This window comes from Microcoleus sp. B3-A4, from assembly GCF_036705385.1.
Classification (GTDB): domain Bacteria; phylum Cyanobacteriota; class Cyanobacteriia; order Cyanobacteriales; family Microcoleaceae; genus Microcoleus.
On sequence record NZ_JAUBUI010000037.1, the window covers coordinates 768 to 57,894 of the forward strand.

41 protein-coding genes are annotated in these 57,127 nt (G+C 45.4%); 22 read left to right on the plus strand and 19 right to left on the minus strand.

Translation table 11 applies throughout. From position 1 onward, the window contains the following. Positions 1 to 2,441 (minus strand): hypothetical protein (locus tag QUB33_RS16125; RefSeq protein ID WP_333351586.1); only part of this gene is annotated, 2,441 nt, incomplete at its 3' end. 170 nt (positions 2,442 to 2,611) lie between these two features. Here QUB33_RS16125 and QUB33_RS16130 point away from each other — a divergent pair. The 3 genes from QUB33_RS16130 (at position 2,612) to QUB33_RS16140 (ending at position 6,828) form a co-directional block, all read left to right on the plus strand. Next, the gene (locus QUB33_RS16130; protein WP_333351587.1) at positions 2,612 to 2,734 is read left to right on the plus strand and encodes a hypothetical protein; all 123 of its coding nucleotides are present in this window, start codon (positions 2,612 to 2,614) and stop codon (positions 2,732 to 2,734) included. A gap of 4 nt (positions 2,735 to 2,738) precedes the next feature. Then, on the plus strand, positions 2,739 to 5,291 hold the full coding sequence (locus QUB33_RS16135; protein ID WP_333351588.1) for a zinc metalloprotease HtpX: 2,553 nt from the start codon (positions 2,739 to 2,741) through the stop codon (positions 5,289 to 5,291). A gap of 970 nt (positions 5,292 to 6,261) precedes the next feature. Further along, complete coding sequence (locus tag QUB33_RS16140; protein ID WP_333258567.1) at positions 6,262 to 6,828, plus strand: RNA-binding protein; 567 nt, start codon at positions 6,262 to 6,264, stop codon at positions 6,826 to 6,828. Positions 6,829 to 7,167: 339 nt separating this feature from the next. On the opposite strand, the gene QUB33_RS16145 is transcribed toward QUB33_RS16140, so the two are convergent. Next, a complete protein-coding gene (locus QUB33_RS16145) occupies positions 7,168 to 8,175 on the minus strand; it encodes a tellurite resistance TerB family protein (RefSeq protein WP_333351589.1) in 1,008 nt (335 codons plus the stop codon). Positions 8,176 to 8,378: 203 nt separating this feature from the next. Further along, a complete protein-coding gene (locus tag QUB33_RS16150; RefSeq protein WP_333351590.1) occupies positions 8,379 to 8,735 on the minus strand; it encodes a CHAT domain-containing protein in 357 nt (118 codons plus the stop codon). Between the two features lie 53 nt (positions 8,736 to 8,788). Between QUB33_RS16150 and QUB33_RS16155 the strand changes: the two genes are divergently transcribed. Further along, the gene (locus QUB33_RS16155; RefSeq protein WP_333351591.1) at positions 8,789 to 9,094 is read left to right on the plus strand and encodes a hypothetical protein; all 306 of its coding nucleotides are present in this window, start codon (positions 8,789 to 8,791) and stop codon (positions 9,092 to 9,094) included. A 247-nt stretch (positions 9,095 to 9,341) separates the two neighbouring features. Here QUB33_RS16155 and QUB33_RS16160 read toward each other — a convergent pair whose 3' ends face one another. Then, entirely contained in the window at positions 9,342 to 10,367 is a 1,026-nt protein-coding gene (locus tag QUB33_RS16160; protein ID WP_333351592.1) for a hypothetical protein, read from the minus strand. Positions 10,368 to 10,917: 550 nt separating this feature from the next. On the opposite strand from QUB33_RS16160, the gene QUB33_RS16165 reads away from it, so the two are divergent. Continuing rightward, entirely contained in the window at positions 10,918 to 12,027 is a 1,110-nt protein-coding gene (locus QUB33_RS16165; protein ID WP_333351593.1) for a hypothetical protein, read from the plus strand. Positions 12,028 to 12,104: 77 nt separating this feature from the next. On the opposite strand, the gene QUB33_RS16170 is transcribed toward QUB33_RS16165, so the two are convergent. From QUB33_RS16170 to cobU, 3 genes are all read right to left on the minus strand, one after another. Continuing rightward, the gene (locus QUB33_RS16170; protein WP_333351594.1) at positions 12,105 to 14,174 is read right to left on the minus strand and encodes an AarF/ABC1/UbiB kinase family protein; all 2,070 of its coding nucleotides are present in this window, start codon (positions 14,172 to 14,174) and stop codon (positions 12,105 to 12,107) included. Between the two features lie 77 nt (positions 14,175 to 14,251). Further along, entirely contained in the window at positions 14,252 to 14,674 is a 423-nt protein-coding gene (locus QUB33_RS16175) for a hypothetical protein (protein WP_333351595.1), read from the minus strand. Between the two features lie 277 nt (positions 14,675 to 14,951). Then, positions 14,952 to 15,527: a bifunctional adenosylcobinamide kinase/adenosylcobinamide-phosphate guanylyltransferase gene (gene cobU, locus QUB33_RS16180; protein ID WP_333351596.1), complete on the minus strand. Its 576-nt coding sequence runs from the start codon at positions 15,525 to 15,527 to the stop codon at positions 14,952 to 14,954. Between the two features lie 207 nt (positions 15,528 to 15,734). On the opposite strand from cobU, the gene QUB33_RS16185 reads away from it, so the two are divergent. Continuing rightward, positions 15,735 to 16,706: a glycosyltransferase gene (locus QUB33_RS16185; protein WP_333351597.1), complete on the plus strand. Its 972-nt coding sequence runs from the start codon at positions 15,735 to 15,737 to the stop codon at positions 16,704 to 16,706. 101 nt (positions 16,707 to 16,807) lie between these two features. After that, positions 16,808 to 17,764: a glycosyltransferase family 2 protein gene (locus tag QUB33_RS16190; protein WP_333351598.1), complete on the plus strand. Its 957-nt coding sequence runs from the start codon at positions 16,808 to 16,810 to the stop codon at positions 17,762 to 17,764. A 33-nt stretch (positions 17,765 to 17,797) separates the two neighbouring features. Here the strand turns inward: QUB33_RS16190 and QUB33_RS16195 are convergent, their stop codons facing one another. After that, entirely contained in the window at positions 17,798 to 18,595 is a 798-nt protein-coding gene (locus QUB33_RS16195; protein WP_333351599.1) for a cation diffusion facilitator family transporter, read from the minus strand. Positions 18,596 to 18,650: 55 nt separating this feature from the next. Between QUB33_RS16195 and hpsU the strand changes: the two genes are divergently transcribed. Further along, positions 18,651 to 19,328 (plus strand): hormogonium polysaccharide biosynthesis acetyltransferase HpsU, encoded by a 678-nt coding sequence (gene hpsU / locus QUB33_RS16200; protein WP_333351600.1) that lies wholly within the window; start codon positions 18,651 to 18,653, stop codon positions 19,326 to 19,328. Positions 19,329 to 19,347: 19 nt separating this feature from the next. Here the strand turns inward: hpsU and QUB33_RS16205 are convergent, their stop codons facing one another. Together QUB33_RS16205 and QUB33_RS16210 are read right to left on the minus strand one after the other, a co-directional pair. Further along, positions 19,348 to 20,676 carry a response regulator gene (locus QUB33_RS16205; RefSeq protein ID WP_333351601.1) on the minus strand — a complete coding sequence of 443 codons (1,329 nt, stop codon included), beginning with the start codon at positions 20,674 to 20,676 and terminating at the stop codon, positions 19,348 to 19,350. Between the two features lie 5 nt (positions 20,677 to 20,681). Next, the gene (locus tag QUB33_RS16210) at positions 20,682 to 26,660 is read right to left on the minus strand and encodes a PAS domain S-box protein (protein WP_333351602.1); all 5,979 of its coding nucleotides are present in this window, start codon (positions 26,658 to 26,660) and stop codon (positions 20,682 to 20,684) included. 1,139 nt (positions 26,661 to 27,799) lie between these two features. Between QUB33_RS16210 and QUB33_RS16215 the strand changes: the two genes are divergently transcribed. Next, positions 27,800 to 29,155, plus strand: a complete 1,356-nt coding sequence (locus QUB33_RS16215; RefSeq protein ID WP_333351603.1) for a mechanosensitive ion channel domain-containing protein — start codon at positions 27,800 to 27,802, stop codon at positions 29,153 to 29,155. A gap of 11 nt (positions 29,156 to 29,166) precedes the next feature. Further along, positions 29,167 to 30,327 (plus strand): flagellar assembly protein H, encoded by a 1,161-nt coding sequence (locus QUB33_RS16220; RefSeq protein ID WP_333351604.1) that lies wholly within the window; start codon positions 29,167 to 29,169, stop codon positions 30,325 to 30,327. A gap of 88 nt (positions 30,328 to 30,415) precedes the next feature. Here QUB33_RS16220 and QUB33_RS16225 read toward each other — a convergent pair whose 3' ends face one another. Continuing rightward, complete coding sequence (locus QUB33_RS16225; protein ID WP_333351605.1) at positions 30,416 to 31,024, minus strand: TetR/AcrR family transcriptional regulator; 609 nt, start codon at positions 31,022 to 31,024, stop codon at positions 30,416 to 30,418. Positions 31,025 to 31,138: 114 nt separating this feature from the next. Here QUB33_RS16225 and QUB33_RS16230 point away from each other — a divergent pair, with 114 nt between their 5' ends. The 3 genes from QUB33_RS16230 (at position 31,139) to QUB33_RS16240 (ending at position 34,784) form a co-directional block, all read left to right on the plus strand. Then, complete coding sequence (locus tag QUB33_RS16230) at positions 31,139 to 32,566, plus strand: HlyD family efflux transporter periplasmic adaptor subunit (protein ID WP_333351606.1); 1,428 nt, start codon at positions 31,139 to 31,141, stop codon at positions 32,564 to 32,566. Positions 32,567 to 32,630: 64 nt separating this feature from the next. Further along, the gene (gene devC / locus QUB33_RS16235) at positions 32,631 to 33,815 is read left to right on the plus strand and encodes an ABC transporter permease DevC (RefSeq protein ID WP_333351607.1); all 1,185 of its coding nucleotides are present in this window, start codon (positions 32,631 to 32,633) and stop codon (positions 33,813 to 33,815) included. Positions 33,816 to 34,067: 252 nt separating this feature from the next. After that, complete coding sequence (locus tag QUB33_RS16240; protein ID WP_333351608.1) at positions 34,068 to 34,784, plus strand: DevA family ABC transporter ATP-binding protein; 717 nt, start codon at positions 34,068 to 34,070, stop codon at positions 34,782 to 34,784. A 116-nt stretch (positions 34,785 to 34,900) separates the two neighbouring features. Here the strand turns inward: QUB33_RS16240 and QUB33_RS16245 are convergent, their stop codons facing one another. The 3 genes from QUB33_RS16245 to QUB33_RS16255 all read right to left on the minus strand — a co-directional run bounded on the left by QUB33_RS16245 (position 34,901) and on the right by QUB33_RS16255 (position 38,810). After that, on the minus strand, positions 34,901 to 35,959 hold the full coding sequence (locus QUB33_RS16245) for a glycoside hydrolase family 104 protein (RefSeq protein WP_333351609.1): 1,059 nt from the start codon (positions 35,957 to 35,959) through the stop codon (positions 34,901 to 34,903). Positions 35,960 to 36,061: 102 nt separating this feature from the next. Then, positions 36,062 to 37,327 (minus strand): glycosyltransferase family 1 protein, encoded by a 1,266-nt coding sequence (locus QUB33_RS16250; RefSeq protein WP_333351610.1) that lies wholly within the window; start codon positions 37,325 to 37,327, stop codon positions 36,062 to 36,064. Positions 37,328 to 37,892: 565 nt separating this feature from the next. Then, positions 37,893 to 38,810 carry a YihY/virulence factor BrkB family protein gene (locus tag QUB33_RS16255; RefSeq protein WP_333351611.1) on the minus strand — a complete coding sequence of 306 codons (918 nt, stop codon included), beginning with the start codon at positions 38,808 to 38,810 and terminating at the stop codon, positions 37,893 to 37,895. A gap of 111 nt (positions 38,811 to 38,921) precedes the next feature. Between QUB33_RS16255 and QUB33_RS16260 the strand changes: the two genes are divergently transcribed. The 5 genes from QUB33_RS16260 (at position 38,922) to QUB33_RS16280 (ending at position 43,040) form a co-directional block, all read left to right on the plus strand. After that, on the plus strand, positions 38,922 to 40,001 hold the full coding sequence (locus QUB33_RS16260; protein WP_333351612.1) for a hypothetical protein: 1,080 nt from the start codon (positions 38,922 to 38,924) through the stop codon (positions 39,999 to 40,001). A gap of 187 nt (positions 40,002 to 40,188) precedes the next feature. Further along, positions 40,189 to 40,878 carry an IS1 family transposase gene (locus QUB33_RS16265; protein WP_333351613.1) on the plus strand — a complete coding sequence of 230 codons (690 nt, stop codon included), beginning with the start codon at positions 40,189 to 40,191 and terminating at the stop codon, positions 40,876 to 40,878. Between the two features lie 179 nt (positions 40,879 to 41,057). After that, the gene (locus QUB33_RS16270; protein WP_333351614.1) at positions 41,058 to 41,951 is read left to right on the plus strand and encodes a CNNM domain-containing protein; all 894 of its coding nucleotides are present in this window, start codon (positions 41,058 to 41,060) and stop codon (positions 41,949 to 41,951) included. 116 nt (positions 41,952 to 42,067) lie between these two features. Beyond that, complete coding sequence (locus QUB33_RS16275) at positions 42,068 to 42,265, plus strand: hypothetical protein (RefSeq protein WP_333351615.1); 198 nt, start codon at positions 42,068 to 42,070, stop codon at positions 42,263 to 42,265. 154 nt (positions 42,266 to 42,419) lie between these two features. Then, positions 42,420 to 43,040: a hypothetical protein gene (locus QUB33_RS16280; protein ID WP_333351616.1), complete on the plus strand. Its 621-nt coding sequence runs from the start codon at positions 42,420 to 42,422 to the stop codon at positions 43,038 to 43,040. Positions 43,041 to 43,089: 49 nt separating this feature from the next. On the opposite strand, the gene QUB33_RS16285 is transcribed toward QUB33_RS16280, so the two are convergent. Next, a complete protein-coding gene (locus QUB33_RS16285) occupies positions 43,090 to 49,392 on the minus strand; it encodes an FkbM family methyltransferase (RefSeq protein ID WP_333351617.1) in 6,303 nt (2,100 codons plus the stop codon). A gap of 509 nt (positions 49,393 to 49,901) precedes the next feature. Between QUB33_RS16285 and ftsH3 the strand changes: the two genes are divergently transcribed. After that, complete coding sequence (gene ftsH3, locus QUB33_RS16290) at positions 49,902 to 51,740, plus strand: ATP-dependent zinc metalloprotease FtsH3 (protein ID WP_006633639.1); 1,839 nt, start codon at positions 49,902 to 49,904, stop codon at positions 51,738 to 51,740. 179 nt (positions 51,741 to 51,919) lie between these two features. On the opposite strand, the gene QUB33_RS16295 is transcribed toward ftsH3, so the two are convergent. Then, a complete protein-coding gene (locus QUB33_RS16295) occupies positions 51,920 to 52,063 on the minus strand; it encodes a hypothetical protein (RefSeq protein ID WP_333351618.1) in 144 nt (47 codons plus the stop codon). Between the two features lie 9 nt (positions 52,064 to 52,072). Further along, positions 52,073 to 52,237, minus strand: a complete 165-nt coding sequence (locus QUB33_RS16300; protein WP_333351619.1) for a hypothetical protein — start codon at positions 52,235 to 52,237, stop codon at positions 52,073 to 52,075. 193 nt (positions 52,238 to 52,430) lie between these two features. On the opposite strand from QUB33_RS16300, the gene QUB33_RS16305 reads away from it, so the two are divergent. Continuing rightward, a complete protein-coding gene (locus QUB33_RS16305; protein ID WP_333351620.1) occupies positions 52,431 to 53,069 on the plus strand; it encodes a bifunctional 4-hydroxy-2-oxoglutarate aldolase/2-dehydro-3-deoxy-phosphogluconate aldolase in 639 nt (212 codons plus the stop codon). A 101-nt stretch (positions 53,070 to 53,170) separates the two neighbouring features. Further along, a complete protein-coding gene (locus QUB33_RS16310; protein WP_333351621.1) occupies positions 53,171 to 53,692 on the plus strand; it encodes a L,D-transpeptidase in 522 nt (173 codons plus the stop codon). 181 nt (positions 53,693 to 53,873) lie between these two features. Here the strand turns inward: QUB33_RS16310 and QUB33_RS16315 are convergent, their stop codons facing one another. Both QUB33_RS16315 and QUB33_RS16320 read right to left on the minus strand, forming a co-directional pair. Further along, positions 53,874 to 54,701 (minus strand): DUF1963 domain-containing protein, encoded by an 828-nt coding sequence (locus QUB33_RS16315; RefSeq protein WP_333351622.1) that lies wholly within the window; start codon positions 54,699 to 54,701, stop codon positions 53,874 to 53,876. 73 nt (positions 54,702 to 54,774) lie between these two features. Then, positions 54,775 to 56,364, minus strand: coding sequence for an Hsp70 family protein (locus QUB33_RS16320; protein WP_333351623.1), 1,590 nt, complete (start codon positions 56,362 to 56,364; stop codon positions 54,775 to 54,777). 291 nt (positions 56,365 to 56,655) lie between these two features. Between QUB33_RS16320 and QUB33_RS16325 the strand changes: the two genes are divergently transcribed. Continuing rightward, positions 56,656 to 56,793, plus strand: a complete 138-nt coding sequence (locus QUB33_RS16325) for a hypothetical protein (RefSeq protein ID WP_333351624.1) — start codon at positions 56,656 to 56,658, stop codon at positions 56,791 to 56,793. Positions 56,794 to 57,127: the final 334 nt, after the last annotated feature.

The following is a 57,127-nucleotide window of genomic DNA, read 5'->3' on the forward strand; positions in this document are numbered from 1 at the left end:
AGAGCAGCGATATCATCCGGTGCAATAAGTAAAGCAGAATTACAGGCAGCGAGCGCTTCAAAGTAAGACTGTTTTGCCGCCTCAAATTCACTTAGGATTGCTTGTAATTCACCCAGACTTCGCAGCGCATTCCCTTTGTTTTTGAGAGCAGCGATATCATCCGGTGCAATAAGTAAAGCAGAATTACAGGCAGCGAGCGCTTCAAAGTAAGACTGTTTTGCTGCCTCAAATTCACTTAGGATTGCTTGCAAATTACCCAGACGTAGTAGCGCAATCCCTTTGCTGTTGAGAGCACAGATAAAATCCGGTGCAATAAGTAAAGCAGAATTACAGGCTGCGATCGCCTCAAAGTAAGACTGTTTTGCTGCCTCAAATTCACTAAGCTCTGCTTGCAATTTACCCAGACGTAGTAGCGCAATCCCTTTGCTGGCGAGAGCATTGATAAAATCCGGTGCAATAAGTAAACCAGAATTATAGGCTGCGAGCGCCTCAAAGTAAGACTGTTTTGCTGCCTCAAATTCACTTAGCTTTGCTTGCAATTTACCCAGACTTTGCAGCGCATTCCCTTTGTTGTTGAGAGCATTGATATCATCCGGTGCAATAAGTAAAGCAGAATTATAGGCTGCAACTGCCTCTAAATATTCTTGTTTTGCCTCTACATATCGAGCAAACTGAGCATAGTAATCTCCCTCCGATCGCGAAACTCTACCAAGCCAATAATCACTTTTAATCCACAACTCATCTCTAACTTCCAGTAGCGACTTGCATTCCCCATAGCGACTTTTTTCCAAAGCTTCATCAAACACCTCTTTCCATTCTTCTACACCCCGCTGCCAATCCAAGCGATTAGCATGAAAAATTGCCTCCGCCACATTCCCCACTTCTCGGTAATGCCGCTCTAAAATTTCATGAGCTTTGCGAGTTTTCGGATCGTCCCGCTCGGCATCCAAACGCCGCAATAAATCGTGAATCCGATACCAGTTATCCCCCCGCTTCTGCGATTTCCACACAAAGGAAAAACCCGTCAACATCTCAAAATTTGCACTGCTTGCATGGAAGTGGCAACCAGACCCCAATTTTACGTACAAATCCTCATCAAAAGCGCGACCAGCACTCAGCGAATGCACGGCCGATCGCACTTCGCGATCGACATAACTCAGCAACCGATCTGTTAATTCCGCAGTCTTGTTTTCCAACTTCGGAATCCGCGCAAAATCCGACGACATCAACTCAATTCCCCGCCTTCTTTCTGCCAGCACCGCATCCGCGCACAAACCCAAATAAAACGGATGTACCTGCAAATTATCCCAAGGATCGTCGGGATTGAGGCTGGCATATTTAATTACAGCATCTGCCAAATCTGCCTTGTCAATCTTCACTTTGTGCAAGTAATCCCTCGCATCATCCGGCGATAAATGCCACACCAATTGTGCATCTATATAATCTGCGGGAATCGGAAACCTTGACGCATTCGGCCACCGCAATTGCGTCACCGGACACTCTCGCCCCGCCACAACAACTACAATCCCCAATTTGTAATCCAAGGCCCTCAACAACCGCCGAAACCACTCATCTTGATACCAAAAAGTTGCGCCTTGAGAATTGCGTTTTTCATCCCACATTTTCTCGTGAGTATCGAACAGCATCACGAGGCGATCGGGTTTATTTTTGCCAGCCATTGCCGCATTCAAATCCCCAGCAAACAATTTCGGCAAATAGTCGGTTAACTCAGTATCAATATCTAGACGGCGAATTTCCTCCGCCTTTTCATCGCTGACGCCCAAGCGATTTTGAATTAATTTCATCGCCCGCTTAATCCCGCCCAATTTATCTATCCCTTTGAGCACCGCTACAGCTTGCGCCACCACCGGAAAATCTGCAAAAGTTTCAATTATAGGTACCACCAATTCCGCCACATCATCGGGGAAAAGTTGGTTGAGAGTTGCCTGTGATTCGCCTTTGTTCAGCAAATACCAAAAGCAAGCAAAGTCATAATTTGGAAATTTAAATTTATATTTCTTAGTGGCTGCTGCCAGATTTCGGCGCAGCATCAGCAAGCCGTAAAATCTATCTTGCGGTTTATCTTCTTTAATCGCTATCAATCCGAAATCGTGTCTGACTGCGGGTATGGGAGTATAGGTTTTAGGTTCAGCATAGCGGACAAAATCAGCAACTTGGGCGGCTTGTGATTCTGGGATGTCGTGCAATTGTTTCCACACCTGCGGCGAAAATCTTTTGCAGCAGTGAAACTGCAAGTGTTGTAGCAGCAAAGACTTGCCGTTGCCTCCATCTCCGTAAAAATACAAAATTTGTTGGCGCGCGGGGTCTTCGTTTAAATAAAAGGCAAATCGGCGGGTAAATTCGTATCTGTCGGTAAAAAGTTCCAGTTTGCGATCGCCGCTAATAGATTCGCTTTCAAAATCTTCGTCGTCAATTGGCATAAATGTAGAGGTGAGGTGTTAATTTAATTATAAGCAAAAATTAGATGGGCTCGGTGATTTAAATCTCGTCTCCAGAAACTTTAGTTTCTCTCTAAGAGACTAAGAGATCGACGAAGTATTTAACCCGGATTTAGCATAATTCATCAGTCCTCATAGCGAAGACTTTAGCTTTGAGGGAGGGGTTTAAACTCCTGCCCGATCGCAACGATCGTCCGCTGGGAGTGGCCGAAAGTTTGACTATTAAGCGGTTTCAACCGCCGAAGAAACTGCAACAAATGGTGACAGAGAAATAGAGCTGTGTTAGAACAGCTATCGATCGACCACCCAAGCTATCTTAGAAAGGACGCTAGCGAAAGCACAGTCATGGCACCTCCCACTAATCCAAATCCGGCGGATTCATCTGCAAAACAGTCTCTAGAGGCTGGGCTAGCAGCTTTGAAACAGCAGGATTACCCCACCGCGATCGCCCTTTTAGAATCCGTTACCCAAACCGCGGCCAATCAGCCGTCGGGAATCCGCGCGCAGATGGGGTTAGTGGCTGCGTACAAAGCAACCGGTAATGTTAAAGAGGCGATCGCCCTGTGCTCTTCCCTCGCCAAAAGTCCCAACTCTCAAGTCAAAACTTGGGCCGATCGCGCTTTAACAGAATTAACCCCCCCTCCCCCCCCAAAACCACCGGCAAATAAACCAAAATCCGCAGAGACTCCCCCCGAAACAGGCTTTGTCGCCTTTGATGCAGGCCCTAAATCGCCGAAACAATCGATTGGGGGCGATCGACCGACCGCAGATAAAAAAACAGGATTTTTACCTTTAGAGCCTGCGGTAGAGCCTGGGAACGCCAAATCGCAACATATTTCCCCGCCACCTCCACCCCCCACAGGCCAGACTTCTGAACCGGAAAACTCGACAGAAACTGCACCGGATACCGCAGAAATTAGCGGCGAAAATAGTTCCGGTTCCCCAACAGATATCCCCGGAGTCGCCAGCCCAGATACTTACCAACTCACTTGGCGCGAAGCAGGGCGCGCGAAAAGCCCGCGCCCGCTCAAACCGCTGAAGTTGCTGGAGTTTCGGCTGCAAGCCGTTGCAAGTGCGATCGCCCTATTTTTCCTAGCCCGGTTTGTCCTGCAATTCCTGCTGACAAACACTAATTCTCTGTTGGTTCAGCTTTACATATTCACTAGACTGCCTATTTTCGCGCCGATTCAGCTTTTTTACCGCGATCCAACTCCGTTTGTTCAGATGGTTTTTGGATTGCTTTTGGCCTCGTCTCCGTGGCTGATAGACGCGCTGCTGAAACTGTTTTGCGGCATCGAAACCCTGCGCGGGTCGGTTTTATCGAAGCACAGCAAAGAAGCTAGTCGGGTACTGCGAAGTTATTGTACGAAGCAAAATATGCCGGTGCCGGTGCTGAAACTCTTGTCGCTGAATGTTCCTGTAGCTTTCAGTTACGGCTGTTTGCCCCGTTTTGCTCGGATTGCTGTGAGTCGGGGGCTACTGGAACAATTGACGGATGATGAAATTGCCACTATTTTCGCGCGCGAGTTGGGCCATATCTCTCACTGGGATTTTGCGCCGATGTCGCTGGCGCTGCTGGTGATTCAGATTCCTTACCTGATTTATTGGCAGGTGGCGCACTGGCAAGAGCGGTTGTGTGATTTAATGACGATCGAGTTTTTGCGTTCTGCTGTTAAATTTGTGGCCGCTGCTATTTCTGCTACGAGTTACGGGATTTATAAGTTGTTGCGCTGGCCGATGTTGTGGCTGTCGCGCAGCAGAGTGTATTTTAGCGATCGCACTGCTGCAGAAATTACGGGCAATCCTAACGGTTTGACGCGGGCCTTGTCTAAAATTGCGATCGGCATTGCTGATAATATCGAGCAGCAAAAACAAACTAGCTTTTTCCTAGAAAGTTTCGATCTATTGTTACCCGTAGGTGTTGGACAAGCTGTAAGCCTTGGTTCTGCTGCATTACACGCGCCGCTGGAACAGATTTTGCTGTGGGATGTCAGCAATCAGGAGCGCAATTGGTTGACGGTTAACCGCGCGCATCCTTTGCTGGGAGAGCGTTTGAAGCTGTTGGCTCTTTATGCCCAATTCTGGAAGCTAGAGACAGAGTTAGATTTGGCAAACGCGGGAGTGCAAGAACAACCCAGGAAAGGAAAATTGTCTCTGTTTAAGTCAATAATCGAATTTAAAGACTCAAAACTATTTTTACAGGGTGCGCCGTTTTTTGGGATTCCGATGAGTTTGGCGATAGTCGGGGTGCTTTGGCTGATTGGGGGGATTTTTTCGAGGACGAGTATTTGGCAGTTGGATTGGCTTTGGGGCGATCGATCTATTCTTTGGGGCTGTTTGCCGATCGGATTTAGCATCGGTACTTTGATGCGGATCAATTATTTCTTCCCGGATATTATACCCCGAGAAACCGCTTCGCCGAGTTTGCCGGAAATTTTGTCAAATCCCGATAGTTTGCCGCTGGATGCTGAACCGGTGCGGCTGGAAGGGCAACTTTTGGGTCGATCGGGTATGAGTAATTGGCTGGGACAAGATTTGATTTTGCAAACGGCGACAGGGTTGGTGAGGTTGCACTATGTTTCGAGGTTTGGCTACATTGGCTCTTTGTGGCCATTTTTGTTCAAAGAGACTACTCGCCCTAGCGATTTGATCGGAACATCTGTTGTGGCGACTGGTTGGCTGCGCCGGGGTGCTACTGTGGCGATCGACCTCGAAAGTCTCCGCAGTCAAGGAGGGAAAGTTAGTGACAGCGGACATCCGATTTGGTCTGCGATTTTGGCCTTTGCTGCTGCTTTTTGGGGCGCATACATCATTATCCAGGGCCCAAGGTGAGGAATAGCGATCGGATTGCCGCGCGAGTCGCCAACAACGCACATCTTCGATCGGTTTTGAGTTAAACAGCGGATTGGCGATGTTCTCGGTGCTGGTGGCGCAGTCTACCCGATGTTCTCGGTGCGCGGTGGACACCCTACACTCTGGTTCCTTGTTCATTTGTAAAGAAAAGTTGCTTTTTTGCCAGCCCTCTGTTACATTAGTTTACATAAATTGGATTGAACCAAATAGCGCGATAACTTCTGTTGGCTAAAATCCCGTAAGGCATTGCGTAAAAATTGTCAACATCCCAACACAGCAAGTACAGCCAGCCGCTTGTCGGCTGTTTTTTTTCGACCGCTATTTTTGCTGTGCGGGATGAATTCTCAAAAGTGATTCAGATGTGGTTTCCGTTAGATTCAGACTGAAATCTTCCTAAATAACTAGCTCTGTTACCAAGGCTGTGATACCTTTAAAGAATGCTCGGACTCTGCCGGGCCAGATTTAAGGGATACCGGGTAAGTGAGTAGTTCTCAGCATTAGGAGCGAGATTAGGAACGAGGTAAGATTACTGGCTGAAAAAATGTTAGCCATTTTATCCATCACTGTATTAAACTGAATACTGGCATTCCGATCGCTTACAATTGACATCCTTGGACATAAATTTCTAGACGGCGCTGGCTATAAACATTCTGAATCAAAACCGGAAGCAAGTAATACAGAATAGCCAATAGCCTAAACATTTGAGTGATGACTAAAAGTTTACACAACAACCTGAGATTTAAAAGCTCTCTGCATCGGCGGTTAAGTTCCGGCCTTATCAGAGTAAATCATCTTTTTGTTCTAAAAGGTGGGGGGAGCTGTCAAGGTTGGTGGGAGGAATGCGCCAATTCTCGGGTTATGTGGTGTTTGCCTGAAGTCAATATTCAGTTGACTTCAGGTAATTCTGTTCGAGCAAATTAATTAAAATCCAAGTCTGGAGGAATTTTTCATGTCTATTCGTCTTTATGTTGGCAATCTACCAAAGGAACTCGATCGCCTAGAATTGCAAGAAGTTTTTGCACCGGAGGGCGAATCTGTTACCACAAAGGTAATTACAGACCGCAAAACTGGAAAATGCAGAGGATTCGGTTTTGTGACTGTGCTAACCGACGAACAAGCCGACCAAGTTATTGAGAAATACAACGGCTTGATGTTCAAAGAAAACCCGCTGAAAATAGAGAAGGCATTGCCCCGCTCTAAGGGTAAATCTGAAAAGGGCGAAGACGATCAACAGCAGTCGCCGCAGTCACCGCAGTTGGTGTCGGCGTCGGCGTCTGTGCCTATGCCTGTACCTGCGCCGCAGCAACAGCAGCGCTCGTCGGCTCCTCCTACCCAAGGTGGAGGCGGTTCCAGCAAAAGCAATCGCCGTCGGGGTGACAACAACAAGTCTCGCCGCAATCAGTCAGCAGCAACGGTGTCGAGCGCTGATTCCGGCTCAGTGCAGCCAGATCCGCGCTGGGCGAGTGCTCTGGAAGAACTCAAGCAAAGATTGGTGGAAGCTCAGACTACTAATTAGTCGAAAATGGTGGCTAATTGCTGCTGCCTCTCGACTGTGGTTGACTGAATGTATCTGGAAGTGCGATCGAGTACGGGTCAAAAAACCCTGTTCTCGATCGCACTCTTTTATGCTAAAAAACCTGTAATATCTAGCAGTGCGGTAAAATAAGCGCGATCGGGCAAGTAATGAAAACTCAAGTCCTGACTACCAACCAGTTGGGTTTTGGTCGATCGACCGGACACGATGTCATATCCTGAGAATGGTTGGCAAAAAACCCGGTTTCTCTGAAAATATAGAGTTAAGCAGCGAGACATTTAGAAAGAAACCCGGTTTTTAGCCCCCCTAAATAATTCCTGCTTATTCGATCGGCCCGAATTCAATGGTCTCAATAAACTCAAAAATCTTGTTCATAATTCCCTCAACTTCAGACTCCAGGGAACCCAATTCATCCCCCTCGTGATAAATGCGCTGACAGCTTACCGTGTAGCAAAAATCGTCAGCAATAAAAGCCATAAGTCCCCGGTAAGCATCCAACCGAGTCAGAGGACCATCGTTTTCTTGCACGCTGATAGTTGCACCCGCAGGCAAATCTAAAACCACGAAATAAGCTTCTTCGTCTTCTAAATATTCTGCGTGGAGTAACTTAGAATTGGCAACATTACCAAGAATTGCCTGAGAAACAAAATTGTCGAGAAAAGACTTAAGATAAGCTTCCTCGCCAACCGACTCGATTGTTTCTTCAACTTCACCAGCAACAGGGAAATAATCTATTTTCAGCAAAACGCCAAAGTCGTCAGAAAATGCGACACAGCTTTCTTGCTCATCAATTTTACCGCCTCGTTCCTCGTCAACTGGAATGGGAACGCTAAAATTGCCTTCAGGAGATACGTACCATGCCGCATGGAAATCAGACTCTTCGCCCTCTACTTCCGAGTAAGCAGCAGTTACATCCTCAATAATTTCTGCTGCTTCCTCGTCTTCCACACCTAATGCTTGCTGGAATTCCTGAAGAAAAGCCTGGTGCTTCTGAGATATTTCGCCATCTGCGACAAACATTGCTGCGGTTATGGCAAAAGTATCCAACACTAACTCATCTGGCATGGATTCCCAAGCAGTATTAAATAATGCTCCTAAACCGTCTTGGGCAACAATACCGTCAAGTTTTTGAAACATTGCTGACATATCATCTTCCGAGTATTCAGCAAATATTTCTGATTCCCAAAGTATGTTTTCTAAGATATCAGCATCCGTGTCAGGGGAATTTGCCTCCGCTGCGACAAGTGCTACCGCTGCTACAGATTCTTCTAAAGTCAAGCTTGCTTCGGATTGGTCTTCTGAATTGAATATTTTATCAAACTTGCCCACAGGTTTTGCCCCGCTAGTGTTTAGTTTTGCTATTCATAGCAAATTTATGACATAAAAAGATAGTAGTCAGGTATACTATGCGCGCTGGACACGTTGCCGTGCCGTTTCCTTACAGATATCGCACCCGACACGGCGCCGTGTTGTTTCCCTACAGATATCGCACCCGACACGGCGCTGTGCCGTTTCCCTGCGGATATCGCCTATTACCAAGGACTGCCAATGATAGTAAATCCGGCCCAAAACTTCGGGTGAGAGAAATCTGCATTTGCTACTTTTGTGGCTTGATTAATGTCGATCGCGCCTTGAGTTCCCCGCAATTGACCGTTTTTAACTAAAATTTGTTTGTGGATCATTGCCAGTTGAGCTTTTCTAAGCGCTTCAGCTTTAATTGGCTGCGATCGCAAAGTGCCATAAAACTGCGTCATCAGCGCTAAAGTGGCGACATCCTTAAGCCTGTAAGGTCGATCGCCCTTAAATCCTATAGTCTTGGACGCATCCAAACAAAAAAAACCGGGTTTTTTGCCATTTTTGCTGTTAGTGAGCCAAATAACACGGCTCACTAACAGCAAATCTCAGCTTACAACCGTCAACAGCAGCGACTAATCCAGGTAGTTTGACAGTAAATTCTGCCAATACTATCCCCAATGACATCTTGCTAAACGGCGGTTCAATTCCAATGATGAACAGCTTTAGTGGCATCGATGATGACATTCTCATCTACGACTCTAACAGCTTGTTAACATCTCTAACCAGCGCTCAAACTCAGCCAATTCTTCCTTTGCAAGCCGCGAGTGTTAGTGGTGCGATCGCTCTTACTGCTAATACTTCTGGTAAGGAAGCTGACCTTTTACTCAATGCGAATCCAAGTCCCATTCAGCTACCAACAACGAGCGATTTAAGTGGCACTTCTACCTTGTAGTAATTGTAGATTTTGTTGAGGGCGATCGAATAGATAAAAACCCGGTTTCTTGAAGAAACTGGGTTTTTTGCAGTTTTTGCGGTTTGTCATACCAAATCCGGGTTAGCTATTGTCGCGATCCATGGTATTGTGCGTCGCTCGTTCTAACGTTGCTGTTCAGAGGCTGCCAATAACCTTTCGTGCCTAACCCGATGACGTTGATTATGTCGGGTGCAAGCGAGTTGTTATGCGGCGGAAATAGCAAGCTTTATGCCTTTGTTTTTAGTATGGAAGCAATTTCAATCATTAATTCTCGGCGATCTGGCTTTATATAATCAAGATTTGCTGACCAGTTCAAAATATCTATGATTTTTGCTGATTGACTGGGAGCAAATTGATTGTTTGTTACCACTCTTCTTAGTGCCAATAAAGCACTGTATTGAGTGTAGGGCCTCTCCAGAATACCAACTGCTCTAGAAACTAACAAATTTATATAATCAGTTGATGTGTTCCACTCAATGTGCTGGTAAGCAGACAAACGCTCTCCCCCCTTGTAGCTATTTAGTCTTTCATGAACAGGAAAATTTATAACTTTAGGAATTAAAGTCCACATTGTTGAGGAAATTTCGTGCATTAATTTTGTGCGGTTATGTCCAAAGGGCATTTCATCTCTAACCCTATCGTAATAGCCAGCCAATTGATCTATCCGCTTCAATGCTTCCGTTGAATCTATATCGCTCGCAGCATCAACTAAAGCTATGGCCTCTCGATAGCGTCCCTCAAGCTGCTGCTGCGTTTCCTGAGATGTTAGATTTATAGCCCCAATATCTGATATTTTTTCTTCGTATATTTCTGATGCTTCTTGAACACCGTATTTTAGTTTAATTCTCAGTAGATTAGTCTCAATTTCCTCAATACCTTGTTCACGTAACCAATTTATAGAACCTTGCACTTGCGGAACTTGAGAAATAATCCAAGGAAGTAAAATAGGAAGCCAAAAAAGAAATAGAAGCACTAAAGTTACTGATGTAACCTTTAATTCAACTGAACAACTCCAAATATTGCTGCTAACTTTATCCGATTTAAGAGAAATCCTAAGTACGCTTAATATGATTAAGATAATGATAGTAATCGAATACTTTTTTTTCAAAGAAGAGGAAAGACCCGAATTGATACTCAATCGCTCATCTTGATTGATTTTTCGATGTAAATTTCTATTCATACAAAACAACACCACACTTTGCACTATACGCTCAACCATAGCTATAAAACTCGGCTGATAATCGCAATTCATAGATAATTTTTAGTGTCCACAAACAATATTGTGGCAACTTCCTACTGCGGAATTTACAAGTGAGCTTTCGACTGCACCCCCACCGATAAACTAACTACATAACTTATAATTGGCCCGCAGCTACAGTATAATACTCTTTCCGATCGACTGATCCAGAACATCTGCGGTTTAACTCTGAACAGTCTTAACTCCTTTTGCTCAGCCTTGACTCAACAAATAAACCACCCCGCTCGCCCTGTCGGTGAGAAAAAGTGACATGATTTTGTAAACTTACGTAAATTACCTCGATGCAGTCCCCTGATTGGGTAAAAAACCCGGTTTCTTTGGTCTGAGTTAGCCATGAATGACCAGAAACCGGGTTTGTAGGAAAATACTTCGTTGCAATCCACAAATTCGGTAAAAACCCGGTTTCTTCGATCGCACTTGGTAAGCCCTGTAATCAATCGAACCCAAGTGTAAAATATTGTTACAAGTTACTTGACATCAGGAACTAAATCTAAATTACCAATGACTATAATTGGGAAAAAAATAATTTCCTAGGGAAAATTCCATGCAGAAATTAACTCGAATTTTATTCGCTACAGCTTTAACCCTAAGTATTTTGTATTCTCCCACAGCAGCTTTCGCCAAAGCAAAAATTCAGATAGCCATCCTTTTAGATTCTAGTAATAGCATGGATGGGCTGATTGACCAGACTCGTACTCAACTTTGGCAAATTGTTAATTTTTTAACTAAAGTAACCAAAAATGGCGAAGTACCAGATTTAGAGGTTGCTCTGTACCATTATGGTAATGACACTTTACCTTCCTCGGAAGGTTTTGTCAGATTATTAACGGGATTTACTCCTGAATTAGATTTAGTTTCCGAAAAGCTATTTAGTATCAAAACCAACGGCGGTCAAGAATATGCTGGCTGGGTAATTCGTTCGGCAATGCAAGAATTAAACTGGAGTAAAAATCAGGAACATTTTCGCGTGATTTTTATTGCGGGTAATGAACCATTCGATCAAGGCCCAATAGTTTGGAATCAATCGGTCAATCTCGCGGTTAAAGGAGATACTGTCGTTAATACTATCTACTGTGGTTCAGCCGAAAGTCAGGAGCGACAACTTTGGGTATCAGGAGCAGATTTAGCAAAAGGCAGTAGCTTTAACATTAATCAAAACCAACAAATTGTGGTAATTAAGTCCCCTTACGACGACGAAATTTCTACTTGGAATACTAAACTCAATCAAACCTACATTCCCTACGGTAGAGAAGGAAGAATAGGACAACAACGTCAAGCAGTTGAAGATAGTAATGCTGGCAGCAATACGGTTTTGCGTAGTGCTTCCAAAGCTTCTGAATACTATGATAATGCTTCTTGGGACTTGCTCGATGCTCTCGAAAACGGAACAGTTAAACTAGAGGCAATATCAGATGATAATTTACCAGAAATCATGCGAGGGATGACGCTAACAGAAAAAAGAGCATATGTAGCTGGAAAGAAAACCGAAAGAGAGGCGATTAAAAAAACGATCCGCGACTTATCTCAAAAGCGTACAGCATATATTGAACAACAGCGCCAATCTAGTACCAATAGTGGTGAAAATACTCTCGATAGCGTAATAATTCAAAGTCTCCGCCAGCAATTAGCCGCTAAAGGATTCAAGCTTAATTAAAAGAACGCAGACGAAATTTCATCTGCGTTCATCTGTGTTTATCTGCTAATCTGCGGTTAAAAAAACTCTTAATCTAACTACTTCGCAGCAGGTAAAGACAACTGAGGCGAAGTTTTAGCATAGCTTCCATTCACGAGAATCGCATCCGGTTCCTGCGAAAGCAAAAACTCGCGAATAACCCTAGCAACGGCTCTTTGAGCTAAACCGCCGACTACTTTCTGCCCCATATTCTGCACTTCGGGTTTCACCAACAACTGCGGAAGTAGCTGCAATACTTTCATCGTGTCAAAACCGGGAGTTGATTGCAAAATATCCCAAATCCGCTTGATGTGTTCTAAGTTTTTTTGTTCAGTTGGTGAAACCACAGGTTGATTTGCCTTGACTCCAAACCATTCGCCGACGACTGCTTTAGCGTTAGCAAAAGCGTTGGTGGAAAGTGTGTCGAGACTTTTGACTAATTCCAGGACAATACGATCACGAATGAAATCTCCTCTTTCGGAAAATAAATATTCTAAAGCTTGGTTCAAGATTTTGCTGACATCGTAATCCTCGCTCTCGCGGGCATTTTTGAGCAAGTTTTCTAAGCGGTTCCAGCGGAATTCGCCTTGTTTGAAGAGCAAATCTTGCAGGGATGCTCTCAATTCCGGTGCGGGGTCGCTCAACAGCCGTTTTGCAACGTAAGGATAAGCTTTGCTCAACACTTTGAATTCGGGGTCAACGTTGATGGCAATGCCTTCTAACGTGACGAGCGATCGAATAATCAAAGCATAGTAAGCTGGAACTCGAAAAGGATATTCGTACATCACCGCCGAAAGTTCGTCAGTAATGCTTTTGAAATTGAGTTCGGCAACGCTAGCACCCAAAGCATTGTTAAATACGCTAGCTAAGGCCGGGATAATGGGCGTCAAATCGGTGTCTGGTGTTAAAAACTCCAACTTGACGTAATCTTTTGCCAAACCTTCAAAGTCGCGGTTCACCAAATGCACCACAGCTTCTAACAAGCCGTATCGCTGATAAGGTTTCACTTCGCTCATCATCCCGAAATCGAGATAAGCTAATTGACCGTCAAGGGTTGCCAAGAGATTGCCGGGATGCGGGTCGGCGTGAAAGAAACCGTGTTCTAGAAGTTGTCTGAGAGAACACTGCACACCCACTTCAATTAAGTAAGGAGCATCGATTCCTTGAGCTTTAACGGCTTCTAAATTCGTAAGTTTGATGCCGGTGATCCACTCCATTGTTAAGACGCGGCGGCGGGTATATTCCCAGTAGATGCTGGGAACGTAAATGTCTTTAATGTGGCCGTAGAGTTTGGCAAACCGTTCGGCATTTTGTCCTTCGTGGGTGTAGTCCATTTCTTCGTAAATGCGCTCGCCCAACTCGTCCATAATGCTTGCGAGGTCACTGCGAATTATTTTGAAGTTGTTTTGTGCCCAAACTGCAAGACGCCGCAGGATGTAGATATCTAAGCCGATGTTTTCGGCTAAACCCGGTCGCTGGACTTTGATTGCGACTGTTTCTCCGGTTTTGAGTTTCCCTTTGTAGACTTGTCCGAGAGATGCTGCTGCGATCGGATCGGGGCTGATTTCTGCGTAGATGTCTTTGGGGTGGGCGCCCAATTCTTCTTGGATGAATTGATATGCTACTTCGTTCGGGAATGCTGGCAATTGGTCTTGCAGCGTTGTTAGTTCTTCTAAATATACTGGCGGTACTAAGTCGGGCCGTGTTGAGAGTGCTTGTCCGATTTTGATGAAAGCTGGGCCGAGTTGGGCCAGAATTTCTCGCAGTCGGACGGCGCGACGCTTTTGGTTGGTGGCGGTACGACCTGTTTTGCCGTCGAACCACACACTGAAGGCAAAGCTAAAAAATGTCCAAACAACGCTCGACAGCCTTCCCCAGACTTGTAGAGGTCGATTCCGGTACAGGGCTGCGATCGCCACTGGATCGTACCGAACAGCATCTCCGGCCAACTCGAAAGCTATGTCTCTGGCTGATTTGAGCCGATCGTCCGTTACGGCCTCCGTCTCTAGTGATACTGGTACTGCTTGCAGGGGAATTGTATTTGCATCTTGGAGATTGCCGAGTACAGCCTGAGTCCCTGAATTTACATAAGTTTGCGGGGAGGCTGGCGATACTGTCTTGACATTCATAAATCAGACCTAGTGTGAAGCATTGTAAATATATTGTAACAATTTAAGGAAGAAGACCCTTCTTCCTTCTTATATACTTACTCCCCGCTGGATCTTTTGAGTCGATCGCGAATGCCTGACAATTGCGATTGGCTGCTGACGGGCGATCGAGGTTGGGGCATTTCGGTATCGGGCCAGTTCGGTAAGTCGTGACAGGGACAGAACTCCGGGGGCATTCCGGTTGGTTTCAACACTACGGGCATAGCGCAGCGCGCGCAGGCACTGATTTCCCAAGCTGGTGTCAGCAGTTGGGCAATTGTTTCGTTTGTGCCTTCGAGGTAACAGTCTCCGCTTTCACGGGAGATGATTTTTTGCCAGCACTCTTCAAATTCCTGGCTGTAGCGAGCGCCCGCATTTACCGATTTGGGCAGCAGCGCTTCGGAACCGTTGTAAATTAATACTTTTTTGCCTAACTGAAACCAGTAAGCAATATATTTTCTTACTTCACAATCTGATGCCATAACTTTTAGTCAACCCTTCAACTAATTGATTAGTTTAGACTTTTAATGGGAAATTAGCACTCTTTCTTAAGAGACATTTTTTCTTTTACATAGTTTCAAACTTTGGCTATTACTCATGTCAAATTGTTGGGCTGTTCTCCCTAGGTAGTAGATTTTTTGACTAATTTATGTGACTCTTAAGTTTTCAATCTTAGTTAAAATTATACCTAATTTTCAGTTAACATTGTCCGTCGGGAAACCAAGATGTTTTCTCCCTTGTCGATCGCGACTCCGGCTGTTAATTTTTCGCTACGGGCGGCAGCGGGGTACCCAGAGCCCTTAGATCCAAGGCGTAACCTCCGGTGGCGAGATAAACAGTATCGGCGATCGCCCCGATGTGGCGCACGAGAGTGCCGAGGCGATCGCGAAACAGCCGCCCCGCCGGATAAGCAGGCACAACACCCCATCCGGTTTCTTCCCCTACCAAAATTACATCAGCCGCCGCCGACTTCAAACTAGCGAGCAAATCTTGCTGCGTAGTCCCCCAAACAGTCGCTTCTTGTTCCAAAAGGTTTGCCGTCCAAGTTCCCAGGGAATCAATCAACAAGCAATCTGAGGGCTTGCTGGCCCGCACAACTGCCGATAATTCGATCGGCACTTCTAGAGTTGTCCAATCAACAGGACGGCGATTTCGGTGCCGATCGAGGCGACGAAGCCACTCCAAATCGGCTTCATCAACCTTGCCGGTAGCCACATAGATTATTTGTTTTCCCGAACCCGCCGCCAGAGTTTCGGCCCATTCACTTTTGCCGCTTCGGGCCGGCCCAGTTACTAAGATTAATTGTCTCGATGTGGTGGGTTCTGAGTTACTCATTAGTCATTAGTCAGCAGTCATTAGTCAGGAGTCACATACAAAGGATTAAACACAATTATCCATTACCAATTACCAATTACGCATTACCCATTACCCATTATGATTTAAACGGCCAACTACCAAATGCTTTTTAAGCGATAATAGCATTGATGAGACAATATCAGAGTAAGTCGATCGAGAACCCCCGTATTTCCCAAGCTGTTATTTATGCCAGATCATCCTCAGATATCAGCGATTATTTGCACCCACAATCGCGCCGCCTATTTAGGTGGGGCGATCGACAGCTTGCTGGTACAGGATTTTCCCGACAACTTTGAAGTAGTAGTAGTGGATAACGCTTCTAGCGATTATGCAAGCCCCGAAAGTTCGACTTCACGCACCCGCGAGGTGGTAGAAGCAAGACAGGGCGATCGGCGCCTCAAGTACGTCTGGGAACCCGAAATCGGTCTGTCAGTAGCCCGGAACACCGGCGCTAAGCAAGCTCGCAGTGAAATATTAGCTTATCTCGACGACGACGCTATTGCTGAGTCGAATTGGCTCAGGGTGCTGCACGCGGCTTATCAAAGCAATCAAAAACTCGCCGTCGCTGGTGGCAAAGTCAATTTGCTCTGGCCTTCTGGAGTCAGCCCGCCCGAATGGCTGTCGCCGGGATTAGCCCAGAACTTGGGAGCATACGATTTAGGCGATACTTGCCTGTACGTCACTGCTGCGGGTTTGACTCCCAGGGGAGTAAACTACTCAATCCGGCGCGCTTTTCTCGAACAAATTGGCGGCTTCGATGTCAAACTCGGTAGAGTCGGCACAAAATTGTTGTCAAATGAAGAGTTGCGGGCCACAGAATTAGCTTTAGAGTTAGGTTGGCAAGTAGTTTATCTACCGGAGGCCCTGGTGCTTCACAATGTCGCGACAGAAAGGCTCAACAAAGCTTGGTTTCTAGAGCGCGGGTGGTGGCAAGGCATCAGCGAGTGTTATCGCGAACAATTGTCCGATCGAGCCGGTATTGCTCAGCTTGGGCGGGGGGGTGAAAGAATATTGAGGGGTGTCTGGAAGTCTTTTAAATATATTAGAGATCCAGGGCTGCGCTTTGAAAATTTCGTTTTTGCCTGGGGTCAAATCGGTTATTTGAGCGCAGCCATCCGCGGTTTGATTTTTGCACCGAAATCGACCAGCAGGCATTAGGCTATAGGCAATATCCCTCGCTGTTCAAGTCGTCGGCGCGGCTGTGCCGATCGCACTTCATCTACAAAAACTCGACCGCATTCAGGTTCAAGCACTCGATTATGACATCTAGTTCATCCAAGATTCCGGTTTCAGTTCTCATTCCGGCAAAAGACGAAGAACTTAATCTACCTGCGTGTCTGGCCAGCATTGCCAGGGCGGATGAAGTTTTCATGGTTGATTCCCAAAGCAGCGATCGCACGGTGGAAATTGCCATCAGCACCGGCGCAAAAGTAGTGCAATTTTACTTCGACAACCGCTGGCCAAAAAAGAAAAATTGGTCTTTGGACAATCTGCCCTTTCGCAACGAATGGGTATTAATTGTCGATTGCGACGAGCGCATTCCGCCGGAACTTTGGGACGAAATCGCGCAGGCGATCGAAGACCCCAATTTTGACGGCTACTACCTCAACCGCAAAGTCTTCTTTTTAGGCCAGTGGCTGCGTTACGGCGGCAGATATCCCGACTGGAATTTGCGTTTGTTCAAGCATCAAAAAGGACGTTACGAAAATCTCGGCACTGAATCTGTTCCCAATACTGGCGACAACGAAGTTCACGAGCACGTCATTTTAGCTGGTCAAGTCGGCTACTTAAAAAATGACATGATCCACGAGGATTACCGCGATTTATTTCACTGGATAGAACGGCACAACCGCTATTCTAATTGGGAAGCTCGCGTTTATTACAATATTATTGAAGGGCGCGACGACAGCGGCACTATTGGCGCTCACCTATTTGGAGATGCAGTGCAGCGGAAACGATTTCTCAAAAAAGTTTGGGTGTGGCTGCCTTTTAAACCACTGCTCAGATTTATTTTATTTTACTTCATTCAGTTAGGCTTTTTGGATGGAAAAGCTGGCTATATTTATGCAAGGTTATTGAGTCAATATGAGTATCAAATTAATGCAAAACTTTATGAGTTGCGCTGTTGTGGCGGTCAGTTGAATGTGGCCGAATCTCAACCGCCTCTGTCGCCGCCAGTAGTTATCAGTCAGGAGACTGAAGTGAAATTGCCATAAGAGTATCGGTGGTTGAGAACCGATGAAGAGATGTTATTTGATGAGTTCTTCGAGGGATGGAAAAAGTAATTTTTCTGCGCTCACTTTTTCGCAATCGCAAGGCTGTTGAATTGCGGAGATTGCTGATACTTTTCCCAGCAGCAATTGGATGCTTTCGATTAGCAATGGTAGGGTTAATAAAATAATTGATGCTGATACTAGCAAGCTAATTAAACCGTCAGCCCAATTCCAGTGCAGCCACGCCACGGCGATCGCAGCTAAAATTACTCCAACCGACGAAAATATGTCGGCGACTGCGTGCAGAAAAGCGCTTTTGAGGTTCAAGTCGCCGTGACAGCAGGAATGCAAGCAGCAAGCATTAATCGAGTTGATGCTTAAACCGACAATGGCGGTAATTAACATCGGGATTCCTTCTACTTCGGGGGTTGGGGACTGCAAACGGGCGATTGACTCTGCCGCAATCCAAACGGCGATCGCGACTAAACTGATACTATTAATTAAAGCAGCAATGATTTCTCCTCGTTCAGGGATTGACGATTGTGCGATCGTACAATCTACGGATTTACTTTTGCGTTTGACTGAGGAGTACCAAGTCGCTGTCAAAGTTATTGCTAAAGCTGCTACATCTGAAAAAACGTGCCCCGCATCTGCTAATAGGGACAAACTATGAGAATTAAGTGCGGCGATTAACTCTGCTACAAAAAAGCTGCTAAGCAGTACCAATGCTGTTTGTAAAAGTCGAACTTTGCCAATGCTGGGATTTGTATTCTCGCATTGTGCGATATCCTTGGCGTTTTTTGAGTCAAAATTGTCCCTAACTAGAAATGTCATGCAGCAGTCCTTAAGGTTAAACTCGATTTTAAATTAAACATTAAATTAACTATCAATGACCGATTATATACCAAATCCGCACCAAGATCCGGAAAATTTAAGCGCAAATTCCCCAAATTCTCAAATAAACTATCGTCCAATTAGCGACAATCACGCAAATACTTTGACAGGCGAATCTTTAGTTGATTTGCGCCGCTACGATCAATCAAAGTTCGATCGAGGAAAGCCTAGTTGGGTAATTTTGCTTTGGTGGTTCGTCCAGGCGATCGCATTTCCTCTCACTCCACACCCTTTTAATAGCATCAGAAGCGCGCTGCTGCGGTTATTTGGAGCGAAAATAGGTCGGGGTGCGATCATTCGCCCCACCGCTCGTTTTACCTATCCTTGGAAAATTGCAATCGGAGACTACAGTTGGATCGGAGATGATGTTGTATTGTACAGTCTCGATCGAATTGCGATCGGCAAACACTGCGTCATTTCTCAAAAAAGCTACCTCTGTACCGGCACTCATGACCCTCAAGACCCAGCCTTTAGCTTAATAACAGCACCTGTGATCGTTAATAACGGCGTTTGGATTGCCGCCGACTGCTTCATTGGCCCTGGTGTAGAAATCGGTGCTAACGCTTTAATCGGAGCTCGCAGCAGCGTCTTTAAAAATATGCCTGCAGGCTTTATTTGCACAGGAACACCTTGTCGTCCCCGCTGTCAGCGAGAAATTAACCAAAGTTCGTAAGAGATATTACACCGGGAAACTAAGCAGCTTTACAAGCTTGCTGCCGAATAGGAATTTCAATGACGAATTCTATTCCCTTTCCTAATCCCGGCTGGCAGTACAATCGGCCCCCATGCTTTTCAACAATAATTTGGTAACTGATAGATAACCCCAACCCAGTTCCTTTACCGATCGGTTTGGTGGTAAAAAAAGGGTCAAATATTTTCGGTTGTAAAGTTTCACCCACTCCTCGACCGTTGTCACTAATATGAATAGCCACCCAATTATCGTCAATTACTTTTGTAGAAATTTGAATGCGGTTCGGGTGTTGTTTGATTTCTGCAAAGGAACGGTGCTGATTACATTCATCTAAAGCATCAATGGCATTGGAAATAATATTCATGAACACTTGATTTAATTGTCCGGCATGGCATTCTACTGGTGGAAGCTGACCGTACTTTTTTATTAGTTCAATCTCAGGATGCTCTGGTCTTGCTTTTAAACGATGATGCAGGATGGTGAGTGTACTATCAATCCCTTCATGAATATTTACAGCTTTCACCTCTGCCTCATCTAGGCGAGAAAAGATTCGCATAGACTTGACAATTTCCTGGATGCGCTGCGTTCCTAAGTTGATTGAGTTAAGAACTTTAATAAAATCTTCCTCCAGAAATTCTAGTTCTATTTCATCCATTGCTGCTTGAATCCGAGGGGTGGGATTTACATAATCTTCTTGATAGAGGTGTATAATTTTTAGTAAGTTATGAGCGTACTCTTGGGCATAACCCAGATTGCCGGAGATGAAATTTATAGGGTTGTTTATTTCATGAGCAATCCCAGCCGCCATTTGCCCTAAGCCGGACATTTTCTCGCTTTGGATTAACTTAAGTTGCATTTGTTGTAAATCTTCATAAGCTTGGCTAACTTCTAAAACTTTTTGCTCCAATAATGTATTTTTTTCTTCTAATTTGTCAGCTAGAACATGAAGCTTTAAATGCAGCTTGACGCGAGCTAATACTTCCTCCTGTTGGAAGGGTTTGGTAATATAATCTACAGCCCCAAGCTTAAACCCCTCAACTTTATTAGCCGTATCCGAGAGAGCAGTCATAAATATAATGGGAATCTGTTTAGTTTCTGGATTAGCCTGTAATCGACGACAGGTTTCAAATCCATCAATTTCTGGCATCATGACATCTAGCAAGATTAGATCGGGGAGAGCATATTTCACTCGCTCTAGTGCCATTTTGCCCGATTTGGCAACCCGAACTTCAAATCCTTCCTGACTTAAGGCATCAGATAAGACACCCAAGTTGGCTGAATTGTCATCAACTATAAGAATGGTACCATTTTGCTGAATTGCTGAATTCATAAACCTTACTTGTAGGATTGAATAAATGTTAAAATCTCTTCGTCTTGAAAGTCCTTTGCCATCTGATGCAATCTTTTAGCAAAGGGAATGTATTTTGGATCTATTTCTTCAAGTAAGACCGCCTGCTTAACTATTTCTAGAAAATTTCCTTTCATAGCCAGCTCATATAGCATTTCCATTTCTGTAGCAGGCGGGGCAATTAGCTCATCGGTGTCTGAGGCGATCGCCAGTGGAGCTTCATTAGCTTCATAAACCCATTCCAAATCAAGATACTGTTGTAATTTTTGCAGGAGTTCAGTTGCCTGAATAGGTTTGGGAATAAAGGCATTACCTCCTGCTTCTAAACTTCTGTATTGATCGGTTTCAAATACGCTGGCCGAAGAGACAATAATCACGGTGTCTTTGAAATTTTCCGATTCTCGAACCCGCTTAATCACCTCGAAGCCATCTAGTTCGGGCATTAATAGGTCGGTAACAATTAAATCTGGCTGCACCTCTATAATTTTTTCCCAGCCTTCAAGCCCATCGTTCGCTTCAAACACATCAAAGCCGATCGGACTGAGCAAATTGTTAATTACCGAACGGTTAGCCCATTTGTCATCAATAACCACAATCTTAGGTTGGCGGTCTTTGATGCCGATAATCTGCCCGTGTTGGTCGATTTGAGACGTTTTCACCCATTCATCGGCTTGAGGCAGACTAACATCGAACCAGAAAATACTGCCAACATTCATCTCACTTTGAACCTGAATGCTACTGCCCATTAATTCTACAATCCTTTGGCTAATTGCCAGTCCCAATCCGGTGCCCTCCGTCTGCCGTCTACGATCTCCTACCTGCTCGAAGGGCTGAAAGATAGCTTGGAGTTGATCTTGTGCAATGCCGGTACCTGTATCGCGTATTTCAAAGCGAATTTTTCCTTCTGTGGCAAAACTGACGATAAAAGTGACACTGCCCTCATCCGTAAATTTAATAGCGTTGCTTAAAAGATTAAATAACACTTGTCGCAACCGTTTTTCATCCGCACGAATACCGATCGGGAGTTCGGGACTTGATGGAAAATGGAAGTGAATTCCCTTAATTTCAGCTCGGATGCGACACATCTCTGCTACACCTTGCAGGAACGCCGGGAAATGAAAATCCGTGGGCATTAGTTCCACTTTTTGTGCTTCAATCTTCGACAAATCGAGAATATCATTGATTAACGTCAGTAAATGCGAACCGCACTGATAAATGACATCAATGCGCGATCGCTCTTCTTCATTCAAGACTTTGGAACGCTGAAGAATCTGCGCGTATCCCATGATGCCATTAAGCGGAGTCCGCAATTCATGGCTCATGTTAGCAAGGAACTCACTTTTGGCCCGACTAGCTGCTTCTGCAGCTTCCCTGGCTTTTGTCTGTACGATTTCTGTTTCTTTGCGATCGTGGATATCGGTAAGAGTGCCAATCCACTCCCGGAGGCTGCCATCTTCATTTAGAAGTGGTACCCCTCTAACTTGAAAATAACGATAGTTTCCATTTGCAGAGCGGAGTTGATATTCTATCTCATACCGACTTTTCGTTTGCACTGCTTCCATCCACGCCTGAGTCATTCGTTCGCGATCGTCTGGGTGAATTGCATCTAACCAGCCCCCATCAACCATCTCAGCTTCGGTTTGTCCGGTGTAAGCTCTCCAACTCGGTAGATCTGGGCTTGCTCCTTTATCATCCAATCTCCAGACTATTTGGGACGTAGCAGTGATTAGCGATCGATAGCGTTCTTCGCTTTGTTTGATAGCATCTTCGGCTTGTTTGCGATCGTGGATATCGATGCAAGTGCCAATCCACTCCCGGATGCTGCCATCTTCATTCAGAATTGGCACCCCTCTAGCTTGGAAATAACGATAGTTTCCATCCGCTCCACACATTCGATACTGTATGTCAAACAGGCTTCTCGTTTGCACTGCTTCCATCCACACCTGAACTGTTGGTTCGCGATCGTCGGGGTGGATTTTATCTAACCAGCCAAAACCAACCACCTCAGCTTCCGTTTGTCCGGTGTAAGCTCTCATACTCGGTGAATCCTGGCATCTTCCTTCAGGATCGGTTGTCCAGACAATTTGGGAGATGGCAAGGGTTAGCGATCGATAGCGTTCTTCGCTTTGTTTGATAACATCTTCCGCTTGTTTGCGATCATGGATATCGCTGCAAGTGCCAACCCACTCTCGGATGCTGCCATCTTCATTCAGAATTGGCACCCCTCTAACTTGAAAATAACGATAGTTTCCATCCGCTCCCCGGATTCGATATTCTATGTCAAAGAACGTTTTCGTTTGCACTGCTTCCATCCACACCTGAGCCGTTCGTTCCCGATCGTCCGGGTGAATTGCATCTAACCAGCCCAAGCCAACCACTTCGTCTACGGTTTGTCCGGTGTAAGTTCTCCAACTCGGTAGATCCGGGGCTCTTCCTTCAGCATCCGTTGCCCAGGCAATTTGGGATGTGGCAACTATTAGCGATCGATAGCGTTCTTCGCTTTGTTTGATAGCCTCTTCGGCAAGTTTGCGATCGTGGATATCGCTACAAGTGCCAATCCTCTCCCGGATGCTGCCATCTTCATTCAGAATTGGCACCCCTCTAACTTGAAAATAACGATAGTTTCCATCCGCTCCCCGGATTCGATATTCTATGTCAAACAGCGTTTTCGTTTGCACTGCTTCCATCCACACCTGAGCCGTTCGTTCCCGATCGTCCGGGTGAATTGCATCTAACCAGCCCAAGCCAACCACTTCGTCTACGGTTTGTCCGGTGTAAGTTCTCCAACTCGGTAGATCCGGGGCTCTTCCTTCAGCATCCGTTGCCCAGGCAATTTGGGATGTGGCAACTATTAGCGATCGATAACGTTCTTCGCTTTGTTTTAGAGCATCTTCCGCTTGTTTGCGATCGTGGATATCGGTACAAGTGCCAATCCACTCCTGGAGGCTGCCATCTTCATCCAGAATTGGTACCCCTCTAAGTTGAAAATAACGATAGTTTCCATCCGCTCCTCGGATTCGATATTGTACGTCATACAGGGTTTTCGTTTGTACAGATTCCATCCACACCTGAGTCGTTCGTTCGCGATCGTCCGGGTGAATTGCATCTAACCAGCCAAAACCATCAGCCATCTCAGCTTGGGTTTGTCCGGTGTAAGCTCTCCAACCCGGTTGATCCACGCATCTTCCTTCAGCATCCGCTGTCCAGACAAGTTGGGACGTAGCAGCGATTAACGAACGATAGCGTCCTTCGCTTTGTTTGATAGCATCTTCGGCTTGTTTGCGATCGCTAATGTCATTATTAATTTCGAGTTGGGCACAAGGCTTGCCTTCCCCATCGCGCTGTAATGTCCAGCGACTCGCCACAATAATATGCCGATCGTCACGGGTAGTGTGGTGCAGTTCTCCTTCCCAACTTCCGTGCTGGAAAAACTCTGCCAATACGGTTTCTAACGGTGTAGGGAAGACGGTTTCTAAGAAGGTGTGAATGTACTCCCCGACTACTTCCGCTTTTGTCCAACCATAGAGCTTTTCTGCACCTTGGTTCCAGTAGATGATGCGGTCATCCATATCCCGAATAATGATAGCATCGCTGGCTAAGTCCATTATTTCTAGGGTTTGACGGAGTGTTTCCTCGACTTTTTTGCGATCGGTAATATCTCGTGTTATGCCGATGATGCCCAAAATATTGCCCTGATTATCCCGCCAAGGAGCCTTGGTAGTGAAAAAGGTTCTAGTGGTTTCAGAATGAGAAGAGATATCTTCCTCGTAAGTGTCAATGATTCCGGCTGCCATGATGTGGCGATCTTTTGCCATAACTTCACGGCCAATGTCAGGCGGCAGTATTTCCAAATCATTTTTGCCGATGACTTCTTTAATTGGCTTGCCAAAGAAGTTTGCCAAATTGGAGTTAAGGGCCACATAACGCCCTTCCCGGTCTTTAACGAGAATGAAGTCGGGTGTACTTTCCAAAATAGAGTTTAGCAGTGCATTGCGATCGCGCAACTCTGCTTCCATTTGTTTGCGATCGCCAATGTTTCGTGCTATGGCGATAAGGCCGATAATATTGCCCTGAGCGTCCCGCCAAGGGGCTTTTGTGGTTAAAAAAGAAATGCTCTCCTTACCATTAGAAACATCTTCTTCGTAGCTTTCAGTAGTGCCTGCTTCCATGATCTCGCGGTCTTTTGCCATTATTGCAACGGCGGCCTCCGGGGGAAGGAGTTCCGAATCATCTTTACCCAGGATCTCCTCAATGGTTTTACCGTAAAAGGATTTTGCCACGTCGGAATTAAGGGCAACATATCGGCCTTCCCGATCTTTAACAACAATTATGTCTGGCGTACTTTCCAAAATAGAACTCAGCAAAACGTTGCGATCGCGCAGCGCAGCTTGCTGTTCGCGCAGAGCTTCTTCAGCTTGTTTGCGATCGGTAATATCTGTAATAGCCCCAACCCATTCTCGAATTGAACCATCCCCGTTCAGAATTGGTACACCACGACAACTCATGTAGCGATATTCCCCGTCATAGCGACGCATACGGAATTCAGATTCATAAAACGATCGATTGGCAACAGCAGTTAACCAGGCAGTGGCAATAGACGAGCGATCGTCTGGATGGATAGCGTTGCTCCCACCCCTTCCCTTGTAATCATCAAATGTCTGTCCTGTAAATGCACTCCAAGTAGGTTGCTCGATCGCCATTTCGCCGTCGGCATTGCAGATCCAAATAATTTGAGCGCTGGCTTCGGTTAAATAACGAAATCTTTCTTCACTTTGTTTCAGGACATCTTCTGCGTTTTTGCGATCGCGAATATCCCGCGTAATAGTGGCAATTCCTACGGGTTCATTAGTCTCTGGATGTTTAATCAGAAATAGGGTGTAATCTACCAGGATGGGTTGACCGGTCTGGAAATGTCTGAAGCGAAAATCACTCCGGCAACTTCCCTCTTGCATTACTGCAGGCATAATAGACTGCTGTACAAAGTCCAGATCTTCTGACATGAAGAAGTCGGTAATGTGTTTGGTTCTGGCTTCCTCCAAACTACTTAGTCCCACCAAATCCAGACCAGCCTGATTCACGAGTATAGGGCGACCATCCATTGAGGCAACGCCAATAAAGTCACGGCTATTCTCGATCGTGGTAGCGAGCAATTGCCGTTCTTCCTCTGCTTTTTTGCGATCGCGAATGTCCCGCACAATAGTGGAGATAAACTCGGCTTCCCCCGCTTCCGTTTTGTGAACGATCAAAACCTGGGAGACTGGAATTTCTTCCCCATCGCGTGACAAAAATAGGATTTCACCAGCCCAACTACCCTCTCGCAAGGCGGTGGGAATTATATCGTTGTGGAATTTTGCTTTTGCCGAGGGAGCTAATACAGAATCTATAGTAAATGGCGATCGTGCTTCCTCTGGGGACATCCCCAGCATTTCCTGTCCGGCTTTGTTGAGATAGACGCTATGCCCAGTCGCATCACAAACTCCTACTAAGTCGGAAGTTGCTTCCAAAATTGCCGTCAGTCGTGCCTGCTTTTGTTCGGCCCGCTTGCGATCGCTAATTTCAATCACAATCCCACCAAGACCAAAAACCATGCCATTTTCATCCAGCAAAGGATAGTAAGATCCTTGCCAGTAGCGTACGATTCCTGGTTCTTTCGGCGTTTCACCCACTAATTCATAGTCGAGAATGGGCTTGGCTGTATCCAGAATGCCTTGCAGCATTGGTTCCAGAGTCGAAGCCAATTCAGGCAGCACTTCACGCACTGACCTACCAATATGGTCTGCCACACAAACGCCATTCATCTGAGCCAGAACTTCGTTAATTTGGACGTACCGGAGTTGGCGGTCAAAAATCAGCATTCCGGCGTTAGCACCTGCAAAAAAAGCGTCGAAGTGAGCCTGTCGCAATACCTGTGCTGTTGTGCTCTCTTGCTGTGGCGGTTGGGTTTTATCTGGTGGGAATTTGCTCATGTTGGATCGTGCATTTCAGCTTTTATTCTAGAACTTCTGTCCAATGGGGCAGTTGCAAGGTTTTCGTTTTCTCCTATTTGGGTACTGAAGAAAACGTTCAGTAGCGCGACCATTAGGCTTTCAATCTACGATATATGTATCCCTTGCAACACTATTTCCGCTAATTCTTCGGATGTATCGTCAAGCAGTTCTATTGCTCATAAATCCTATCGGTAGAACATTGGTGACAACTTAAGCTAAGGAAGCATTGGTTAATCAGCAATTATGCTCAGCATTTACTCAGGTTTTGGGTGGAGAACTTAGATTTGGGCGATCGAGGAATCACGGCGATCGCCCTATTTATGCCCTGTCACCCCCAAATCGCGAATTTTCCACTCCTCAACAAGCAGTATTTTCAGTAATTTTACTGATTGACAAATGCAATTAAGTTTTAATGTGTCTGCAATGTCGCTAGAATGCCAAGTATTCTGGGAACATTCTCAATTTTAGCTAGATCCGTTAAATTTTCATTTAGATATTCTTAGATATACAGAATAGAGACGCAACTGGCACAGTGATAGCAATATCTCTCCTACCAGTTAAACTCATTGTAATACTAGGATATTTGAGTTGTCCACTTAAATAGTCATTGAATAATTCCTGCTTAAGTTTATAACGGAACCTCAACAATAAATCAGCGGAAAGTATGATAAAATCCCAGAGTGTTAACGTTGACTAAAGTTAGTAGAGGGTTCGCCTGAATAATAGATGATTCCGCTAGTGCGAAAAAGTGGCACACTAACCGCAGGCCGGGGAAGACAATATATCCGAATATCCGAGAAATTGGCAATACGGATAACGGCTTAGTCTGAATAACGACATATTTATGTAAAAAATTAAGTTTTTTACGATCGTAAAAAACCATTAATTTTTCGTAATAACGACTGTCTGCATGAGGTTTTAGACGAAGAAGTAAAAATTTAATTCCTTACTCCCATCTGCTTAACAACTTAAAAAAAACATTACTTTCTGGATTTAACTTGAATACAATACCCGAAGAATTATTGCTTAAAATTACCCAAGTTTTTACAGCGACCCTATTTAAAATAGGTGAAAACCCTGTATCGCTGCAGTCACTTGGGGAACTGATTGTATTGTTCATGGCTATCCTTGTCATAGCACGCTCTTTTACGAACTTTCTTAAGGAAAACTTGCTTGTCAAACTGGGAATTGACGAGGGGAACCGGGAAGCTATCGCAGTTATTATTGGGTATTTAATAGTAGCTTTGGGGGTGATAGTCGCCATCCAAAGCATCGGCTTCAACCTCGCTTCTTTTGCAGTAGTTGCGGGGGGGCTGGGAGTCGGAATTGGCTTTGGCATCCAAGATTTAACAACTAATTTTGTCAGCGGCTTAACGCTGCTTTTAGACAGACCCGTGAAAGTCGGAGACTTCGTGGAATTAGAAGGATTAATGGGAATCGTCAAAAAAATATCGATTCGATCGACCATCCTCCAAACTACTGAGGACTCCAGCGTCATAGTTCCCAACAGCAACATGATTAGCAACAAAATTGTTAACTGGAGTTACGAAAACTCCCTACTCTGTCTGCGAGTTCCCGTAGAAGTAGCGGAGAATAGTAACCCGCTGTTAGTGACAGAAACTTTGTTAAATATTGCTTACGCGGAAGCGGGAGTTTTATACGAACCGACTCCGAAAGTATTGTTTGTCGAGTTTGGTGATGATAGTTTTAAATTTGAACTTTTAGTTTGGACGGATAGGCCGATTGAAAGAGAAGTAATTAAAAGTTCTTTGAATTTTGCCATTGAATACAATTTCCGCCAGCATAAAATTGAGTTCCCCTTCAATAACAGAGAAATTTATTTGCGAAATCCCGAAGTTTTGTTGTCAATGTTCAACCAAAAAGAAACTGCAATTGACATTAGGAAGACTTCCTCTGAAAAAAAGCAAAAGATGCCTATTTTGGGAGACGAAATGAAAAAGCTATCGTCCCTTAGCTGTTTGCTGCGAGAGGTAGAATACTTTGAAAATCTGACGGATCTTGAATTGCGGCAATTGATTGAAGTTGGATACCGCAAACGGCTGCGACCGCAAGAATATTTGTTTCATGAAAACGACCCAGGAGATGCTTTTTACATGATTCTTTCAGGTTCAGTAGAAGTTTTTGTAGAAGCTATTGACAAACACCTGAATAACCTGAGTACGGGTCAGTTTTTTGGGGAACTTTCTTTGATGTTGGGAATCCCCAGAACTGCTTCAGTGAGAGCTTTGGAAGAAACAATTTTGTTTGCTATAAATAAAGAAGGTTTCCAAAAAGTTTTAACGGAACGACCTGATTTATCGGAACAGATTATTAAAGAAATAGTCAAACACAAAGAAGAACTAAGCGAAAGACAGCAATTATTGCGAGAAATGGAATTAGTAGATGCAGCAGAAGAGGAGGAAAATCCTGTTGAATGGGTGAGAAAAAGGCTAAAAAATCTATTTAGTGTTTGAAATAATTTCTTATGACGCGATTTATTCATGACCTTTTTGCCAAAGAATACCTGGAGGAATTGCTTTCGCCGATCGGAACGGTTAATATCGGCCGCGATGTGAGTTCCGAAGTTCGAGAAATCGATGTTTATTTCACTCCCAGCACCGCAATTCCCGAATACTCAGAAACCCTGGGATTGTTGGGGAAAATGGCAAACACAACTGCAATTTTTGAACCGTTTCGCAATCCGGCAAACGTCAGCGAAATTTGTAGCTGTCTGGGCAAGTTATTGGACGTGCGAGGTGAATTGGAGCGAAAATTTAGGAGAGAAAATACTCGCTATGATGATGCTCAGTTACCCAAACTTTGGATTTTGATGCCCACAGCATCGAAAGCATTGGTAGATAGCTTTAATGCGATACCAGACACAGAGAATTGGATACAGGGAATCTATTTTTTGGGGGAATCTTTGCGGACTGCAATTGTGGCGATTCACCAGTTGCCAGAAACTCCAGCCACCCTGTGGTTGAGGATTTTGGGCAAAGGGGGAGTGCAGCAAAGGGCTATTTCCCAATTAAGCGCTTTAGCTGCCGACGATCCGTTGCGGATTATCGCGCTAGAATTGCTGTATCGGTTACAGTCAAATTTAGTAACCGATGCGCCACAAGAATTAGAGCCAGAAGAGCGGGAGTTAATTATGGCCATTGCACCACTTTTTCAACAACAAATACAAGCAGCACAGCAACAAGCTAGAGAAGAAGGGCTAGAACAGGGACTAGAAGAAGGACTAGAACGGGGACTAGAACAAGGGCTAGAACAAGGGCTAGAACGAGGCAGACAAGAACAACAGCGCTTAATTTTAGAAAACTTTCTGCAAGTCAGATTTGGAGAATTAAGCCCCAAAATGACTGCTTTTCTATCTCCAATATCCAAGTTGGCGGCGGCGGAGTTTACAGTGCTGTTGCTGGCAATCTCGATGCTGACCGTCGATGAATCTGGGCGGGAAGCAGCGGTTAAATTGTTAGCTGAAAGTGCGTTGCAAATACGATCGCCTGAATTGGGCGATCTTCTGTCTACAGCCGTTACTAATTTATTGGCATTGCCTGTGGCAGAATTGACATTGTTTGTAGAACAACTGCCGGAGTTATCGGCGGAGGAATTGAGGGACAGGTTAGGAAAAACACCTGAATAGAACCTGCGATCGCAGCCATAAAGGGATCTCGCTCTTTATGGCATATAAATAATTATCAAATAAGATTCCTAGATTCTGTCGATCGCACTTAGGAATTGGACTGCGGGGATAAAATCAAGTGCAGCAGACCGTCGATCAGTCGATCGCGCTCCATTGGGATAATATCTTTGCCGTGCATCATATGCTGCGTTAACTGAAAATATACCAGCGATCCAATAAAAATCCGCGCCGTTGCCTCCGGATCGGGCAATTTTAACTCTGGATGCGATGCAAAATATTGAGTAAGCCGCTCGATACCCGGTTTAGCTAAGTTTTTCACAAAAGTCTGCGCTAGCTGGGGAAAACGCCCCGACTCCGCAATCACTAACCTCACAAAATTGAGAAATTCAGGTTCCTGAGTCACCTGCTCTAATAGAGTTGTGGCAACGAATCGCAGCGCTACGGCGGGTTCTTCATCCAGAACTGTAAAATGGACTTTTTTTTGCGCCAGCCGCTGTACCAAGGCCACGAATAATCCTTCTTTATCTGCAAAATAGCTGTAAACCGTGGCTTTGGAAACTCCCCCCGTCTTCGCTACCTTGTCCATACTTGTGCCCGCGTAGCCGTGGGTTAAAAATTCTTGCATCGCACCTTGCAGGATTTGCTCGGTTTTGTCACTTGTTGCTGCGTCTGGTTCGATCGGTTTTGTCCTTGCCATACCTTGCTTCTGTAATTTTTATTTGGGATCTTGACATCATTATACTGAACGGTTTAGTATTAAAACATATCAGAACTAAACGGTTTAGTTTTATTGCTCAAAAAGAGGTATGTCATGGTACACCAACCAACAGCCGACGGCTTATCCTCAACTCCATCCCTAGTTAAACAACTCCTAGTTGTGGCAGCAGTAGCAACCCTGGCCGCAGGGGGAACCACAGGCTACACGATCTGGCGATCGCGCATACCCGATCCCAACGCAGTAGCCGCAGCAGCAGCAGTCGCAGCATCCCAATTAACCACAGTGACAGCCTTGGGGCGACTGGAACCCAGAGGAGAAGTAATTAAAGTCTCCGCCTCCGGTGCGACGGAAGGAAACCGGATCGAGCGACTTTTGGTAAAAGAGGGAGACAGGGTGAAAACAGGCCAGGCGATCGCAATTTTGGACAGCCGCGATCGCCTGCAAGCCGCCCTTGACCAAGCTCAAGAACAGGTGCGCGTCGCCGAGGCAAACCTAGCAAAAGTCAAAGCTGGAGCCAAAAACGGCGAAATCCAAGCGCAGAAAGCCACCATTGCCCGGTTACAAGCCGATCGCAGCAACGAAATCACAGCGCAACAGGCGATCGTTGCCCGTCTCGAAATCGATCGCAGCACCGAAATTGCAGCGCAACAAGCCACAATTGCCCGCATCCGGGCCGAACAACAAGGTGAAATTCAAACCCAACAAGCCACAATTGCCCGTCTACAAGCCGAACTCCGCAACGCCAGAAGCGAGGATCAGCGCTACTCCCAACTGTATGAACAGGGAGCAATTTCCGCTTCAACTAGCGACAGCAAAAGCCTCGCCGCCGAAACAGCCCAACAGCAAATCAACGAAGGAAAGGCAAAACTGAATCAAATTCGCCAATCCCGCCAACAACAAATTAACGAAGCCCAAGCCAAACTAAATCAAATTCAACAATCCCGCCAGCAGCAGATTAACGAAGCGCAAGCCAAACTCAGCCAAGTTGAGCAATCTCGACACCAGCAAATCGACGAAGCCAAAGCAAGTCTCGATCGCATCGCCGAAGTGCGTCCCGTTGACATAGCAGCAGCCGCCGCCGAAGTCAGTTCCGCCGCTTCAGCAGCCAAACAAGCCAAAGCCAATCTGGATCTAGCTTACATCCGTGCTCCCAGAGACGCCCAAGTCCTGAAAATTCACACGCATCCGGGGGAAAGGGTGGGAAACGACGGCATTGTCGAACTCGGACAAACTCGCGAGATGCTGGCTGTTGCGGAAATCTACGAAAGCGATGTGGACAAAGTACGCCTCGGACAAACCGCCAAAATTACTAGCGATGCTTTGACCGGCGAATTGCGGGGAACTGTCGAACATATTGGTTTGCAAGTACAGCGGCAAAACATTGTTAACACCGATCCTTCTGCGAATATTGATAGTCGAATTGTGGAAGTAAAAGTGCGCTTAGATGAAGCTTCCAGCCAGAAAGTAGCGGGATTAACCAATTTGCAAGTCAAGGTCGCGATCGGGGAAATTAAAGATTAATAAGCCTTAAACCGCAGGGTCGCTTTCTTCAATTCAAAATCCAAAATCTAAAATCTAAAATCCTATGCTTGGACTCATAAAACCCTTACAACAATTAAGACGCAGAACTTCCCTCGGATGGCTGCAACTGAGTCACGACAAAGGGCGAATGCTCGTTGCAGTAGCAGGAATTGCTTTTGCTGACGTTTTGATGTTCATGCAGTTGGGCTTTCAAAATGCGCTTTACACCAGCAATACCCGGCTGCACCAAAGCTTGGAAACAGACTTAGTTTTGATTCACCCCCAAGCGCGAAATTTGATTAATTTGTCTTCCTTCCCCAGGCGCAGATTGTATCAAGCAATGAACGTACCGGGCGTGAAATCAGCCGAGCCACTTTACGTGAAAATTGCTAACTGGAAAAATCCCGAAACTCGGCGCGAAACGTCGCTGATGGTGGTGGGTTTCAATCCCGATCGCCCTGCGTTTGCGCTTCCAGAAGTTAACCAAAATTTGAGCGCGATTAAATTGCCGGATACTGTGTTGTTCGATCGAGCTTCTAGGGGAGACTACCAAGGGACGATCGCACAAATCGCTGAAGGAAAAGCAGTTAAAGCTGAGGTAGAGCGGCGCACGATTAACGTCAGCGGTTTATTCACAGTTGGAGCATCTTTTGCCGCCGACGGTATTTTGATGACTAGCGATCAAAATTACCTGCGCCTGTTTCCCAGACAAAACGCCGCGAGTGTTAATGCCGGATTAATTCAACTGCAACCGGGTGCTGACCCCGTGGAAGTTCAACAAGTTTTAAAAGCATATTTACCGCCGGATGTCAAGGTACTAACAAAAGAAGAATTTATCGATTTTGAGAAAAGCTATTGGGCTAAGAATACTGCGATCGGCTTTGTGTTTAATTTAGGCGTAGCGATGGGTTTTGTAGTTGGGGTGATTATTGTTTATCAAGTTCTCTCAACAGATGTCAGCGACCACATGGGAGAATACGCTACTTTCAAAGCGATGGGCTACCGCAATGTTTATTTACTCGGCATCGTTTTTGAAGAAGCTCTAATTCTTTCCGTCCTCGGTTTTTTGCCGGGAGTAGGAGTCTCTTTCGGACTCTACTCTTTAACTCGCCAAGCTACAAATTTACCCCTTTATATGACGCTGCTTAGAGCAGTTATAGTATTACTTTTGAACGTGATTATGTGCACTATTTCGGGAGCAATTGCCACTCGAAAACTGCAAGCAGCCGATCCAGCAGATATGTTTTAAATGAATAAAAAAGTCTAAAGGACACTAAATCCTGGTTAGCAAACCATTTATAAGACTGTGCTGTTGATATCAATTCTACACAAACGAAGTCAGCCTCTGCGGACTAAAGAATAAAGGGCGTATTAAAGCCAGATTTGGTAGACATTCCTGAGTATAAACATATTTTTTGTCATCCTTCTGTTCTTTTTATCTCTGCATTCTCTGTAACACAAGCGGTTTATTCTTAAATCTAAAACCTCAAATCAATAAAATATGAATTCTACTACTCTCTACCCAACAACCAACGCATTACAGATTCCTGCACCTGTAGTTTCCGCGCACCAACTAGACCACTACTTCGGTCAAGGCCAACTGCGAAAACAGGTACTTTTTGACATTAATCTCGAAATTAAAGCAGGTGAAATCGTGCTGATGACGGGGCCTTCCGGTTCGGGAAAAACTACGCTTTTAACTTTGATTGGCGGACTGAGATCCGGTCAATCGGGAAGTCTCAAAATTCTCGATCAAGAAATGTGCAAAGCTAGTTCAGACGTATTGGTAAAGGCGCGGCGCAAAATAGGCTATATTTTTCAGGCGCACAATTTACACCGCAGTTTGACGGCGCTGCAAAACGTGCAAATGGGTTTGGAGGTTCACGGGAATTTGTCGCGTTCTCAAATGCGCGATCGCTCTGCAAAAATGCTAGAGTTAGTAGGACTGGAAGAGCGAATTAACTATTATCCAGATGATTTGTCAGGCGGACAGAAACAAAGAGTTGCGATCGCCCGCGCTTTGGTCAGCCAACCGCAAATTGTTTTAGCTGACGAACCAACAGCCGCCCTGGACAGCAAATCCGGTCGCGAAGTGGTGAATTTGATGCAGCAACTAGCCAAAGAACAGGGTTGTACTATTTTGTTAGTAACCCACGATAACCGAATTTTGGATATTGCCGATCGCATCGTTCACATGGAAGATGGAAAATTAGCCTAATTTTTGAATTTCCGAAGAATAGACATCACCCATAACTGCCCCATTTTCAATTTTGGATGTCAAAATTTAATCCAAAATTGCCAAACCCCAATCTAAACTCGTCCTGGGACTATTCACTAATTGCTAACAACTAATCCTTGCCGGTAAATCCCCAAATTTTGCAGGTACATTGCTTCGAGTTTGGGCATCGAGGATTCCACAGTACCGCCATAACGGCGAAAAGAAGGCCAGATGTAAGCGAGTTTTCTTACTGCTGGCTCCAATCGACCCGCTTCTATATCTTCTAATGCACCTTTTTCTCGGATTAACTCTATAGCCATCAAATCTTGATTTTCGGGGCTGAAATCGCGGACGCTAAATTTTTTGGCAAACCTGTCCCAAGTTGTACTCAGAAACTGATATCGCCCCGCTGCGTCGGAACAGAGTTTTTTGCCATAGCGGCGGCCGCACCTCATTTCCCTGGGATGATCTTGAAAGCTGACAAATTTCGTGCCGGTGTACTGGATGCGGTAGCCGTCGGGGCTAGCGGTTCCTTCGGCGGCGGCAATCGTGTCGAGAAAGGCTTTCACTCGACGTTCCGGGCCGATGCTATCGAGTCTGTTATCCTGTATGGGCTCTGGTGAATTCAGGGTTGCAGTTTCGGGCGATCGATCGCGCTCGATGTTATCCTCTCCTTTGTCTGGTGAGTCGATCGCCACAACTTCCGGCAGGCGTTTCGGGGCGCGCGAGCTTTCTGGCGAGACCGATTGTGCCCACAGGAGCCTCGGCGTCATTCGACCCAAAAAAAAGCAGAAACAGATTAACAAAGTCCAAGAGATTCTAAAACGGAGGCGTTTGGACAGTTGCCTGCGTGGCCGCACCGGCCACCCGTGCAGAGGGAGGGCTGCGGGCAAGATTCCCGTTTGCTGGCCGAAGGCGAACAGCGATTTCAGCGCTAGCAAGGTTTGGTTGTAGAAACCCGCTGCAAGTTTCCGAGCTCTCATTGCTGCTGCGAAAGTCTCGACATCTGTCAGAGTCACTTCTGCCAGCGGTTTTTCTACAAACAGCCGAAAACGGTGGGCCGCCTGCCAGCTAAAGCGCTTGCTGCGGGGGGATTTGCCCTCCACCCACAGGCGAATTAGCTCGATGTCTGAAATGGGTTGCAGATGGCTTCCCAGATGTTCTGGCGCGTACAAGAGTACCTCCTGATATCACTTATAGTTGAAGGTTCCCAGTTAGAACGGATGAGTGAAACAGGGATCGAGGGAAACTGGCTTCAACTATACTAAGTGATACTACTAAGCGCTCACGGGGTCAAGCTCAAGAGCCGATTGTTCGAGCAGTTGAGTGTAAAGTTGACCCAGTTGGGAGGCGATACCGTTCCAACTGAAATGGGTTTCGACGCGCTGGCGGCCTGTGTGTCCGAGTTGCTGGCGCCATACTGAGTCCGCTAACAAGCGATCGATCGCATCGGCAAAGACTGCTTCATTTTTCGGCGGCGCGAGCAAACCTGTTTCTTGCGGCACTACAGTATATTTCAGCCCTCCCACGTCGGAGGCGATTACCGGCGTGCCGCAGGCCATCGCTTCAATGGCGACTAAACCAAAGGGTTCGTAATGGCTGGGAATGACGCACACATCGGCCGCGGCGTAGTAGGCGGGGAGAATGTCTCTGTTCAAGGCGCCGGGAAAACTGGTAATGTCGGTCAGGCCGAGTTCTTCAACGATGCTGCCGATACGATCGCGCTCTTTACCGTCGCTTTCCCCCGCACGCCAACCGCCGCCAATTATAAGTTTTAAATCGGCTTTGGGCACTGCCGACCGGCTGACGGCGCGGACTAAGGTTTCGATGCCCTTGCGGGGGTCGAAACGGCCGACGTACAACACGACTTTGGTTTCGGGGGCTATGCCCAAGTAGCGGCGGGCCGTCGATCGGGCTATCGAGCCGAACCGTTCAATGTCGGTACCGCAGGAAATGATGTCAATATTGCCTTTTGAGGAAACCAGAGACCTCATGTGTTCTTTTTCTTGAGGGCTGGTAGCCACCACGCGATCGGCTGTTTCCAAAAGTGTTTTTTCTACTTGCAGCCTGGTTTTGGCAATCATCGGAATTGTCGAAACCGACTTGTATTTAATTGCTGCCAAAGAATGGTAAGTGTGAACTTGCAGCAGAGGTTGCGATTTTTTCAACTCCATTCCCACCCAAGAAGACAGCCAGTAATTTGTGTGAACTAACGAATATTGAAAGCCTGACTCTAACTGAAACTTCTGAAATTCTTGAACAAAGATTGGTAAATATCCGTAGAGTTCATCGCGGGGAATAAATTCTTGTGGTCCTGCTACTAGCCGAATTGTCCGGCAATTCGGACTGTGCTGTACAATTCTTGCTTGTTGGCGATCGGATGAGCGGGTGAACATATCAACTTGCCACCCCTGTTTCGCCAGAGATTCTCCTACTTGACGCACGTAAACATTTTGCCCGCCCGCTTCTTCTTTGCCAATTTCCACAGAGGGATCACCGTGTACGGAGATAAGAGCGATGCGTTTTTTAGTTAATGAAATCATGATTGTTTACCAAAAATTTAAAATATTTTAGGAGAAGATTAAAAGTGCTATTTTGGCTGCTGCGCCGGCACTGGAATCTTCTAGCTAATTTGTATTAAAGTGAAAATGCGGGATCGATAAATCATCCTTCAGGGATAAGTTGCAGGCAAAAATTCACAGGCGACTTCCTTCTGCTGACAGAGACGTGCAGCAGCTCAAACTCTAGATAATCTAAATAGAAATAAACGAGGGTGAAGGGAATTTTCCGTATTCTTGCCTGTGTCAAACTCGCACATTATAGCCATATCTAACTAGAGCCTGCTTTTAGCTTGCTGCTAGAGATGCGAGGTCAGCAGAAGGTAGAATTTTACCCCTCTGAATAAATAAGTAGGGCTTTCGAGAAAGCAGAAGTCGGTCGTCCCGAAGACCGAATGTTACAGGGGAAGCGAAAAAAAAGCAAAGTTATTGCATTCAAAGTTTTTATTTCGATCCGCCTTGCACCTTCTGCCTTTTTCCCTCTTCGTTCTTGCTTATTCTGTCAAACCCGGAGTGCGAGTTTAACCTCAAATTTCCCGTTTGTCTAATGTTAAGATTTCTTCCGAGGTTTGCGTGCGGAGGATTCTCCGTTTTCGCTGTTGAGGATATTGTTTCGCGAACCGGGCATTCTGGAGCCGTATCGATTAGTCCAAACTTGGGTAAACTCGGCACCTAAGAAGAGAATTTGAGCGGAATAATTAATCCAAAGCAGGATAATCACGAACGATCCCGCAGCACCGTAGGTAGAGGCGATACCGCTACCTCCGAGGTAAACTCCAATTATGGATTTGCCGATCGTAAACAATACTGAGGTGATGGCGGCGCCGATCCAAACATCATTCCAGGCAAGATGGACATCGGGCAAAAGTTTGTAAATTAAGGCAAAAAGCAGCGTAACTACGCCAAAGGAGATAGCAAAGTCCACAATCTGCCAAATGCCGACTGGCAACTTCAGCCAGTCGTTCAACCAATAGCTGACGGCGGCTAAAATGGCGCTAATTACTAAAGATACTAGCAGTAGAAAGCCTATGCCTAAAATCATTGCAAAAGACAATACGCGGTCTTGGAGGAATCCCCAGATGCCGCGTCCGGGGGGCGGTGAAACATTCCAAATAGTATTGAGGGCTTCTTTGAGATTAGTAAACACGTTGGAAGCGCCCCACAAAAGTGTAGCGATGCCGACTAGAGTAGCAATCATTCCCGATTTGGGTTCGGAGGCTTTGAGGATTAGTTCTTGGACGGTTTGGGCGCCATCTTTGCCGATTAAACTTTGGAGTTGGGCGACGATTTGACCTTGGGCTGCCTCTGCACCAAAGAATAAACCGACGATCGCAATTACGATAATTAGCAGCGGGGCGAGGGAGAAGACTGTGTAATAGGCTAGGGCGGCGGCTAGGGTTGGCGCTTTATCTTCTTGCCATTCAGTAAAAGTTTGTTTGAGCAGCGATATGACTGTTTTTAAGTTCACGGTCTTTGGTTTCCTTATACTTATCGTCCCAGGGATTGTAATAGGTTAAGAGTTTTTTAGCCTCGGCCACAAGATAGATTTATCGATTAGCAAATTCGGAAGATTACTTGTATGTCAGATTCGCACACAACTGTTAACAAGACCGATGTAAAATCGTCCAAAAAAACAATTTCTTGGGCAAAACTGAGCGCATTAGTAGCGGTGGTCAATTTCTTGCTGGTGCTTTTCCATTTCAGTTACCTTCAGTTGCGCCCTGTTTATCAGAGCTATTTTCCGGGTTTAGTTAAAATTTATGACCCGATAAAAGGCATTAATTCGAGTTTAGCTAATCCCGAATATTTGAAAAGCGGTGACCAGTTTTGGCGAATTGATACGTTTTTTATCGGTTTTTTTGGGGCGGAATTTTTGATTAAAAGTCTGTTCCACACCCGCCGTAAACCGGGGGTAACTTGGTTTGATTTTGTGCTCAGGCGCTGGTACGAGGTGTTTCTGGTGATCCCGATTTGGCAGGGATGGCGGATTCTGCCAGTATTGGTGCGGCTTCACAAGTCGGGTTTGGTGAATCTCGATCGCGTAGTTGCTCAAGTTACCTACGAACCGGTGGCTTATTTAGCCAATACGATCTCGGAATACATGATGGTGCGGTTTATCAATCAAGCTAAAAATTCGATCAAACAGGGCGACGCGGCGCAGATGTTGCTGGCGCAGCAGCCGTACCTTCACGTCAATCAGGAAAATACGATTGAACAAATTACCAAACGGATTTTGGATCTGACCATTTACAAAGTTTTGCCGCAGGTGCAACCGGATTTGGAAGAATTGCTGCACCACAATTTGGAAACAACCATCAAACAGTCGGATTTTTATCAAATCCTGCAAACTATCTCTCCTATTAACATTTGGCCGACGGAGATGACGGAACAGCTAGCCAGTTATTTGGCTCAAACTGCTGTGGATGTGGTATCTACTACTTATGAAGACGATAAAGGTAGAAAAATTCTCGATAATTTCAGCCAAGAATTTAATCAAAGTTTGCGACGGGAATTGCAAGATGAGAAAACTCTCGGAGAATTGCAGTCGCTGCTGTCGGATTTGTTGGAAGAAGTGAAGTTGAATTACATTCAAGGCGGGTTGAAGTCCGATCCGGTGCAGACGTTTACGGAAATGAACTCACTCCGGGGAGTAAAATAGAGTTGATACAGCAATGAGTTCCGATTTTGTGAATTAGATTTTTTTAACGAACCGATGAAACTCGCGTTAGCCATATTATCGCGAAGGAGGATAAGAGAAGAGAAAGAGGGCGTTGCTGAAAGACTAATGGTTATCATGGTAAAAATGGTAAAAGAGGAATAAGTAGAGTGGACGGAGGTTAATCCGGATGAAGTGTCCTAATTGCGACTCAAGCGAGATATATAAGAATGGTCATCGTACGGAGAGACAGTGCTACAAATGCAAGCACTGCGGTCGCCAATTCCTCGAAAGCTATCGCGATTGGAAATATTCTGACGATGTTAAGCAACTGTGCCTGAAAATGTACCTCAATGGTATGGGGCTGCGGGGCATAGAGCGAGTCACCGGAATCCACCACACTACGATCATCCACTGGATAAGGGAAGCTGGTTGCCAAATCCCTGATGCGCCTGAGCTCGAGGAAATCCCCGAAATTACAGACCTTGATGAACTCCAGACCAACATTTGCAACAAGCGTAATAAACTTTGGATTTGGACAGCAGTTAATCACAAGCAACCAGGAGTCTTAGCCTGGACAATCGGAGATCATAGTGCAGAAACTTTTAAGCCTTTGTGGCGGATTGTCAAGTGTTGGCAATGTTTCTTTTATGTTACTGACGGCTGGCCAGTATATCCAATTTTTATCGAAGATGCCGACCACATTGTCAGTAAGACGTATATGACAAGGGTGGAAGGAGAAAACACTCGACTAAGACATTATCTAGCTCGACTACATCGCAAAACCTTGTGCTACTCAAAGTCGGTTGAGATGTTGAAGTTTTCCCTACGGTTATTGCTGCACTATCTGAAATATCAAACTATTCCTTTACCGACTTAAATCATTACCCTTTCAGCAACGCCAGAAAGAGTTCACAAGTTCTACGGGTAAGGTGCGCCGAGGCGCACCTACGAATAATGGTAGTGAGGATATCCGAAATGTCTGGCGTTCAACCTATCTGAATCGTCAGCTAAAATAAAAGAATTAACCTAAAACATCTATCATATTAGATATCTATCTTGAACAACCTTACTTGCCTGGAAATAGAAGTCGCTCAAACAATGCTGAGATTAGCAATGTTGCTGGGCTTAACACTTTTAATCGCCTTTTTTGTGGCGTCAGAACTAGCATTAGTATCAGCCGATCGCCATCAAATTCGCCAACTCGCCAACTTGGACGATCGCGTAACCGCTAAAACCGCCGAACTCGTCCACCAAGCTCAGAACAACATACCGCATTACCTGTCTGTGACTCAAACTGGCACAACAGCAGGGAGTTTGCTGTTGGGTTGGTTGGGTGAGGGAGCGACTGTACACTGGATCGAACCGTGGATCGACAAATTGCCGATCGGTCATTTGCCGGCCGTGCTGACGGCTCATTCGATCGCAGTTCCCGCAGCTTTTATCTTAGTAACTTACGTAGAAATAGTCTTAGGAGAACTCATTCCCAAAGTATTAGCAACCCACGCCCCAGAACGCACCGCTTTGCTGCTGATGCCGGCCCTCGAACTCTGCTCAAAATTACTGTGGCCGCTGCTAGCAATTCTCAACGGTACCGTGCGGCTGCTGACTGGTTGGATTACCAGTAAAGAGTCTCAACCGCTGCTGTCACCTTCCCAGGCAACTTTCGTTCAAAAAGATGCTCATTCGGCACTAATTTCTGGCGTATGGGAAGTGACAGCAGTTAACAAAAAACTCGGGTTAAACCTGCCGACTGACCAAGCTTACCAAACAATCGCCGGATTCGTGATCCACAATTTGGGTAAAATGCCAAATCAAGGCGATCGGCTATTGTGGGGCGAGTTGGAAATAGAAGCCGAAAATGTAGTAGAAGGCAGTTTAGAAACAGTGCTGCTGCGTCAGGTAACTCGCCCTTTATTTGAGCCACAACATCCAGAACTTGTGTTAAATTGATCCTAAATCAGGCTTAAATACTTCCTCGATCTATGTATGAGGTTGTAATTAATCGCTCAGTGCGACAACCTACCAGAAATCTGCAAATTGCATAAAGCACAGTTTATGAGGTGGATATGCTAAAAACACTTTGGGCTACTGTTCGACAAGGGAAAATTGAACTGCTGGAGTTGTCAGAATTACCCGAAGGGGCAAAAGTATTAGTAACAGTTTTACCTGATGAAGAAGGTGAGTTTTGGCTTCAAGCGAGTCAAACATCACTAGATAGAGTTTGGGACAATACTGAGGATGATGTTTATGCCCAGATCCTCTAAAAATGACATAATTTTAGTTAGATATCGCTTTTCAGACTGGTCTAGTTCTAAGGTAAGAGTAGTGTAGTAAATACTATCCGATGGGTTCGGTTATCCCTAAGCTGAGCTTTTTAGCAGACGTTAGACTTGAGAAGTGGTCATTAAGTAACAAATTATGCCTTTTACACACTATGCCTTAGATAACTACTTCGCTCAGGAAATTTCAGCATTGTCTGAGTGTAATGCTCCCGATCTAGCAGAGCATTTCGCTGAGGTAGAACCTTTGATGGATAACTTTATTTTAAATTCTATATTCACATTTCCTCTTAAAACCGAGTACAAACCTTATATTTTTGGAATCATCCGTCGCGTACAAATGGCTTTAGTTGAGTATCAAAATGGTCGTACTCTACTGCTTTTATATTTAAATGAAAGCCAAAAGAACATATCTTTATATTTTCAAGCGCTTTCTCATTTTGAAATAGCAGTTACACAATTATATCAGGCTTACGAATTTTGGAGAAAACTAGGAAAAAAAATAGAGTCAAAGGAAACGAATTTGTTTAAAACAGGAGACGGTAGCTCTCATGAAAAGCTTAATAGACTTTACAATATTAGCAAGCATCTTGAACCGTCAACTATACCGGAAGGAAATTTACATCATGTTTGGATTTCCAACAATGGTATTTGTGCAAGCGGAGTCACAATTTCGTTTACAGAGTTAGCAGAGCTTGTTAAAGAATACGTAGCTCTTGCTAATGCCTTTTCTAATCCAAATCAAGATTCAATTCCCTAACTAATCGATCGCGCTGGGCGAGCCGCTGCCCGCCCTACGCGAGATCCGTTTACTTGACAGCAAGCTCGATCGCACCCCCAACAAACTGCTCGTAATCCGCTAACAACCACGGAGGCAAACAAGTATTCGCATCCTGAACCCGCAACTGTCCAGCGCGACAATACAGCATCGCCGCCAACAAATTATTCACAGCTTTAGGCGTTCCAAACCCTTTACTCAACTCAGCAACCAACGAGTTAAAAAACTCGCGATCGCTCTCATTCAGCGGCTCGTTAATAAACCCGCTGCCCAACATTGCTTTGTAACCCTTGCCAAAATCGCTCCGGTATAAAAGTTCCAGTTGTTCCTCGGAAACGCTCAGCCACAAATCAGCCATTTGCTTGCGAATATGCCGCAGATCTGCTATTGCCAATTCAGCCGTCGGATCGATTTCATAGAGATTGACGGCAGCAGTTAATTGATTGAGAAACTGCGGCAGATAATCTTGTTTGACAAGTGTTGGTTCTGTTGTCGCGAATACGCTTTCAAACACCTTTTCGTAATCTTCATGCAACCACTGCGGCAAGCGGGTGCGAGCATCGGGAACCCGCATTTTTCCCGGAACAAAATACAGCATCGCACCCAGCAGAGCATTGATTGCTTGAGGCTGCACCAACCCTTGGCTAATTTCAGTCAATTTCTGCAAAAACTGCTGTTCGGCTTCAGTCATCGATTCTGCTTGCAAGCCGCAGCTAAGTATTGCTTGATATCCCTTGCGAACTTCTCCTCGGTAAAAACTTTCGAGTTTCTCTGAAGGAACAGTCAGCCAAAAATCTGCCATTTGTTTTCTAATTTGGCGGAGTTCCAAAACTACCGATTCGTCAGACGGATCGATGCGGTAAAGATTGACGCATCCTAACAGTTGATTCGCAAATTGCGGGGAGTGAATGTATTGAGCTAACAAGTCAGAAGTTGAATCAGACTTGACAGCGGCTTCAATCTCAAAAACTTGTTCGTAATCCTCAATTAACCAGTGCGGCAAACGGTTGCGAGCATCGGGAATTCGCATGGTTCCCGGCGGGAAATAGAGCATCGCGGCAAGCAAGGCGTTGACAGCTTTGGGATGCACTAATCCTTTGCTAATCTGGGTTAATTGCTGCAAAAACATTTGTTCGCTTTCCATCATCGGTTGACGTTGGAAGCCGCTATTGAGCAGGATTTTATAGCTGTTACCTGAAGCGCTTTTGTAGGCGGTTTCGAGGTTTTCGGGGGGAACGTTCAGCCAAAAATCAGCGATTTGTTTGCGGATTTGACGCAGTTCGGATATTGCTGAGATGTTTGATGAGTTTCTCTGATAAAGGTTGACGGTGTTCGAGAGAATCTCGTCGAAATCTGGCTGCTTGGGAATGCTATCCTGTAAGTTGCGCGATGCTTCCAGGTGGCTGGTTTGCCATTTGCCAAAGAGTTCTTGGAATAATTTGCCGATCGCCCCAGAGTATGCAACACTGTCAAAACAAGCCGGATTAGCTTGCATTTTCTGCTGAATTTCCTGCCGATAGCGCTGCCGAAGTTCAGGATTAGTGCCGAGAGTAACTGCTAGTTGAATGTAAGATGCTTCGCTATTGGCAATTAAATCGGGCATAGAGAGCGATCGTACCACCGCCGCCCCCATTCTCGATCGCAAAGTATCGCCATCCCTAACCACCGTTGGAAGTCCCACCTCTAACGGATCTACAAGAGAAGTAGTCCCCGCATAGGGATAGGAATCCAAATAAACATCCCCCAACTTCAGAACTTCTTTAACATCCGCACGGTTAGGAAAACTCTTCAACACCCGCAAACGATTACTCTCAATGCCATACTTAGCAAAAACGGCTTTCATATTATTCACAAAAGCCCCTCCCGGATAATGGTTAGTCCAGCTAGGGCCAAAGGGCATTAAAAACAGCACGGAATTAGGAACAGCCGCCATAATTTTCGCCCATGTTTCCCTTAACTCCGGCACTAGCTTATACAAATTCGCACTCGAAATAAAGACAACCGATTCCTCGGAAATGCCGATACTATTTCTGGTGAAATTAACGTTAGGAGTATAAGGTTCTAGGGTATAACTAAAACAGCAGCCAGGCCCTTCAATAGTTGCTAATTGCTCGCGATAATGCTCCTGTCCTTCCGGTGCAGGTTCCATCAACTTACCAGCAATGTAATAGTCAATGTGTCGCATTCCTGTGGTAACGGGAGAATTAAAACAGGTAGTTTGTACCCGCGCCAATCGATGCAGCGCCAGTAAACTAATCGGATGAGTAACCGCAGTAATATTGGTAGCAATCAGCAGAATATCTAAGTCATCAGCGCGGATTGTCTGAACTTGACTTTGCAAGTCATTAGACAGTTTAACCAGTCTGTCAGCGCGACTCTGACAATACTGTTCTAGCTTATTCCCGTCGAGATTGAGAGCGTATAAAATAATTTCAAATTGCTCTCGATTCAGATATTCAAAAGCTGGCAAGGTAGCGAAAGTTTCCGTCATAGCCCCGAAATGTTTAGTCAGGACACCAAGGCGAATTTTCGGTCTATTCGCAGGTCTAGCCGGAAAAATGCAATCAATCGCAGCGCCACGATTTTTCGTGGCATATTCAATAATATCCGCCCGCTTTGTGTATATATCCTTGAGATTTTCACTATTGAAGTACAGAGGAATAAAGTTAGCGCTTTGGGTGAAGAACGAGGCGATTTCCTGCCACACTTGTGAGTTTTGGTTCTTGAAGATATTTCTATGCAAATAACTGACCCATCCCTGCACATACCGACAATAATTGTCAGCTTCTCCTATTTCTTGAAAGAGAGTAGGCGCAGCAAACATAAATTTGAGATAGTCCTTGACAAACCAATTAGGTATAACTGCATTTTCATAGTTCAGCAGTAACTGATCTGCACGACGATAGAGGGCGGCTGCTAGTAGGTAGTTAATATCTTTGGGATTTTTAACTCCCTGGGATAGATGTGCTGCTAGTCGATCCATAACAGTCTTTTCGGCATCTGTCAGCGCTTCATCTTTGATATTGCTGTTTAGCAGTAGCTGATGCGCCTTACCTGCATCACCGCCATAGGCACTTGCCAGTTGTTCTGCGGGCAGATTCAGCCAATAATTGGCAAGTTGTTGCCGGGATTGGCGGAGGTTAGCGAGGTTTACTTCATTAGCTTGGTCTTTTTGATACTCTCCCACATATTGGGACAGCAAAGTTAAAAATTGTTCGGGTTTGTTAAATTCAACTAATTCATTAGCTATTAAATTGCCGTGTTGCTGCAAAATTTGCTGTGACCAACGCACTTCTTCGGGTTTGTAAAGTTGAGAGTGGAGGTGAATAATTGTGGCTCTCATTAAGTCTAATTTTGGGCGATCTCCAGCCATTTTTTGGGTTCGGCTAGATCCGTCGCCGTGCTGCCTGTAATAGAGATAAGGCTTAGGTAATCGATCGCCTAACCAGCCTTTTTCATAGGCAGAAATCCAAAATTCCCAATCTTCGCATCCCAGCTTCATCACTTGTTTCAAGCCACCTACTTGCTCGTAAATCTCCCTTCTAAAGAGCGAAGTAGCAGGGGCTTGATTGTCTCTCAAAAACCGATTGGCATCAAAGTCACCGTGAACAACTAAATCGCAGTTGGCTCCGAAGTGCTGCACATCTGTATAGACAAAACCAACCTTTGGTTTTGCTAATAAAATTTCCACGCACTCCTCGATAAATTTGGGATGAAGTTTATCATCAGCATCTAGGAATAAAATAAACTTTCCTGACGACTGCTGAACGCCAACATTTCTCGAATCAGCGGGTCCCGTGTTGGCTTTATCTATGAGGCGAAGCGATTTTTGAGGATACAGTTTAATTAAATATTTTCCCAAGTTGCTGGTATCATCAGTGCTGCCATCATTGACAATTATGCACTCCCAGTTTGGATAAGTTTGACTGACAACACTTTCCACAGCTTCTCTGAGTAAAGTTGCGTGATTGTAGCAGGGAATGATGACGCTGACGAGTGTTTCTGCGGAGGTGCGGTAGGGCATGGCATTTAGCTGAGATGGAGAGAGTGAAACAGGTACTGTAGTGGCTGGTTTTACACCTCGGCGAGTGATCCCATATTCATTCCATATTTGCCGAGTTTCTTGGTACGATATGGGCGATGAATGTTGCAAACCTTGTTGATTTTCGTAGTACAAGCCGAGAATTTCTGGCAAGTGCACAATGTTTTCGCTTTTGCCAATCCGCAGCCAAAATTCGTAATCGCCAGCCGCCGTAAATTCGCTTCGGAAATAGCCGTATTTTTCGTGCAGCGATTTTTTCCACATCGGCTGGGGGCCAATAATGCAGCGCCGTTCGAGTTCGCTGTAGTCAAAGGCTGGCCAATTCCAGCCCTGTTCGGCTTGGGTTTTGGCAAATATATCGTTGGCTGTGCTGGTGATTAATTGATCTGCATAAACCAGACTTACTTCGGCGTTTTCGTCCAAGTATTTCGCCATAATTTCTAGGGCATCGGGGCGATGTCTGTCATCGGTATTAGCATTAGTCATGTAAGCTCCGCGCGACATCTTAATGCCTCGATTCCAGGCTGCATATAATGTCTCGCGGTCAGAAGTGCGATCGTACACAATATTCGGATATTTCGCTTGAAATTCCCGCACAACAGACTGTTCATTTTCTTGGGAACCGCTATCAATTACTATGATTTCGAGTTGGCTTTGTTTGTACAGCGTTTGCTCTACCAAGTCCTGTAAGCAGCCGCGGATAAATTTTTCGGAATTGTAAGTAGAAACGATCGCAGATACTTTAAAAGCCGACGGGACAGGCTGGGAGCGCTCAACTGCAGAGCGCTGTAAATTGATTGGGTCGCTAGTTTCATATCTAATTCTCTGCTGATTTTTGTCAATTACTTGCACAGCTTGCACAGCGACACTTGTTAGTTCTGCTTGTAACTGATTGGGATTATTTGACAGCATTTCCTGAAATTTCCGCGATAAATCAGGCTGGAAAAATCCTGTAAAGTGAATTCCCATCTTTTGCCAAAAATCGTTTATGTAATTCACCTGGTGTTTGAGATGATACGCGATCGCAGTTTCTAAATATTTGACAGTCAACCCTTTTTGCTGAGCCATCAGCGGTATCCACAAATCCCACCAAGGAAGACCTAGACAGAATTGGGAATCAGGAAACTGTTTTAATAATTCCTTGTCAAAGAAGAAGAAATCAAACCCCTTAGCATAAATTTCTCCCGCTGCTTGTTCAGCGGAAGAATCAACATCAGTTCGCGAACCAAAAACTACGGCATTTTCAGCCTGTTTGCATATAAATGAAATCAAATCGCCATCGGCTTCCAAGCGGATATCTGAATTAACAATTCCGCAGATTTTTGTACCGCAATCGCGCAAATAAACAAACAGATCGTCAAGATACACTAACGGTCTTCCAGCCTCTGCCCGCGCGTCGCGTTTTACCTCATGAAAAGTAACATTTTCATAGATTGGCTGCAATTGGCTAATTTCTTCCCGGCTATTGAGCGAAACAGCATCAAATCCAAGCGATCGCCAGCTTTTTACAGCCGCCCGCTGATTTTCTATATTTCCCGGTGCAATACTCGTTAATATTGCTACACTGTTCCTGTTGTTTGCCGGCGATATCCTCAAACTAAAATTATCAGGATATTGAGGGCTGACTGTGGTTTTGACATAAAAAGCATCCCCCCAAGATGGATGAGATGGAGAAGCTACTGCTACTCGTTGAAAGCCATAAACCCTTAGAAAATCATCCACTTGGTCGATTAACGCGCACCCTTCATACAGTTCTTCGCAATTAACTTCTGTACTGATTGCATCAATATATTTTAGAGTTTCCTTCGCCCCTTGCAAAGCCAAAAGTTCTGCACCTTGAATATCAATAACCAGGATATTAAACTCCGATGAATCCAGTCGGCTTTCTTGCAGTAGCGAGTCAAGAGTTCTCGACGGTACAGTTACTTGATTAACCTCCACCATCCCGGGGTAAATTTCCTTGTGAAGCTTTAGCGGCAGAATGCTGCTGCTCATATCGTGGGAATTCACCCGCAAATTAACTGTGCCGTTTTGGTTGCTGACAGCACAGTTTGCCAGCCACACATTAGGTATCCCTGCTATATTCGCTTTTAACCTTTCAAAGACAGACGGATTAGCTTCCACAAATAGCACTTTTTGGGCGCCCATCACTTGATATTCCTGTATTTCTTGCCCTTCGTGAGCGCCTATGTGGAGTACACCTCGCGGGGCAATAGAGTATTGCTGGCAAAGCTTCTGTAAGTCGAGATACCCAGAAGTGAGAGCTACTTCATTTGATAATTTAATGTCCATTGTTCTTAATTATTGTTATTTCCCACCAGTGAAAGCCAAAATTAAGACCTTTGTTAACCGTCAATCTTAAACTTTGACCTTTTACAGGATTATTTTATGGAGCGCCCAAGCGCTGACGCTTAAACTTTTTGAGTTGTTGCCTGTTTGGAAACAGGCACATCGTCTGCCGTAGCCTGTGCGGTATCAGAGCGATCGCACTGCTATTTCTCCAAGGCTTATTCACAGTTATACGCCAAATCTTCTCCCTAAACAGGAATGGTGGCGATCGCCACCACTTTTGATAATCTTGACAAATTATGCCTTATAGTGTACTAAGAAACCCAAAAATTACGACAACACCCGAATCTCCTGACGCCGCCGAGGGCTGTTCCGTTCCCGCGACCTGAGACCGCCACAGCATGGCCGGGATTCCTCACCACACAAAAACAAGTTACAATTACGTTAAGATTGATGAACATAAATAAAAATTCCCAAATCACAGGGACTAAAAATTAGGAGGATCGACCTCGGTGAATAAACGGTGGAGAAACGCTGGCCTGTACGCACTGCTGGCTATTGTAGTCATTGCCTTAGCAACGGCTTTTTTTGACAAACAGCCCCCAAGCCGCGAAGTTTGGAAGTACAGTCAATTCATTCAGGAAGTCGAAGGCAAGAGAGTAGACAAAATAAATATCAGTTCCGATCGCAGCAAAGCCCTGGTCACAGCCCAGGACGGCAACAAGGTACTCGTTAACCTGCCGAACGACCCCGAACTGATCAACATCCTGACCAAAAATAACGTAGATATTTCAGTTCTGCCCCAAAGCGACGAAGGCTTCTGGGTAAAAGCCCTCAGCAGCCTGTTCTTCCCGATTCTGCTTTTGGTCGGACTGTTTTTCCTGGTGCGACGCGCGCAAAACGGGCCCGGCAACCAAGCCATGAACTTCGGCAAATCCAAAGCTAGAGTCCAAATGGAGCCACAAACTCAGGTGACTTTCGGCGACGTGGCCGGCATTGAACAAGCCAAGCTAGAGCTCGCAGAAGTCGTGGACTTCCTGAAAAATGCCGATCGCTTCACCGCAGTCGGAGCAAAAATCCCCAAAGGCGTGCTGCTGGTCGGCCCTCCTGGAACTGGCAAAACCCTGCTCGCAAAAGCAGTTGCTGGAGAAGCTGGCGTTCCCTTCTTCTCGATTTCCGGTTCAGAATTTGTGGAAATGTTCGTGGGTGTCGGTGCTTCCCGCGTCCGCGACTTGTTTGAACAAGCTAAATCGAACGCTCCTTGTATCGTATTTATCGATGAAATTGACGCCGTAGGCCGCCAGCGGGGCGCTGGTTTGGGCGGTGGTAACGACGAACGGGAACAAACCCTGAACCAGTTGCTAACAGAAATGGACGGCTTTGAGGGCAATACTGGCATCATTCTGATTGCTGCCACGAACCGCCCCGATGTACTCGATGCGGCGCTGCTGCGTCCAGGTCGCTTCGATCGCCAAGTTGTAGTGGATCGCCCCGACTTCGGAGGCCGCCTAGAAATTCTCAACGTTCACGCCCGCGGCAAAACTTTGTCGAAAGACGTGGACTTGGAAAAAATCGCCCGCCGGACACCCGGTTTCACCGGTGCGGATTTGTCCAACCTACTCAACGAAGCAGCAATTTTAGCCGCCCGTCGCAACTTGACCGAAGTCTCGATGGATGAAGTCAACGATGCGATCGACCGCGTGCTCGCTGGCCCAGAAAAGAAAGACCGCGTGATGAGCGAAAAGCGCAAAACCTTAGTAGCTTACCACGAAGCCGGTCACGCTTTAGTCGGCGCGCTGATGCCCGACTATGACCCCGTGCAGAAAATTAGCATTATCCCCCGCGGCCGCGCTGGCGGTTTGACTTGGTTCACACCCAGCGAAGATCGGATGGATTCTGGCTTGTATTCTCGCTCTTACTTGCAAAATCAAATGGCGGTAGCTTTGGGCGGCCGCATTGCTGAAGAGATTGTATTCGGCGAAGAAGAAGTAACGACTGGTGCGTCGAACGACTTGCAGCAAGTGGCAAGAGTAGCGCGGCAAATGGTGACTCGCTTCGGAATGAGCGATCGGCTAGGCCCTGTAGCTCTCGGTCGCCAACAAGGCAATATGTTCATGGGTCGCGATATCATGGCCGAACGCGATTTCTCCGAAGAAACTGCAGCGACGATCGACGATGAAGTGCGTTTGTTGGTAGAGCAAGCTTACCGCCGCGCTAAAGATGTACTCGTCGGCAACCGCCACGTCCTTAATGCTTTGGCAGATATGCTAGTGGAAAAGGAAACGGTGGATGCGGATGAATTGCAAAATTTGTTAGCTAATAGCGATGTGAAAATGGCGACGATCGCCTAATCAATTTTGGATTTTGGATTTTGGATTTTGGATTTTCCAGGAAATCTAAAGTTTGAAATCGATAATTGGGGTGATTCTGGAAATGTCTGGAATCGCCCCGATTTTTTTATGAGTGCGATCGCTCGGTTTTAGATTTTAAATTTTGGATTTGAGATTTAATCTCAAGAATGACCAAGCAATCAGACCTTCAACATACCCTTTTCCTCAAGCTGGCGCTTAACTTCTCCCCAGGGAAATATTCTTTCATCTTTTCTATATTCAATAATCCGACAGTCCTCAACATCCTCCCACAGTTCGTCTGGGTACTGGAAGTCAAGCAGCACCGCGACTTTTTACCCTTGAGAGTCCACTAAAAACAGAAAGTCGATCGGTTCGCCACATTCAGCCAGAACCTCCGCCAAAAATTCGCTGTGTTCTTTGAGATCAACAATTGCAGCCGTTTTGTTGCCTAGATTTTTAGTTAAAAATTGAACGTGGATCATATTGTAATTTGGCATATATCGAAGTTAGTAACTTGTATTAAAATTATATGCGAGTCAGAATGAGACAAGTTCCCAATTCGGGAGCCTTCCCAAATCTAAAATCTAAAATTTCCAATTGTATGAATCAATAATACAACTTCCCAATCCGGGAGCGTTCCCAATTCTAAAATCTAAAATCTAAAATCTAAAATCTAAAATCTAAAATTGTATGAATCATCAATCTTGGTTGACACAACTCAAAAAACACCGCGCGATCGCAGTTATCCGTTCCTCCGAAAAAGAACTCGCTCGGCACATGGCATCATCGGTAGCAGCCGGAGGAATTCAGTTTATTGAAATTACTTGGAATACCCACAAAGCCGCTGAAGTAATTGCCGAACTGCGCTCGGAATTCCCTAGTTTTAGTATTGGCACTGGCACTTTATTAAACTTAGAACAGTTGCAACAAGCAATAGATTGCGGCGCTCAGTTTCTGTTTACTCCCCACACTGATTTAACTATGATTAAAACAGCAGTTGATGCCGCAGTGCCGATCGTCCCCGGTGCTTTTTCTCCCACGGAAATTGTGACCGCGTGGCAAGCAGGCGCTACCTGCGTTAAAGTGTTTCCGATATCGGCTTTGGGAGGCGCGGCTTACCTGAAAAGCCTGCAAGGCCCCCTGGGAAACATTCCTTTAATTCCCACTGGCGGGGTGACGCTGGAAAATGCGAAACTATTTATTGAGGCCGGGGCGATCGCCGTTGGTTTAGCCGGAGACTTATTTCCTAAACACTTAGTGGAAAATCGCGATTGGCGCGCGATCGTCCAAATTGCACGAGATCTTACCCAAAACTTAACAACTTGTTAAGCCCTGTTTCCCAATCCAATATTTCAAATCTACAATCTAAAATAGGACAAGCCCATCTAAAATCTAAAATCTAAAATCTAAAATAGTACGAGGTGTGAGAAATGAACAGCATTATCAACTCAACTTACTTCCGTCGCGCTGGAACTTTCTGTGCCGGCTGCGCCCTCACTTTTGCTACATTCTGCGGCGGTTCAATGACCGCATTTGCCAGCGAACAGCACGACATAATTGCCAATAAAATTATGCTTTTGCAGCAATCCAGCGAACGCTGGATTGAAATAGATTTGTCAAGACAAAGGTTAATAGCTTGGGAAGGAAATACACCCGTTTACGCGGTGATTATTTCCAGCGGCAAATCATCGACTCCCACCCGCACGGGAACCTTTGCCGTTGAAACCAAACACCGCGTTACTAGAATGACTGGGCCGGACTACGACGTGCCCGACGTTCCCTATACAATGTATTACGACGGAGGCATGGCAATTCACGGCGCTTACTGGCACAATTTGTTTGGCAATCCCGTTACTCACGGCTGCACAAATGTAGCTGTCAATCACGCTAAATGGCTATTTGAATGGGCCTCGGTGGGAACACCCGTGGTAGTGCACAAATCTCAGGTTTAGGGAGTTGGGAATTGGGCATTGGGCATAGTCGAACATTATTAGAACTTATGCACCGGTGGTCAGAAACCGGGTTTTTTGGCGAAATACTGCGTTACAGCCGTAGATTCGGTCAAAAACCCGGTTTCTTCGATCGGAGTTCATCAGTTCTGGTTTTTTTAGCTTGCTTACTTCATTACTGCCTTCAAGTACAATCCCAATTATATAAAACCTCACTAAAATCTAATTCTCTGAGTGCTGATTCATCACTAAAAAAGTTACCGACACCACTGTCTCCCCATATGATCTGTACTGTATCATTGCCATCGCTATCCATTTGGAATAGAAGAATGTCTAGCTTTTGTTTTTGCTCAGAGGTACTACTATATTTTCTTACGTCGTCTTGTGTAAAATAAGGATAACCACCTATTTTATGACCAAAGGAATGCGATATTTCTCGGTACTCATCCTCAATTTCATGGTTCATAAATAACTCATCGATTTCCGAGCCTAAAAGTTCTGTAAATTGGTAGTCATTGGTACTAATCGGCGCATATTTTTTAGTAAATTGCAAGCTGCAACAGCCATCCACAGGAAAAGCTTCTGGTTTCGGCAAAAAATCATAATTGGTAATAATGTTTTCAACTTTGAAGTCTGGCTGAGGAAAATAGATTATTTTGAATTTGTCTTCGATTGTATGATTGTCTGCATTAGCAGAATTGTCCAAATTTAAACCATATAGGTCATCGTCAGCTATATAGAACTGTAAGATCCCCCGATCGGGAAAACCATCTAAAGGCGGTATTTCATCAAAGTTGAGTTGCGCTAGCAAAAATAAATATTTACCGTCACAAGTTTTGGGATATTCAAAGCCTTTAGGTAAATAAGGAAATCCCCCAAATTTACTCTGCCACCAATTAACGTCATCATTATTCTGGGTTTGAATTTCGATGTAAGGTTTAATGGTAGCTTCGATTCTGTCGCGATACTTTTCTAGTTCTGGAGAGAGTGAACATTCTAGTTTGTAGTTCATCTGCTTTTAACAATTTGTTTTGAACGCAATCAGTAGGGTGCGCCGAAGCGCACCTTACCTGTAAAACCTATTCTTAACTTAGCTGCACGACGGGTTTATCCTCTAACAAAGTTTCATTTGTCAGCAAATCTTCCACGGTAATTCGCAAAAAGCGCTGTTCGTCAACGCGGAAGAAGATTTTGATGCGATCGCTCCCCGGATACCCAGGCGGCGTCAATTGAGCGATGCTGCGTGCTCCTTCTTTATCATTTAAGGGCTGTACCGATGTTCGGCCTGCGAGTTGGCGAGTAATTAGCCTGTCGCCGTCAAAATATATCTCCGTGCCGCCAGTTTCCGCTCCCAATTCGCCGATAATTAATTCTATACTCGGCTGATTTTCTAAAGAAGCCCCCAAGACTAATTCTACCGGTTCGCTCATCGGATAAGACTGGCCGGATTTGATTAAACTGTGCCAACTGTGGCAATTGTCGCGGCGGTTCCAGTAGCGAATTCCGTAACTGTGATAGAGAAAATCTTTGATTTCTAGCCCTTGGCTCAGTTGCAGAGCACCTTGGGCGATCGCCTCAAAGGGTTTGTCGCACCGAATTTTTGCCGGATCGAAATATTGCTGCACCCAACGCCCGACAGCGGGAATTTGTACAGTACCGCCAACTAGCAAAACTGCGTCGATGTCGCCAATTTCTAAGCCTTGGCGCCGCGCTTGCTGCAATACTTGATTCATGCACTCGTCGAGTTTGTCAAAAAACTTATGTTCAGCGAGGATAGATTCAAAACGAGTTCGGTCTAATTCTAATTCGTAACTCTCAAAATTTTCGTCATCAAAATAAACCTCAACTGCCTGATTCACCAAAGACAACTGAATCTTTAACCGTTCTGCCAATCTCGTTGTAATGGGAGATTTTGCCAGCCCTTTTGTTTGAACAAAATAATCAACCAGCCAATTATCAATATCAGAACCGCCTAAATTTTGTCCGGCTTTAGCCAAAACCCGGGCAACTTTTGTTTTTTGTGCTGAAGATTCAGCTAATAGCTTTTCGCCCCACTTCAGGATAAAACCGAGGGGCTTTTTGTCGGAGGAAGCGTCCAAACGCACCAAAGAAAGGTCTAGAGTTCCGCCGCCGAAATCAATGACTAACAGATTTTCGCGATCGGCCAAACCGTAACCCAAAGCAGCCGCCGTAGGTTCGTCTAACATCCGCACCTGTTCTACTCGCAGAGATTGTGACACTTTGCCCAACCAATGGCGGTAAGCTTCAAAACTATCTACCGGTACAGTAAAAATCAAAGAATCGATCGGCAAAGGCAGTTCGCGAATTGAGTTCACAATTTGGCTCAAATACCACTCACCTACTTGTTCAAAAGTAATAAGTTGCCCGTCAAGTTCCGGCACAAAACCCTGAACAGAAGTGCCAATTCCCCGCTTAAAATTGCGGAAAAACCGAGAATCTCCACTCAAATCAAGGCCTCTGTCGCGTACTTGCTGACCGAGTATTACTTTATTTGCCACAGCGTCCTCAACGTAGAGTAAACTGGGAATTAGGGGCGGGTTTTGAGCCGAGATTGCCGACAATCCCGGTAATTTCAAAGTTTCGGGCTGCTGGAGGACTTGATTCCAGCGAGCGACGACGGTGTTGCTAGTTCCAAAATCAATTGCGATCGCCATTCAGCCAAAATACACAGCTACGAGGGATTAAATCATATTATGGTATTTGGAGCCCCAAATGCAAATAGACGATCAAATTCTGCTTGGATAAATACTTTGTTGCAATCAAAACTGCTTTAGTGGCGGAGTCTTCCATTTTGTGCAACTGCATATTTTTCGTTGCAACAAATAAGCGCCACTTTTATAATAGTTACAAAACTCATACCATTTTAGATTTTAGCTTAAAAGCTTTGGAATAAGTGACTGCATAAGGGTTTGGAGTACGGATCTACAGTTGCATTTTTTTTTAAAGTGGTATCACCTGTCCGCCGCCGCCAAGCTTTTACCTTTGATATCAATCCTATTTTCAAAGGAAGCGTGAAAAATGCTGGATATGGGCGATCCCAAATCAGCACTATTGGCTCTAACACTGCTTGTCCCTGCGGCTAGTATTGGTATCATAGCAGCCTTGTATAGAACCCATTTGAGATCTAGGAAGCTAGCCTCTTAATCATCTACCTAATAAAACAAAGATTCATCTTGGCAGTTGCATTATCTAAGGTTGTCTCGAAGTGTTTGATGAGAATTTTACACCTTTCCATCCAAGAATTGGAGCGCTCGATGACCCACCTCGCTTTAACTGGCACAAATCCCGATTGTCCTTGAGCTTCTTTTTGTTTTTTTGAAGGTTTTTCCGAGAGTTCAAACGTAACCGTTCAGGGGGGATAGAAGAGAAATAGCCCAAAAAGGGGAGAAAATCTGATAAATTAAGTGACATGGAAGA

Coding starts and splice junctions, on each gene's coding strand:
- QUB33_RS16315 (WP_333351622.1), bottom strand. CDS start 54,701: ATGAACTACAAACTAGAATGTTCACTCTCTCCAGAACTAGAAAAGTAT.
- QUB33_RS16195 (WP_333351599.1), bottom strand. CDS start 18,595: ATGACATTTCTAGTTAGGGACAATTTTGACTCAAAAAACGCCAAGGAT.
- QUB33_RS16250 (WP_333351610.1), bottom strand. CDS start 37,327: ATGATTTCATTAACTAAAAAACGCATCGCTCTTATCTCCGTACACGGT.
- QUB33_RS16210 (WP_333351602.1), bottom strand. CDS start 26,660: ATGAGCAAATTCCCACCAGATAAAACCCAACCGCCACAGCAAGAGAGC.
- QUB33_RS16300 (WP_333351619.1), bottom strand. CDS start 52,237: ATGCCAAATTACAATATGATCCACGTTCAATTTTTAACTAAAAATCTA.
- QUB33_RS16215 (WP_333351603.1), top strand. CDS start 27,800: ATGGCTATCCTTGTCATAGCACGCTCTTTTACGAACTTTCTTAAGGAA.
- hpsU (WP_333351600.1), top strand. CDS start 18,651: ATGACCGATTATATACCAAATCCGCACCAAGATCCGGAAAATTTAAGC.
- QUB33_RS16275 (WP_333351615.1), top strand. CDS start 42,068: ATGCTAAAAACACTTTGGGCTACTGTTCGACAAGGGAAAATTGAACTG.
- QUB33_RS16185 (WP_333351597.1), top strand. CDS start 15,735: ATGCCAGATCATCCTCAGATATCAGCGATTATTTGCACCCACAATCGC.
- QUB33_RS16265 (WP_333351613.1), top strand. CDS start 40,189: ATGAAGTGTCCTAATTGCGACTCAAGCGAGATATATAAGAATGGTCAT.
- QUB33_RS16220 (WP_333351604.1), top strand. CDS start 29,167: ATGACGCGATTTATTCATGACCTTTTTGCCAAAGAATACCTGGAGGAA.
- QUB33_RS16305 (WP_333351620.1), top strand. CDS start 52,431: ATGAATCATCAATCTTGGTTGACACAACTCAAAAAACACCGCGCGATC.
- QUB33_RS16190 (WP_333351598.1), top strand. CDS start 16,808: ATGACATCTAGTTCATCCAAGATTCCGGTTTCAGTTCTCATTCCGGCA.
- QUB33_RS16175 (WP_333351595.1), bottom strand. CDS start 14,674: ATGGCATCAGATTGTGAAGTAAGAAAATATATTGCTTACTGGTTTCAG.
- QUB33_RS16320 (WP_333351623.1), bottom strand. CDS start 56,364: ATGGCGATCGCAATTGATTTTGGAACTAGCAACACCGTCGTCGCTCGC.
- QUB33_RS16205 (WP_333351601.1), bottom strand. CDS start 20,676: ATGAATTCAGCAATTCAGCAAAATGGTACCATTCTTATAGTTGATGAC.
- QUB33_RS16225 (WP_333351605.1), bottom strand. CDS start 31,024: ATGGCAAGGACAAAACCGATCGAACCAGACGCAGCAACAAGTGACAAA.
- QUB33_RS16230 (WP_333351606.1), top strand. CDS start 31,139: ATGGTACACCAACCAACAGCCGACGGCTTATCCTCAACTCCATCCCTA.
- devC (WP_333351607.1), top strand. CDS start 32,631: ATGCTTGGACTCATAAAACCCTTACAACAATTAAGACGCAGAACTTCC.
- QUB33_RS16280 (WP_333351616.1), top strand. CDS start 42,420: ATGCCTTTTACACACTATGCCTTAGATAACTACTTCGCTCAGGAAATT.
- QUB33_RS16285 (WP_333351617.1), bottom strand. CDS start 49,392: ATGGACATTAAATTATCAAATGAAGTAGCTCTCACTTCTGGGTATCTC.
- QUB33_RS16170 (WP_333351594.1), bottom strand. CDS start 14,174: ATGAATGTCAAGACAGTATCGCCAGCCTCCCCGCAAACTTATGTAAAT.
- QUB33_RS16160 (WP_333351592.1), bottom strand. CDS start 10,367: ATGAATTGCGATTATCAGCCGAGTTTTATAGCTATGGTTGAGCGTATA.
- QUB33_RS16260 (WP_333351612.1), top strand. CDS start 38,922: ATGTCAGATTCGCACACAACTGTTAACAAGACCGATGTAAAATCGTCC.
- QUB33_RS16310 (WP_333351621.1), top strand. CDS start 53,171: ATGAACAGCATTATCAACTCAACTTACTTCCGTCGCGCTGGAACTTTC.
- QUB33_RS16140 (WP_333258567.1), top strand. CDS start 6,262: ATGTCTATTCGTCTTTATGTTGGCAATCTACCAAAGGAACTCGATCGC.
- QUB33_RS16240 (WP_333351608.1), top strand. CDS start 34,068: ATGAATTCTACTACTCTCTACCCAACAACCAACGCATTACAGATTCCT.
- cobU (WP_333351596.1), bottom strand. CDS start 15,527: ATGAGTAACTCAGAACCCACCACATCGAGACAATTAATCTTAGTAACT.
- QUB33_RS16165 (WP_333351593.1), top strand. CDS start 10,918: ATGCAGAAATTAACTCGAATTTTATTCGCTACAGCTTTAACCCTAAGT.